Source organism: Streptomyces sp. NPDC047315, assembly GCF_040643215.1.
Lineage (GTDB): Bacteria > Actinomycetota > Actinomycetes > Streptomycetales > Streptomycetaceae > Streptomyces.
The window spans coordinates 1-57,671 of sequence record NZ_JBEYTZ010000012.1; the positions used below are offsets into that span (position 1 = coordinate 1).

At 72.8% G+C, this 57,671-nt stretch carries 45 protein-coding genes (1 of these 45 running past the window's edge); 21 read left to right on the plus strand and 24 right to left on the minus strand.

Annotated elements, in window-relative coordinates; all coding sequences use genetic code 11:
• Positions 1-148 precede the first annotated feature (148 nt).
• The 3 genes from ABZ842_RS15850 to ABZ842_RS15860 form a co-directional block, all read right to left on the minus strand.
• Positions 149-1,603, minus strand: a complete 1,455-nt coding sequence (locus ABZ842_RS15850) for an NAD-dependent succinate-semialdehyde dehydrogenase (protein WP_361537244.1) — start codon at positions 1,601-1,603, stop codon at positions 149-151.
• 230 nt (positions 1,604-1,833) lie between these two features.
• Positions 1,834-2,193: a zinc ribbon domain-containing protein YjdM gene (locus tag ABZ842_RS15855; RefSeq protein WP_361537245.1), complete on the minus strand. Its 360-nt coding sequence runs from the start codon at positions 2,191-2,193 to the stop codon at positions 1,834-1,836.
• A 48-nt stretch (positions 2,194-2,241) separates the two neighbouring features.
• The gene (locus ABZ842_RS15860) at positions 2,242-3,549 is read right to left on the minus strand and encodes a LysM domain-containing protein (protein ID WP_361537246.1); all 1,308 of its coding nucleotides are present in this window, start codon (positions 3,547-3,549) and stop codon (positions 2,242-2,244) included.
• Positions 3,550-3,772: 223 nt separating this feature from the next.
• Between ABZ842_RS15860 and cpt the strand changes: the two genes are divergently transcribed.
• Positions 3,773-4,306, plus strand: coding sequence for a chloramphenicol phosphotransferase CPT (gene cpt, locus ABZ842_RS15865; protein ID WP_361537247.1), 534 nt, complete (start codon positions 3,773-3,775; stop codon positions 4,304-4,306).
• A gap of 24 nt (positions 4,307-4,330) precedes the next feature.
• Here the strand turns inward: cpt and ABZ842_RS15870 are convergent, their stop codons facing one another.
• The 3 genes from ABZ842_RS15870 to ABZ842_RS15880 all read right to left on the minus strand — a co-directional run bounded on the left by ABZ842_RS15870 (position 4,331) and on the right by ABZ842_RS15880 (position 12,683).
• Entirely contained in the window at positions 4,331-5,473 is a 1,143-nt protein-coding gene (locus ABZ842_RS15870; RefSeq protein WP_361537248.1) for a hypothetical protein, read from the minus strand.
• A 73-nt stretch (positions 5,474-5,546) separates the two neighbouring features.
• On the minus strand, positions 5,547-9,521 hold the full coding sequence (locus ABZ842_RS15875) for a hypothetical protein (RefSeq protein WP_361537249.1): 3,975 nt from the start codon (positions 9,519-9,521) through the stop codon (positions 5,547-5,549).
• Between the two features lie 102 nt (positions 9,522-9,623).
• The gene (locus ABZ842_RS15880; RefSeq protein ID WP_361537250.1) at positions 9,624-12,683 is read right to left on the minus strand and encodes a hypothetical protein; all 3,060 of its coding nucleotides are present in this window, start codon (positions 12,681-12,683) and stop codon (positions 9,624-9,626) included.
• A 276-nt stretch (positions 12,684-12,959) separates the two neighbouring features.
• Here ABZ842_RS15880 and ABZ842_RS15885 point away from each other — a divergent pair, with 276 nt between their 5' ends.
• Complete coding sequence (locus ABZ842_RS15885; protein ID WP_361537251.1) at positions 12,960-14,309, plus strand: cytochrome P450; 1,350 nt, start codon at positions 12,960-12,962, stop codon at positions 14,307-14,309.
• Positions 14,310-14,378: 69 nt separating this feature from the next.
• Positions 14,379-14,789, plus strand: coding sequence for a DUF6328 family protein (locus ABZ842_RS15890; RefSeq protein WP_361537252.1), 411 nt, complete (start codon positions 14,379-14,381; stop codon positions 14,787-14,789).
• Here the strand turns inward: ABZ842_RS15890 and ABZ842_RS15895 are convergent.
• On the minus strand, positions 14,776-17,130 hold the full coding sequence (locus tag ABZ842_RS15895) for an excinuclease ABC subunit UvrA (protein WP_361537253.1): 2,355 nt from the start codon (positions 17,128-17,130) through the stop codon (positions 14,776-14,778). The two genes, ABZ842_RS15890 and ABZ842_RS15895, sit on opposite strands and share 14 nt — an antisense overlap.
• A 204-nt stretch (positions 17,131-17,334) precedes the next feature.
• Here ABZ842_RS15895 and ABZ842_RS15900 point away from each other — a divergent pair, with 204 nt between their 5' ends.
• On the plus strand, positions 17,335-18,789 hold the full coding sequence (locus ABZ842_RS15900; protein ID WP_361537254.1) for a glyceraldehyde-3-phosphate dehydrogenase: 1,455 nt from the start codon (positions 17,335-17,337) through the stop codon (positions 18,787-18,789).
• 54 nt (positions 18,790-18,843) lie between these two features.
• Here the strand turns inward: ABZ842_RS15900 and ABZ842_RS15905 are convergent, their stop codons facing one another.
• Both ABZ842_RS15905 and ABZ842_RS15910 read right to left on the minus strand, forming a co-directional pair.
• Entirely contained in the window at positions 18,844-20,079 is a 1,236-nt protein-coding gene (locus ABZ842_RS15905) for a cytochrome P450 (protein WP_361537255.1), read from the minus strand.
• Between the two features lie 155 nt (positions 20,080-20,234).
• Positions 20,235-21,077, minus strand: coding sequence for a class I SAM-dependent methyltransferase (locus ABZ842_RS15910; RefSeq protein WP_361537256.1), 843 nt, complete (start codon positions 21,075-21,077; stop codon positions 20,235-20,237).
• 77 nt (positions 21,078-21,154) lie between these two features.
• Here ABZ842_RS15910 and ABZ842_RS15915 point away from each other — a divergent pair, with 77 nt between their 5' ends.
• From ABZ842_RS15915 to ABZ842_RS15925, 3 genes are all read left to right on the plus strand, one after another.
• Positions 21,155-21,748, plus strand: a complete 594-nt coding sequence (locus tag ABZ842_RS15915) for a helix-turn-helix domain-containing protein (RefSeq protein WP_361537257.1) — start codon at positions 21,155-21,157, stop codon at positions 21,746-21,748.
• A 168-nt stretch (positions 21,749-21,916) separates the two neighbouring features.
• On the plus strand, positions 21,917-22,939 hold the full coding sequence (locus tag ABZ842_RS15920) for a zinc-binding alcohol dehydrogenase family protein (protein WP_361537258.1): 1,023 nt from the start codon (positions 21,917-21,919) through the stop codon (positions 22,937-22,939).
• Positions 22,940-23,042: 103 nt separating this feature from the next.
• Positions 23,043-23,393 (plus strand): hypothetical protein, encoded by a 351-nt coding sequence (locus ABZ842_RS15925; protein ID WP_361537259.1) that lies wholly within the window; start codon positions 23,043-23,045, stop codon positions 23,391-23,393.
• Between the two features lie 112 nt (positions 23,394-23,505).
• On the opposite strand, the gene ABZ842_RS15930 is transcribed toward ABZ842_RS15925, so the two are convergent.
• From ABZ842_RS15930 to ABZ842_RS15945, 4 genes are all read right to left on the minus strand, one after another.
• Positions 23,506-24,735 carry a hypothetical protein gene (locus ABZ842_RS15930; RefSeq protein ID WP_361537260.1) on the minus strand — a complete coding sequence of 410 codons (1,230 nt, stop codon included), beginning with the start codon at positions 24,733-24,735 and terminating at the stop codon, positions 23,506-23,508.
• Positions 24,736-24,998: 263 nt separating this feature from the next.
• The gene (locus tag ABZ842_RS15935) at positions 24,999-25,229 is read right to left on the minus strand and encodes a hypothetical protein (protein ID WP_361537261.1); all 231 of its coding nucleotides are present in this window, start codon (positions 25,227-25,229) and stop codon (positions 24,999-25,001) included.
• A gap of 169 nt (positions 25,230-25,398) precedes the next feature.
• Complete coding sequence (locus ABZ842_RS15940; RefSeq protein ID WP_361537262.1) at positions 25,399-26,931, minus strand: amino acid permease; 1,533 nt, start codon at positions 26,929-26,931, stop codon at positions 25,399-25,401.
• Positions 26,932-26,982: 51 nt separating this feature from the next.
• A complete protein-coding gene (locus ABZ842_RS15945) occupies positions 26,983-27,978 on the minus strand; it encodes a hypothetical protein (protein ID WP_361537263.1) in 996 nt (331 codons plus the stop codon).
• A gap of 637 nt (positions 27,979-28,615) precedes the next feature.
• Here ABZ842_RS15945 and ABZ842_RS15950 point away from each other — a divergent pair.
• The 4 genes from ABZ842_RS15950 to ABZ842_RS15965 all read left to right on the plus strand — a co-directional run bounded on the left by ABZ842_RS15950 (position 28,616) and on the right by ABZ842_RS15965 (position 32,908).
• Positions 28,616-30,097, plus strand: coding sequence for an AlkA N-terminal domain-containing protein (locus ABZ842_RS15950; protein ID WP_361537264.1), 1,482 nt, complete (start codon positions 28,616-28,618; stop codon positions 30,095-30,097).
• Positions 30,098-30,244: 147 nt separating this feature from the next.
• Positions 30,245-30,430, plus strand: coding sequence for a hypothetical protein (locus ABZ842_RS15955; RefSeq protein WP_361537265.1), 186 nt, complete (start codon positions 30,245-30,247; stop codon positions 30,428-30,430).
• 130 nt (positions 30,431-30,560) lie between these two features.
• Entirely contained in the window at positions 30,561-32,093 is a 1,533-nt protein-coding gene (locus ABZ842_RS15960; RefSeq protein ID WP_361537266.1) for an AMP-binding protein, read from the plus strand.
• Positions 32,090-32,908 (plus strand): crotonase/enoyl-CoA hydratase family protein, encoded by an 819-nt coding sequence (locus ABZ842_RS15965; RefSeq protein WP_361537267.1) that lies wholly within the window; start codon positions 32,090-32,092, stop codon positions 32,906-32,908. The genes ABZ842_RS15960 and ABZ842_RS15965 overlap by 4 nt, the downstream gene beginning before the upstream one ends.
• A gap of 42 nt (positions 32,909-32,950) precedes the next feature.
• Here the strand turns inward: ABZ842_RS15965 and ABZ842_RS15970 are convergent, their stop codons facing one another.
• Positions 32,951-34,390, minus strand: a complete 1,440-nt coding sequence (locus ABZ842_RS15970; protein WP_361537268.1) for a ricin-type beta-trefoil lectin domain protein — start codon at positions 34,388-34,390, stop codon at positions 32,951-32,953.
• A 138-nt stretch (positions 34,391-34,528) separates the two neighbouring features.
• Here ABZ842_RS15970 and ABZ842_RS15975 point away from each other — a divergent pair, with 138 nt between their 5' ends.
• The 9 genes from ABZ842_RS15975 (at position 34,529) to ABZ842_RS16015 (ending at position 45,967) form a co-directional block, all read left to right on the plus strand.
• On the plus strand, positions 34,529-35,164 hold the full coding sequence (locus ABZ842_RS15975; RefSeq protein ID WP_361537269.1) for an HAD family hydrolase: 636 nt from the start codon (positions 34,529-34,531) through the stop codon (positions 35,162-35,164).
• Positions 35,165-35,368: 204 nt separating this feature from the next.
• Positions 35,369-35,869 carry a hypothetical protein gene (locus ABZ842_RS15980; protein ID WP_361537270.1) on the plus strand — a complete coding sequence of 167 codons (501 nt, stop codon included), beginning with the start codon at positions 35,369-35,371 and terminating at the stop codon, positions 35,867-35,869.
• Positions 35,839-37,305, plus strand: a complete 1,467-nt coding sequence (locus tag ABZ842_RS15985; RefSeq protein ID WP_361537271.1) for a hypothetical protein — start codon at positions 35,839-35,841, stop codon at positions 37,303-37,305. The genes ABZ842_RS15980 and ABZ842_RS15985 overlap by 31 nt, the downstream gene beginning before the upstream one ends.
• Positions 37,302-38,798: a VWA domain-containing protein gene (locus ABZ842_RS15990; RefSeq protein WP_361537272.1), complete on the plus strand. Its 1,497-nt coding sequence runs from the start codon at positions 37,302-37,304 to the stop codon at positions 38,796-38,798. The genes ABZ842_RS15985 and ABZ842_RS15990 overlap by 4 nt, the downstream gene beginning before the upstream one ends.
• Before the next feature lie 99 nt (positions 38,799-38,897).
• On the plus strand, positions 38,898-40,019 hold the full coding sequence (locus tag ABZ842_RS15995) for an AAA family ATPase (protein ID WP_361537273.1): 1,122 nt from the start codon (positions 38,898-38,900) through the stop codon (positions 40,017-40,019).
• A gap of 65 nt (positions 40,020-40,084) precedes the next feature.
• Positions 40,085-42,856 (plus strand): hypothetical protein, encoded by a 2,772-nt coding sequence (locus ABZ842_RS16000; protein ID WP_361537498.1) that lies wholly within the window; start codon positions 40,085-40,087, stop codon positions 42,854-42,856.
• 114 nt (positions 42,857-42,970) lie between these two features.
• The gene (locus tag ABZ842_RS16005; protein WP_361537274.1) at positions 42,971-43,564 is read left to right on the plus strand and encodes a TerB family tellurite resistance protein; all 594 of its coding nucleotides are present in this window, start codon (positions 42,971-42,973) and stop codon (positions 43,562-43,564) included.
• A 183-nt stretch (positions 43,565-43,747) separates the two neighbouring features.
• Complete coding sequence (locus tag ABZ842_RS16010; protein ID WP_361537275.1) at positions 43,748-43,957, plus strand: MbtH family protein; 210 nt, start codon at positions 43,748-43,750, stop codon at positions 43,955-43,957.
• Positions 43,958-44,260: 303 nt separating this feature from the next.
• A complete protein-coding gene (locus ABZ842_RS16015) occupies positions 44,261-45,967 on the plus strand; it encodes a hydrogenase maturation protein (protein ID WP_361537276.1) in 1,707 nt (568 codons plus the stop codon).
• Between the two features lie 285 nt (positions 45,968-46,252).
• Here the strand turns inward: ABZ842_RS16015 and ABZ842_RS16020 are convergent, their stop codons facing one another.
• A complete protein-coding gene (locus ABZ842_RS16020; protein ID WP_361537277.1) occupies positions 46,253-47,662 on the minus strand; it encodes a HAMP domain-containing sensor histidine kinase in 1,410 nt (469 codons plus the stop codon).
• Between the two features lie 9 nt (positions 47,663-47,671).
• On the minus strand, positions 47,672-48,436 hold the full coding sequence (locus ABZ842_RS16025) for a response regulator transcription factor (RefSeq protein WP_361537278.1): 765 nt from the start codon (positions 48,434-48,436) through the stop codon (positions 47,672-47,674).
• 131 nt (positions 48,437-48,567) lie between these two features.
• Between ABZ842_RS16025 and ABZ842_RS16030 the strand changes: the two genes are divergently transcribed.
• The gene (locus tag ABZ842_RS16030; RefSeq protein WP_361537279.1) at positions 48,568-48,999 is read left to right on the plus strand and encodes a hypothetical protein; all 432 of its coding nucleotides are present in this window, start codon (positions 48,568-48,570) and stop codon (positions 48,997-48,999) included.
• A gap of 8 nt (positions 49,000-49,007) precedes the next feature.
• On the opposite strand, the gene ABZ842_RS16035 is transcribed toward ABZ842_RS16030, so the two are convergent.
• The 8 genes from ABZ842_RS16035 to ABZ842_RS16070 all read right to left on the minus strand — a co-directional run.
• Positions 49,008-50,228: a nitric oxide synthase oxygenase gene (locus ABZ842_RS16035; RefSeq protein WP_361537280.1), complete on the minus strand. Its 1,221-nt coding sequence runs from the start codon at positions 50,226-50,228 to the stop codon at positions 49,008-49,010.
• A gap of 77 nt (positions 50,229-50,305) precedes the next feature.
• Entirely contained in the window at positions 50,306-50,965 is a 660-nt protein-coding gene (locus ABZ842_RS16040) for a sterol desaturase family protein (RefSeq protein WP_361537281.1), read from the minus strand.
• Positions 50,962-51,804, minus strand: a complete 843-nt coding sequence (locus ABZ842_RS16045) for an SDR family oxidoreductase (protein WP_361537282.1) — start codon at positions 51,802-51,804, stop codon at positions 50,962-50,964. Before ABZ842_RS16045 ends, ABZ842_RS16040 begins: the two co-directional genes overlap by 4 nt.
• 129 nt (positions 51,805-51,933) lie before the next feature.
• The gene (locus ABZ842_RS16050; RefSeq protein ID WP_361537283.1) at positions 51,934-52,416 is read right to left on the minus strand and encodes an SRPBCC family protein; all 483 of its coding nucleotides are present in this window, start codon (positions 52,414-52,416) and stop codon (positions 51,934-51,936) included.
• A gap of 2 nt (positions 52,417-52,418) precedes the next feature.
• Positions 52,419-53,714 carry an aminotransferase class III-fold pyridoxal phosphate-dependent enzyme gene (locus ABZ842_RS16055; protein WP_361537284.1) on the minus strand — a complete coding sequence of 432 codons (1,296 nt, stop codon included), beginning with the start codon at positions 53,712-53,714 and terminating at the stop codon, positions 52,419-52,421.
• Positions 53,711-54,769, minus strand: a complete 1,059-nt coding sequence (locus ABZ842_RS16060) for an SDR family oxidoreductase (RefSeq protein WP_361537285.1) — start codon at positions 54,767-54,769, stop codon at positions 53,711-53,713. The genes ABZ842_RS16055 and ABZ842_RS16060 overlap by 4 nt, the downstream gene beginning before the upstream one ends.
• A gap of 55 nt (positions 54,770-54,824) precedes the next feature.
• Positions 54,825-55,952, minus strand: a complete 1,128-nt coding sequence (locus ABZ842_RS16065) for an acyl-CoA dehydrogenase family protein (RefSeq protein WP_361537286.1) — start codon at positions 55,950-55,952, stop codon at positions 54,825-54,827.
• Positions 55,953-56,290: 338 nt separating this feature from the next.
• Positions 56,291-57,671 carry the 3' portion of an MMPL family transporter gene (locus ABZ842_RS16070; protein WP_361537287.1) on the minus strand. 896 nt of this gene lie beyond the right edge of the window, so the window shows 1,381 of its 2,277 coding nt (coding positions 897-2,277); its start codon lies beyond the right edge, outside the window; it ends in the stop codon at positions 56,291-56,293.

The following is a 57,671-nucleotide window of genomic DNA, read 5'->3' on the forward strand; positions in this document are numbered from 1 at the left end:
CGGGGGGGGGGGGGGCGCGGGCCCCCCCCCCCCCCCCCCCCCCCCCCACGGCGGCCTTCCCATGCCCGCTGCCTTCGCCACGACGAGCCGGGGCCCGCCGCAACCCCTCGACGAGGGTCGCGACGGGCTCCGGCCCGCTGACGGAAGGTCACCAGTCGGTGGCGATGTACTTCGCCTCCGTGTACTCAAGGATCCCCTCATGGCCCCCTTCCCGGCCGAGCCCGCTCTGCTTCACGCCCCCGAACGGAGCGGCGGGATCGGACACCAGCCCCCGGTTGAGGCCCACCATCCCGCTCTCCAGGGCCCCCGAGACGGCGAGCCCCCGCCGCAGGTCCCGGGTGTAGACGTACGAGACGAGCCCGTACTCGGTGGCGTTCGCCAGCCGTACGGCCTCCGCCTCGTCCTCGAACCGGACGATCGGGGCGACCGGACCGAAGATCTCCTCCGTCAGCAGCGCGGAGCCCGGGGCCACCCCGTCCAACACCGTGGGCTCGTAGAAGTAGCCGGTGCGCTCCGGTGCCCGGCCGCCGGTGCGGACCCGGGCGCCGCGCGCCACCGCGTCCTCGACCAGCTCCACGACCTTGTCCCGGGTGTCCGCGTTCACCAGCGGGCCGACCTCGGTGCCGGCCGCCAGCCCCGGGCCGACCTTGAGGGCGGCCATGGCGGCGGCGAACCGGGACGTGAACTCATCGGCCACGGAAGCGTGCACGTAGAACCGGTTCGCGGCCGTGCACGCCTCCCCGCCGTTGCGCATCTTCGCCAGCATCGCCCCGCGCACCGCCGCGTCCACGTCGGCGTCCGCGAGCACCAGGAAGGGGGCGTTGCCGCCCAGCTCCATGGAGGTGCTCAAGACCCGGTCCGCCGCGCCGTGCAGCAGCCGGCGCCCCACCTCCGTCGAGCCGGTGAAGGAGAGCTTGCGCACGGCGGGGTGCGCGAGCATCGCCCCCACCACGGCGCCGGAACGGTCGGCGGGCACCACGTTCACCACCCCCGCGGGTGCGCCCGCCTCGGCCATCAGCGCGCCGACGGCGAGGGCGGTCAGCGGGGTGTCACTGGCGGGCTTGAGGACGACCGAGCAGCCGGCCGCCAACGCGGGACCCATCTTGCGGGTGGCCATGGCGGCCGGGTAGTTCCACGGCGTGACGAGCACGGCCACGCCGATCGGGGCCCGGTCCACCAGGATCCGGTAGCCGCCCGCCGGCGCGTGCTGCACGGTGCCGGCGAGCCGTACGGCCTCCTCCGCGTACCAGCGGAAGAACTCCGCCGCGTAGCCGACTTCGGCCCGGGCGTCGGCCAGCGCCTTGCCGTTCTCGGCGCTGATGAGGACGGCGAAGTACTCGGCGCGTTCGGTCATCAACTCGTAGGCGCGGCGCAACACCGCGGACCGCTCACGGGGCGGGGTGGCCGCCCACCGGGGCAGGGCGCGCTCGGCCGCCTCGACGGCGGCCAGGGCGTCGGACTCCTGGCCGGAGGCGACGGAGGCGAGCGCTTCGGTGGTCGCCGGGTCGCGCACCTCGATCCGGCGGCCGTCGGCGGCGGTGCGCCACGCGCCGTCCACCAGCAGGTCGGTCGGACAGCGGTCGAGGGCTTCGGTGATCTGCATGAGGACTCCGAGGAAAGAGGCTTCGAAAGGCCCGGATAAATGAGCGAGCCAATTTCCTCAATATAGAGTCGAGTCCCGAAACGGTCGAGAGGAAAAGTCGGTAGAGCGAGAAAAGAAGAGAGAATTTCTCATAAAAATGAAGCGCCGCACCTGCGGCTATTTCGGCATGACGAATTCCTGCTTCCGGTGACGTCCCCGCCCGCTCCCGGGCGGGGACCGACGGGTGCGGATCAGGCTTTCTTGACCACGCTGGACTTGAGTTGCATGGCCCCGAAGCCGTCGACCTTGCAGTCGATGTCGTGGCCGTCCACCCCGTCCACCAGCCGAATGTTCCGCACCTTGGTGCCGGCCTTGATGCCCGACGGACTCCCCTTGACCTTCAGCGCCTTGACGACGACCACGGAATCGCCGTCCTGCAGGACATTGCCAACCGCGTCCTTGACCACCTTTTCCGCAGTGGCGCCGGCGCCCTGCGCGCCGTTCTCCTCGGGAACCCATTCGTGGCCGCACTCCGGACACACCACCAGGGCGTTCATTTCATACGTGTACTCACAGGAGCACTTCGGGCAGGGAGGGAGGTTCTCGTTCATCCCTTCAGAATATCCGCCCAGACGCCTCCCTTCGAACGGGAGTGCGCGTCAACGCAGTACGAAGACCTCGCCCGGGTAGATCAGGTCCGGATTGGCGATCCTGTTGCGAAGGGCGATCTGCGGCCAGTCGACGCGGAACCTGGCACCGATGCGGCTGAGCGTGTCGCCGGGTTGGACGGTGTAGGTGTGCACGGCGGTCACGCACGGCGCGCGGGTCGTCGCCGCGGGGGTCGTCGGTGCGGGACCGGATCCACCGTGCTGCGCCGCGTGATGCCGTACGACGGAGTGCATCCGATGGCGCCCGATGACCCGTTTGGACCCTTCCAGGTGACCGTGGATCAGGTGTCTGCGGGCGAGGCCGTGCAGGGCGTCCTCGGCGGCCGTCAGCGACACCGCGGCGGCGGCGTGGACGGCTTCGGCGTCGAAGACGGGACGGTCGGCGAGTGCCATGGCCCGCAACACGTCTGCTTCTGCCGTCGGTAACTCCTCCGCGACGACGTCCCACACGGTCCGAAGCGGCTCCGGTTCGGCCGGTGTCGCGTCTGCCCGCAGCGTCTCCAAGCGCCGGGCGAGGGTGTCGAGCGTCATCTCGGGATCGGCCGTGAGGGCGCCGGCGAGCTGGGCAACGGCCAGCGGCAGTCGGCCCGCGAGGTCCACCAGCCGGCCGGCCGTCTCAAGGTCCCCGGCCACCCGGACGTCGCCCAGACAGCCCCGCTCGACCAGCGTCTCCAAGAGGCCGACGCACTCGGCGACCGGAAGGGGCGCGACCTCCATGCTCGGCATCGGGTCCCCGGCGTCGACCGGCACGTGGCTGCCCACCAGCAACTTGTGCTCCCCGCCCGCCTCTTGGAACCGAAGCACCTCCTCCCGCGCGCCGACGCGCCGCAGCACGACGAGCACGGCTTCGTGGTCCGCGAGAAGGGCCCGATACTCCGCCACGAGGGCCGAGGGGTCATCGGGCACGTCCGCTTCGGCGGCCCCCAGCGCCACCAGCGCGGCGCGCAGTGCTGCCGCCGCGGTCCCGTCCCGCGTGGACGCCGCACGCAACCGGGGATGGCCGTGGAACTCCACCTCCAGCATCCCGCCGGGGAACCGGCCCGCCCGGCACAGCTCCCGCGCGGCGGTGGACACGAGCGAGTCGACACCGCCCCCGACCGGCCCGGTCACGACCAGGCCCCGGCGCGACCGGTCGACGAGGGAGACGATTCTCCGCAGCTCCGTCTCGCGGCCGACGACGGCGCCACCCGGCAACTCGGCCCGCAGCATCGCATTGTGGAAGTGGACGTCCCTGATGTCGCGCGCCTGTACGAGGGTCCCGTCCACCCATCCGCTCATCTCGTTGTGGCTGTCGCCCACGATCCCCCCTCTACGAGCGAGGGGCACCGGCGCCGGACCTCCGTGTCCCTTGACACCGGCCCCGCCCGTGTCCCCGCGCCGATCGCGTACGCCCAGCAGGCTATCGCGCACCCGCCGCTCCACCACCCCGCGCGGCACGTCGACCACCGACGCGCGTGCCCTCGCTCCGCCGGCGTCCGGAAATGCGTTTCGACTCCGCAGTGGAGCGGCCTAGCGTGACCCGGTGGCAACTCAAGTGATCGTTCTCAATGGTGGATCCAGCTCGGGCAAGTCCGGGATCGTCCGGTGCCTCCAGGCCGAACTGCGCGAGCCGTGGCTCGCCGCCGCCGTCGACGCGCTGGTCGACGCGCTGCCCGCGTCGATGCAGACGTCGGACGGAGGCATCGAGTTCGCCGCGGACGGCCAGGTGAACGTCGGATCGCAGTTCCGCAGGTTGGAGGCGGCCTGGATGGCGGGGGTGGCCGCCATGGCCCGCGCCGGCGCACGGATCGTCGTCGACGACGTGTTCCTCAGCGGGCCCGCATCGCAGGGGCGGTGGCGCGAGGCACTCGACGGACTGGACGTGCTGTGGGTCGGCGTCCGCTGCGACGGCGCGGTGGCCGAGGGGCGCGAGATCGCCCGGGGTGACCGGCCCCGGGGCATGGCCGCCGCGCAGGCGGAGTCGGTGCACCGGGGCGTCAGCTACGACCTGGAGGTGGACACCACGCACACCGAGTCCGTGGACTGCGCACGCGCGATCGCCGCCCGCGTCACGTGACGCGCACGGGCGCCCGCCCGCCGGCTACAGCAGGCCCCCGTGGGCGTGCGCCGTCGCCCAGATCGCGTCGCCCGCGAAGTCCACGTCGTACCCCAGCAGCCCGGTGAGGAGCTGGTCGCAGGTCGCCCGCCCGGCGCCGTCCGTGGTCAGGGTGCACCTGACGCGTCCGCCCGCGCTGAAGACCAGGGTGCGGCCCGGGATCGGACGGCCGGTGGCGGTGTCCGTCAAGGTCGCGGTGGCCGACCCCAGGGACAGCGGCCCGGCCTTCAGCGTCGTCGCGTACGGGCTCGCCGGGCTCATCCGTACGGTGGCGGCCACCGTGGCGTCGCCCTGCGCGGCGTCCGCGGTCCACAGCAGCAACAGCCCGGAGTCGGTGCGGCCGGCCGAGTTGCGACAGTCCGAGCCGGGGCCGGCGATGTCGCGCGCCGGGTCGGTGACGTACTCGCCCACCGGGGCGAACACCGCGTCGGACAGACAGACGTACTGCACGCTGTCCGGGACGGCCTGCGGATCGCCGGCCGCGGAGACCGCGACGGCGAAGGTCGGAGCGCCGGGGTTCGCGTACCGGTCGACGACGGCCAGTTCACCGGTGCTGCGCTGGAAGGTCTGCTCGGTCGAGTTGACCGGGTCGAAGGGGCGGAACGAGGCTCCCGCGGCGCCGAGTTGCACCACCGGAGCGTCGTCGCCGGCGACCGTGGCGTCCCACACGTACTCGATTCGGAAGCGGTGCCGCTCCGTGCGGAAGTCGGAGACCTTCGTGGTGACGGTGATCCGGGTGTCCGCCGAGGTCGTGCCGCTGATCGTGACCCGCTGCTCCAGGACGAAGGCGTCCGGCACCAACCACCTCGTGACGGACTCGGCGCCCGACACCCGCACCGAGGCAACCAACGGGTCCAGCGACACCTCCTTCGCGTGGGTGACCAACTGGCCCTGCACGTACGCGATTCCGGTGCCCACGTCCAGCACCCGCAGATAGCTGGTGCCCGGCGTGCCCCGGCCGTACAGCACGTCGAGCCCCGGGCCCGCCGGGTTCAGCTCACCGGTCAGCACGGTGAACTCACCGGCGCCCGGGCGCTCCTCTCCGTTGACGTACGCCTGGAAGATGCCGTTGCCGAAGCCGCCGGGCGGCAGTGCGACGGCGGCGGTCGTCCCGCTGATGGTGGTCATGTTCCGTCCTTCGGATCGCAGGGGAGTCGCAGGGCAGTCGCGGGGCAGTCGCAGAGCGGTGGGGGCTCGTACCTCAGACCTCGACGGCGTCGGCGTACACCAGGCGCGTCCCCGCGGTCGTCAGGACCTCGCGCTCCTCGACCACCAGCCGCATCGGGGCGCTGCCGGGCGCCGCGGGCAGGGTCACGGCGGCGCTCCACTGCCCGCCGCCGCCCGGCACCGGCGGCAACAGGGTCTCCGACACCGTCCGCCACCCCAGCGGGTCGGCCGGCCCCGGGGCGACGGTCTGCACCAGCACCGTCAGCTTGGCGCCGCGCGCCGGGTCGCCCGCGTACGTGGGTCCGGACACGCTCACCGTCGCCCGCGTCGGATCCTGCGCCCCGAGCACCACCGACAGCGTGCGGTCCGGATTGAGCTGGGCGAACTGCGCCAGCACGACGGGCGAGAGCTCAAGACCGGACAGCGAGTGCCGCTGGTAGCGGGCGAAGGCGAACCGCAGGAACGGGCGGTACGCGCGCTCCGGCGGCATCGTCAGGTCGCAGTACCACAGCTGCCGGTCCTCGTCGTACCCCACCCGGTGCGCCGCCACCGCGACCCGCGGCAGCTCCGGCGCGCTCTCGGACTCGGCGAGCAGCAGCCCGGACGCGACCCGTACGGCGAGCGGGAACTCGGCCGTGCCGGGCGCTGCCGTCGTCGGTGCGGAGGCGAAGACCGGGTCCTGGCCGCGGAGCGTGACCAGGGGGCGCAGCACCGGCGGCGGCGCACCGTCCTGCGCGACGACGACGCCGAGGAGTTCGTCCTCGCCGGAGGAGTACCAGGGGCGGCGCAGGTACACCCGGATTCCGTTGCCGCGCCGGGTGTTGGTGAACTCCGTGCCCGTGCGGGCCCGCTCCCAGCCGAAGGTGGGCACGAGGTACGCCACGTCGGGCGCGGCCGGTCGCGCCGAGGACCGCACGTTCACCACGACCGGTTGCTGCACCTCGGAGTTCACCCGGGTCACCGGCCCGTCGACGAAGCCGATCTCCACGGTGGCGCCGTCCGGGATCGCCGAGTCGGCACCGGAGCGGCGGACCGTGCCGGCGGCGAGGTCCGCGACGTAGTCGACGTCCTCGCCGAAGACCCGTCCCGCGGCCGGGTCGGCGACGGTCAGCGTGCCGGAGGCGATGCCGCGGGCCGCGACGCGGACGGGTTCCGTGCCCGTCAGCACGGTCCGCAGCGTCACGGTGAAGAACTCCGTGTACCGGGAGGACGCCACCGCCGTGTAGGTGACCGTGCGGTGGCGGGTGTCGTGGAACTCCTGCCGGGCGTCGAGGCGCAGCCGGTCCCCGTCGGCGTCGTCCGGGGCGGTGGCCAGGGTCGTGACGTGGGCCGTTGCCGGGCGGACGACGGGCGCCGGGTCGGCGGGCGCGTCGTTCGGCTCCGTCCACTCCGCCCGTACGTCGACCTTCGCCGTGCTCGCCCGGTCGAGCACGAGCACGTCCACGATCCGGGCCGTGGTGTCGCCCGGCGCCCGCGCCGCGACGGGCTTGCGGAACGCGGCCGGGGTCAGGGGCTGTTGGATCGCGTGGGTGAGCTTGAGCGGGCGGCTCGGGGTGAGCTGCCACAGCTGCCCGAGCGCGGCGAGCCGGCGCAGGTCCTCGACCGTGGTGCCCGGCGGCAGGGTGAGACCGCTGTCGAGGAACCACCGCCAGATGCCGAGCGCGTCCAGGTCGTCCTCGTCGATCCGGGACGAACACGCCACGTCGACGCTGCGGCCGGGCGGCAGTTGCACCGTCAGCACCCGCAGCACGTCGTCGTACTCGGGCGCGCCGGTGCCGCTCTCCAGGCGCAGCCGGAAGGGGGAGCGGTGGGGCCACGACAGCCGGTCGTCGAAGGGGACCGTGAAGACCTCGCCCGGGGCGAGCCCCGGCAGCCCCGTGAAGGCGGCGCCGCGCGCCAGCACCTCCGGCAGGTACGGCACGTCCAACTGGAGCCGTTCGTAGTACGGCGTCTCGCCCCAGCCCCCGGGGTCCTCGGTGCCGCCGGTGAAGTCGGCCTGGTCGCGCCGGACGATGTCGGAGTAGGCGAAGCGGTCCATGCCGCCGGGGTTCACCGGGGTGGGGTCCACGTCGTACATGCCGTGCCGCTCGGCGGTGTGCGGAGTGGTCCGCCGCGGCACCACGTGCCGCTCGCACGTTCCGGTGGCCGGCGCGTCGTAGTTGCCCCGGACCACCAGCAGCGCGATGGACTCGGCCGGGGTGTGCGGTGCCGTGGGCAGCAGGACGGGCGATCCGACGGGCTCGAAGCGCAGATGGCGGACGAGGGGGGTGGCGGCGCCGAAGTCGTCCGGGGCGGGTTCGTCGGGCCCCAGGCTGTTGCCGGCGACGTCGACGACCCGGGCGCGGAAGCGGTAGCCCCGCCCGTAGCGCAACTTGGGCAGGCCCAGGGCGCGGAAGGAGGTGCGCAGCGCCACCGGCCCGGTGGGGTCGCTGTCCGGGCCGACGGTCACCGGCTCCCCGTTCACGGTGCGGGTGATGGAGCCGGGGCGGCTCGCGGTGAGGCTGTAGCCGTCCCAGGCGAAGACGGACTCGTGGAGGTAGATGGTGGGGTCGCCCTCCGCGGCGGTGCTGTGCGCGAGGTGGACGGCCCCCTCGTCCTGGGCCTCGAACCGCAGCTCGCCGCAGTCGTAGCGGCCGGCGCGGCGGCACACCGAGTGCCAGCGGCCGGACGCGTCGTCCCAGACGTCGACGCGGACGCCGTACTCCAACTCCTCCGCGCCGAGCGGCTCCTCGGCGAGCAGTGCCGCCGGGGCCGCGCTCCGCGCCGTGGCCTGTGTGAGCCTGGCGTGCAGGTCCTTCGCCCGTCCGTGCAGGACGACGCCGAGGCTGTCGCAGCGCTGGCTGGGCAGCGGGGCCGGCTCCGACCCCGGGTCGACGGCGATCGGCAGCGCGGCGTCCGGGGGCACAGCGGGGGCGCCGGAGAAGCCGTCGCGGCGGTCGAGCAGCTTCTGTCCGAAGCCGGCCAGGGCGTCCGCGGTCGCGTCCACGTCGACCTCCATGACCTCGTACCGGTCGGAGTCCAGCCGGACCAGTCCGCCGTCGACCAGGGTTCCGGCGGGTTTGGCCGCGAACGCGGACGCGGTGAGGGTGGCGTTCACGGCGGGCAGTACGGGCTCGTAGGGCCCGCCGGGGGCGAGCGGGCCCCACTCGACCTGGAGCGAGACGGCCACCGGGTCGCCCGCGGCCGGCACTCCTGGGGCGTTGGCGTCCACCGCGAGGTCCACGACCAGGCCGAGGGCCCGTTGCAGCGCCGGGTACTGGGCGAGGGCGCCGAGCGCGGCGTGGAAGTCGACGCTGTCGCCGTCGGCGATGGCGGTGACGTGCGCGGCGAGCGAGGATCCCCCGGGTGACGGGTTGTCCGCCGGTTTGCGGTCGTGGAACTGCTGGGCGAGCAGGAAGTCCACCTGGGTGGCGCTGAACGAGTCGAACGGGGAGTCGGGGTCCTCCAACGGCCCGCCCAGGAAGTAGCCGTCCCTGGCCAGTGCGTCCGCGATCAGGGCCCGGGCGCGGGGCAGGCGCTGCGGGGCGATGGGGATGTCCGTGACGAGGTCCGGCGACGGCTGCCCGTTGCGCGCGCCCGGTGCGAGGCCGGGCCCGCGGGACGTCATCGCGTTCACGCTCAGCGGTGCGGTGGCGTTGAAGGCGGTGGCGGCGGCGTGTTCGGTACGGGCCAGGTTCCGTGCGGTGGCCGGCGGCCAGGAGCGGATCGGCGGCACGGTGGCCGCCAGCAGGGCGGCCGGCTTGGGCACGACGGGAGTTGTGGCGGGGAACAGCTGCTGCCACAGGTCGAGCCGCGGCGCGGGGCCGACGGCCTCCGCCACCACGCCGGGGCCGGTCCCGAAGGCCAGTCGGTACCGGGGCCGTTGGGAGGGCCAGCCGAGCCATTCGGGATAGCCGGCGAGCGTCGATGCGGTCCCCGCGAGCCGCGGCGAGACGAGGACGGACAGCCTGAGCCGGCCGTCGTCGCGCCCGGCCGGGACCGGGGTCCAGACGATGCGTGAGGCTGCCATGGGGATTCGTCTCCTCGGGCGAAGAAGGGGCGGACAAGGCTCGGACCGGGGCGAGGGCGGGGCGAGGGCGCGGGGCGGGCGGGACACGCGGGGCGCGCTGCGTCAGGGCGCGAACGAGGCGCAGTACTGCTCCCAGTCGGCCCGGGACATCAGGTCGGCGAAGGCCGTGGGCTGTTCGTCGGCGGCGAGCGCCCCGGCGCCCCGCCGCCCGCGCACCGACTCCTCGTCGATGCTGCCGTCCAGGTTGTAGAAGAACTCCAGGGCGACGCTCTCGTGGAAGAAGAGGATGTCGATGGAGATGGTGAGCCGTGCGTGCGCGGTGACCGCGGACTGGTTGCCCAGCTTGCGGTACTGGAGGTCCGCGTAGAACTCGGCCGTGACGCTGATCAGCCCGAGGACGCTGACCCGCCCGGTGGCCCGGACGTAGCCGCGCAGCACGACCTCGTCCTTCGAGTCCGCCTCGTCCGGGTCGGCCCGCTCCGTCTTGAAGTAGATCCCGATCGCGATCCTCGCCAGGCCCGAGGCGATCTGGGCGAAGTCGAAGGCCAGCGTGTACGTGGCCTCGATCGCGCCCTCGATCTTCTCGATGCCGCGCTCGCTGACCTCGACGGTGAAGAAGCCACCGCCGCCGAAGCCGTACACCGTGACGTTGAACTTCTCGTCCTCCTTCGCGAACCCGAAGGCGGCCCGCACCGGCTTGCGCTGGAAGGGGACGATGACCCCGGCGGTCACGAAGCAGTTGGTGACCCGGAGCACGGGCCCCATCTTGATGTCGGGCAGCCCGAAGGTGACGCCTACGCGGACCTCCCCGTAGGTGATCTCCTGGTACGTCTTCAGCTGTAGGCCGAAGACGCTGACGCCGTCGAAGGCGTTGGAGATGTAGTCCTCCAGGACGCTGACGAAGGCGAGCGGCCCGTAGAACCTGACGGCGCTGACCCCGGGTTTGAAGGAGGGGCCGCCGTCGTGGTCGAAGCTGAACTCGAAGTCCTTGAAGACCACGCCGACGAACTGGAAGGCCGGGTCCACCAGCCTGAGTTCGAAGAGCGAGATCTTGCCGGTGACCTTGTTGGTGTTGGTGCCCTCGACGTAGCTGACCTCGTTGAGGACCTGCAGGGTCAGCTTGGCCCGGTTGTTGCCGACGACGGCGCGGAACGGCCCGAAGTCCACCAGGGGCGTGGTGAAGTCGATCGTCATCTTGTGGCCGTTCGGCAGCCGGCTGACGTCCGGGATGCCCGTCTTCGGGTTCGTCGGGTAGGTGGTCTCCTTCTTGATCCGCAGCGACTCATCGGAGCCCGCTTCGTTGTCGGGCAGCACGTTGGCGAGGAAGGTGGCGCCGAAGAGCACGGCCCGGTTGAGCTGGTTCTTGAGGTCGAAGTACTCCTTGGGGGTGATCGTCCCCTCGTCCTGGAGCTTGTCCACCGACTCCTTGTTGCCGCCCGCGGCGCCCAGGACCCGGGACAGGCCGCCGACCTCGACGTTGGGCATCGCGATGCCGCCGATCGTGACGCTGTTGACGACGACCCGCTCCACCGGCCGGTCCTCGCCCGAGGCCAGCGCCTCCAGGGAGTCGCGGACCCGTACGTACACCTCGCCCGGATTGCCCCGGAACTCGGTCAGCAGGTACCTCTCGTCGTAGCCCAGCAGGACCGGACCGCCGGGCCCGTAGAAGGTGTCCATGGTGGCCAGCCGCGCCTCGGCGCCCAGCATCCGGGGGAAGAACAGCGGGCTGTCGGACCGCGGATCCAGCCTTTGCAACGGCCCTTGCAGACCCCAGAACAGCCGCTGCGTGGGGTGGCTCGCGGTGCCCGGCACCGCCTCGGCGGAGTACGGGAGCTCCTGCCCGCCCAGGTCCAGCGCCCGCCGCGGGTCCGGCGCGGGGCCGACGAGCCGGTCGAACCCGCCGTACGCGTCGATCACCTCGCGCAGCACGGTCCCGGGCTCGGGCGAGGCGATCGCCACGTCGTGCGGGACGAAGCCCAAGGAGGCGGTGAAGCGGATCTCGCGGCCCGTCGCCGCGGTGCCCCGCAGCACGAACACGACGTCCGTGCCGGTCGCGATGGACTGGATCCAGATGCCCGCGTCCGGCCGGCCGGTGAGCAGTGGCTCCGGATGCTGCGGCAGGTCGGGCGGGACGGGGTTCTCGATGGCGAGCTCGGAGAAGGGGAAGGAACGCCCCCCGTACGGCAGGCCGTACGCCCCGCCGTACGCCTTCACCGGTTCGGTGATCCTGATGAACCGGCGCTGTTCGAGGTAGGCGACGCCGGTGGTCTCGTCGAACGTCCGTTTCGTCTCGGTGAACAGCAGGGCCCGGTGGCCGTAGGGCACGAGGAATCCGTACTGCTCCAGCACGACCTTGTTGTCCCGGCCGAGCCAGGCGTGGTGCTCCCAGTGCTTGAGGTTGAGCCCGGACGACGTGCTCGGCTCCCAGCGCCCGTCCAGGTCGAGGGTGGCGCCGGCGGCGCTCAGCGCCAGCAGCCCGACGTCCACCGGGGCCGCCACGGGCTCCGGCGGATTGGTCAGGGTGATCAGTTGGCGGTAGTCGAAGCCCTCCGGGTTCAGCGCGCCGAAGAGCTTCGCCTCCTGCTCGTCGGCGGGGTCGTCGGCGGCGACCACGCGGACGGTGGGCTGCGACTGCGGGGCCGGGCGTCCGGTGGGGCCGCGCAGGGCGAGCCGGGTGTGCCACAGCTCCGTGCGGCCGTCGTGCTCGACCGGCGTCTCCGCGTGGTCCCACGTCGCGAACTGCTCCGGCGTCAGGTGCAGCCAGTCCACGACCAACAGGTCCGTCTCCAGGCCGCCGGGCCGGCCGGCCGCCGGCACCACCCGCATGACCCACTGCCACCACCGCAGCAGCCCGCTCTCGCTGTACGGGACGGTCTTGACCGTCTCCGGCACGACGAAGGCGATCCGGCTCGGACCCACCGCGCGGGCCGCAGCCGAGCCCGGCGCGGGCCTGTTCGGCTCGCCCTCGTACACCGTCTGCTCGCTGACGTGCTGCGACTCGAAGCGGGCGACCACGTACGCCCGCTGCGCAGGGTCGACCCGACGCAGCTGCGGCGGGTCCGCGGCGGGGTCCGGCCGCAGGTTGTAGAAGTCGAAGTCGATGACCAACATGTCCTGCGGCCGTACGAGCCGGATGCTCGCCACCGGAGCCGGAGCACTCATGCCGGACCCTCCGCACTGTCGAGAGGCACTACGTATAGCGGGGCGGCCGTTGCCCGGTGTATCCCCCGAACGGGTTACTGCGGTGCGCGCCCGGGCGTTCGGGTCCAGCGAGGTGGCCGACGAGGTGGCCGACGAGGTGGCCAACCGGTTCCGGGCGTTCGGGAACGACCCGGTGCGGGCCGCGCGTTGTGTCGTGCGTACGGCTTCGTCCCCTACGCTGCGGGCGGGCCGCACCCGGTCCGTGCCGACGAAACAGCCGCCGAACAGGAGCACTCCGTGGCCACCCGCGTCCCTCCCGGTAGCCCCTCGCCCGACCCGCTCCCGGCCGGCCCGCCCGTCCCCGAACTCGGCGCCGAACACGTCGCGCGCTGGCGGGAGCGGGGCGGCGACCTCGTTGACCTGCTCGCCGATGCGCAGCGGCGGGTCGGCGGGGTGGCCGCGGTCCGGCTCGGGCCGCGCCCGACCGTCCTGGTGACCGAGCCCGCGGCGGTGCAGCACGTCCTCGCGCTCAACCCCGACCGCTACGTCAAGCGCTCGCACCGCGCCCGGCTGCTGATCGGGGACGGCGTCATGGCGGCGACGGGCGAGGCGTGGCAGCGCCAGCGGCGGCTGCTCCAGTCCCAGTTCACCAGCCGGGGCATGCGCCGCTACGAGGAGCGGATCGCGGTGGCGGCCAAGACCACCGTCGCCCGCTGGGCCGGATACGCCCGCAGCGGCGAGGTCTTCGACGTGGGTGACGAGATGCGCCGCTTCGCCCTGGACACCATCTGGCGGTCCCTGACCGGACACCCCGTCGACGCCGAGACGGAGCGGACGCTGGGCGACGTGCCCCATGTGATCGCCGCGCTGCCGAGCCTGCCGGCGGACGAAGTGTCCGCGAAGGGTGCGGTCGCCGAGGAGCTGGCCCGGATCGACGCCTTGGCGAACCGGGCCGTCGCCGCCGCCCGCGACGGCGATGCGGGGCCCGACGGACCGGGGCTCCTACACGTCCTGATCGAAGCGTCCGCGACCCGCCCCGAGTACACGGACAGGCTGATCCGGGACGAGTTGGTCACCCTGCTCCTCGCCGGCCACGAGACCACGGCCACCACCTTGACCTGGCTCCACCTGCTCCTGGACGAGCACCCCGAGGCCCGGGAGTGGGCACTGGCCGCCGGCGGCGAGGGCACGCCCGAGCGGCGGCAGGCCGTGCAGGCGCTCGTCCACGAGACGCTGCGGTTCTACCCGTCCGCGTGGATGCTGCCGCGCTGTGCGGCGCAGGACGACGTCCTCGCCGGGCATTCGATCGAGGCCGGCACCGACATCCTGGTCTGCCCGTACCTGACGCACCGGGACCCCGAAGTGTGGGAAGACCCCGGCGCGTTCGACCCCGAGCGCTTCACCACTCCAGGGCGCCGCCCCGACCAGCCGGGCGGCTACCTCCCCTTCGGACTCGGGCCACGGGCCTGTCTGGGCCTCCAGTTCGCCCTCCGCGAGTCCACCGCCCTCCTGGAACTCCTGCTGCCGCTGCCCGCCCCGCGCTTCGAGGCCGTCCCGAAGGGGGCCGTGTACGGCATCACCGTGCGCCCCGACGGGCCGACGCCTGCGACGCTCGACGGCGGGGCGCGTCCGACTTCCGGAGGGTGAGGCGGAACACGCCGACCCGCTCGAACCCGTGCCCTTCCCGGGCTCCGCGCCCGACATCTCCGCTGCGACGTGCTCGAACTCTCCGTGACGCCCCGCTTCACCATGTTCGGCACCATGGACATCACGGTCTACGTGTCCTCGCTGGTGCTGGTGCTGGTGCTGGCGTCGTTCGGGCTGCTCACCACGTCCGCCGCCTTCCACCGCGTGGTCACCGACCCCTGCCTCAAGCACCGGTTGGTGCACGTCTCGGGGCGGTTGGCCCTGTGGGGCCTGGTCCTGCTGATGCTCGCCCTGTCGTGCGCCGTGCTGCTCGTGCTGACGGTCGTGCTGCCGCCCGTGATGGCGGGCGTGCTGGCGGTGGCGGTGCTGTGCTGGCTGTTCGGCTTCTGGTTCTGGATGCCGATGCGTGCCCGGGGGCGGAGCGCCGTCGAGGCCCCGCCCCCCGCGGACCGCCGTCCGATGGGCGTCAGCCCCCGTTGACGTACGTCCGCAGATGGCGCGCGGTCAGGGTGTCGCCGTCGCTGACGAGTTGACGTGGGGTGCCGGTGAAGACGACTTCTCCGCCGTCGTGGCCGCCGCCCGGTCCGATGTCGACGATCCAGTCGGCGTGGGCCATCACGGCGAGGTGGTGTTCGATCACGATGACCGAGTTGCCGCCGTCCACCAGGCGGTCGAGCAGTGCCAGCAGTTTGTCGACGTCGGCCAGGTGGAGGCCGGTGGTCGGCTCGTCGAGGACGTACGTCGACGCCTTCTCCGCCATGTGGATGGCGAGCTTCAGCCGCTGGCGCTCGCCGCCGGAGAGGGTGTTCAGGGGCTGACCGAGGCGCAGGTAGCCGAGGCCCACGTCGACGAGCCGGCCGAGGACGGCGTGCGCCTGTCCCGAGGGGAAGAAGTCGTACGCCTCCTTCACCGGCATGTCGAGGACCTCGCTGATGTCCTTGCCGCGCAGCTTGTAGGTGAGGACCTCGGGGGTGTAGCGCTTGCCCTCGCACTTCTCGCACACCGTGGTGACGCCGGCCATCATCGCCAGGTCGGTGTAGATGAGCCCGGCGCCGTTGCAGGCGGAGCAGGCGCCTTCGGAGTTGGCGCTGAACAGGGCCGCCTTGACGCCGTTGGCCTTGGCGAAGGCGGTGCGGACCGAGTTGAGCAGGCCCGTGTACGTCGCCGGGTTGGAGCGGCGCGAGCCCCGGATGGGCGACTGGTCGGCCACCACCACGCCCTCCCGACCGGAGAGGTAGCCGTGGACGAGTGAGCTCTTTCCGGAGCCGGCGACTCCGGTGACCACGGTCAGCACCCCGAGGGGCACGTCCACCGACAGGTTCTTCAGGTTGTGGCGTGTGGCGCCCTCGATCGAGACGTGCCCGGTGGGGCGGCGCACCGCGTCCCGTAGGGCGGCCCGGTGGCCGAGGTGGCGGCCGGTGAGGGTGGGGGAGGAGCGCAGCCCGGCGACGTCTCCGGCGTAGCCGATCACACCTCCCTCGGTGCCGGCGCCGGGCCCGAGGTCCACGACGTGGTCGGCGATCGCGATGACCTCGGGTTTGTGCTCGACCACCAGGACCGTGTTGCCCTTGTCGCGCAGCCGCAGCAGCAGGTCGTTCATCCGCTGGATGTCGTGCGGGTGCAGTCCGGTGGTCGGCTCGTCGAAGACGTACGTGACGTCCGCCAGCGGTGAGCCGAGGTGTCGGACCATCTTGACCCGCTGGGACTCGCCGCCGGAGAGGGTGGAGGAGGTGCGGTCCAGGCTGAGGTAGCCGAGGCCGATCTCCACCAGGGAGTCCAGCAGTTGGCCCAGGTTGGCCAGGAGCGGTGCCACGGTGGGCGCGTCCAGCTTGTGCACGAAGGCCGCCAGGTCGCTGATCTGGAGGGCTGCGCACTCGGCGATGTTCAACCCGCCGATGCGGCACTCCAGCGCGGCGCGGTTGAGGCGGGCACCCGCGCACTCCGGGCACTGGCCGAAGACGACGGCGCGGTCCACGAAGGCTCGGATGTGGGCCTGCATCGCCTCGCGGTCCTTGGCGAGGAAGCTGCGGTGGATGCGCGGGACGAGCCCCTCGTACGTGAGGTTGCTGGAGCCGACCTTGACCTTGGTCGTCGGCTTGTGCAGCAGGTCGGCGAGTTCCGCCTCGGTGAAGTCGGCGACCTTCTTGTCCGGGTCGTAGAAGCCGGAGCCGGCCATCACCTGCCACAGCCAGGAGTCCACCGTGAAGCCGGGGACGGTGATCGCCCCCTCGCGCAGCGACTTGGACCGGTCGACCACCTGGTCCAGGTCGATGTCGGATATCCGGCCGATGCCCTCGCACCGCGGGCACATGCCCTCGGCATTGTTGAAACCGAAGTGGTGCGAGGGGCCCACGTACGGCTCGCCGAGGCGGCTGAAGACGATCCGCAGCATGGTGTACGCATCGGTCGCGGTCCCCACCGTGGAGCGGGAGTTGGCGCCCATGCGCTCCTGGTCGACCACGATCGCGGCGCTGAGGTTGCGCAGCGCGTCCACGTCCGGACGACCGACCGAGGGCATGAACGACTGCACGAAGCTGGTGTACGTCTCGTTGAACAACCGCTGCGACTCGGCGGCCACGGTGCCGAAGACGAGGGACGACTTGCCGGAGCCCGAGACGCCGGTGAAGACGGTGAGCCGGCGCTTGGGGATGTCGACGGAGACGTCGCGGAGGTTGTTCTCCCGGGCCCCGCGCACCTCGATGAGGTCGTGGCTGTCGGCGAGGCGGGCGCCGGGGGGCTGCCCGCCCTCCGTCGCACCGGTGCGCGGTGCGCTGGGGTCGTGGTCGTACGTGCCTGCGGGACCGGGACCTTCGGCGGGCATGGTTGCTCTCTCTCCTCGGGCGCTTGGGGGAGAAACGCGGGAATCCGCTGGATGCGCGCCGACCACTGTACACAGTTACTGGATACACCGTACGCAGATATTCCCGTGATACGCGCACGGGGACCCGTTTGAATGCTCAAAGGAGCGTGTGGTTAACATGTGAGCGCCGCATGTGAGCGCCACCTAGCTCGAAAGATAGGCCCTGTGACTCTCAACGAGGACTCGTTCACCAACTGGAAGAACCGCGAGGAGATCGCGGAGGCGATGATCCCGATCATCGGGAAGCTGCAGCGCGAGCGGGACGTCACCGTCCTGCTGCACAGCCGCTCCCTGGTGAACAAGTCGGTGATCAGCATCCTCAAGGCCCACCGCTTCGCCCGGCAGATCGCCGGCGAGGAGCTGTCGGTCACCGAGACGATGCCGTTCCTGAAGGCCCTCACCGGGCTGGACCTCGGCCCGTCCCAGATCGACCTCGGCATGCTCGCCGCGCTGTACCGCACCGACGACCGCGGCCTGTCGGTCGAGGAGTTCACCGCGGACGCCGTCGCCGGCGCCACCGGCGCCAACAAGATCGAGTGCCGTGAGCCGCGGGACGTCGTCCTCTACGGCTTCGGTCGCATCGGCCGGCTCGTCGCCCGCCTCCTGATCGAGAAGTCCGGCTCCGGCAACGGTCTGCGGCTGCGTGCGATCGTGGTGCGCCGCGGCTCCGGCGAGCCCGGCGAGGACCTGGTCAAGCGCGCCTCGCTGCTGCGCCGCGACTCCATCCACGGCCAGTTCCAGGGCACCATCACCGTGGACGAGGCCAGCAGCACCATCATCGCCAACGGCAACGAGATCAAGGTGATCTACGCCGGCGACCCGACCGAGGTCGACTACACGGCGTACGGCATCAAGAACGCCATCCTGATCGACAACACCGGCAAGTGGCGCGACCGGGCGGGGCTCTCCAACCACCTGCGCCCCGGCATCGACAAGGTCGTGCTGACCGCCCCGGGCAAGGGCGACGTTCCCAACATCGTGCACGGCGTCAACCACGACACGATCAAGCCGGACGAGCAGATCCTGTCCTGTGCCTCCTGCACCACCAACGCGATCGTCCCGCCGCTGAAGGCGATGGCGGACGAGTTCGGCGTGCTGCGCGGCCACGTGGAGACGGTCCACTCGTTCACCAACGACCAGAACCTGCTGGACAACTTCCACAAGTCCGAGCGCCGCGGTCGCTCCGCGCCGCTCAACATGGTCATCACCGAGACCGGTGCGGCCTCCGCCGTCGCCAAGGCGCTGCCCGACCTGAACGCACGGATCACCGGCAGCTCCATCCGCGTCCCGGTGCCGGACGTGTCCATCGCGATCCTCAGCCTGCGGCTCGGCCGCGAGACCACCCGCGAAGAGGTGCTGGACCACCTGCGCAACGTCTCGCTGACCTCCCCGCTGAAGCGGCAGATCGACTACACCAGCGCCCCGGACGCGGTGTCGAGCGACTTCATCGGCTCGCGGCACGCCTCGATCGTCGACGCCGGCGCCACCAAGGTCGAGGGCGACGACGCGATCCTGTACCTCTGGTACGACAACGAGTTCGGCTATTCGTGCCAGGTCATCCGGGTCGTGCAGCACGTCTCCGGGGTGGAGTACCCGACGTACCCGGCGCCCGTCGTCTGATCGACCCGGGCCCGGTGGGGGCGCGGCGGCCGAGCGGCCCGTCGCGCCCCTTCGTCATGCGCTCGCCGCGGGCGTCAGCACGGCCGGCACGCTGCGGTGGCCGTTGGAGAGGAACGACGGCATCGGGCTGAGTTCGTCCGCCGGGACCGCGAGCGCCAGCCGCGGAAAGCGGTCGAGGGCCATCCGCAGGGCGACGACCGCCTCCAGCCGGGCCAGGGCGGCACCGAGGCAGACGTGGACCCCGTGTCCGAACGACAGATGGGAGCGGTCGGGACGGCCCGGGTCGAAGCGGTCCGCGTCCGGCCCGTACGCGTCCGGGTCGGTGTTCGCCGCGCTGTACGCGGCGAGGATCGCCTCGCCCGCCCGGATCGTGACCCCGCCGGGGAGGTCGACGTCCACCGTGGCGAACCGCATCGGCAGGAAGGGGACGGGGGCCTGCCAGCGCAGGGTCTCCTCCACCACGTCGTCGTACGACACCGTGCCCGCCAGGAGCGCGGACCGCTGCTCGGGGTGGGTGAGCAGGGCGACGAGCGCGTGGTCGATCAGGTTGATCGTGGTCTCGTAACCGGCGCTGACCATCAGCATGAGGGTGTCGCGCAACTCGTCGTCGCTCAGCCCCGTGCCGTCGCCCTCGGTGTCCCGGGCCGCGATCAGCCTGGTGGTGAGGTCATCGCCCGGGCTGTCGCGCCGTTCGGCTATCAGCTCCGTCAGGGTCGCCCGCAGGGCATGGGCGTTGGCCTCGGCCTCCGCGCCGGTGAGGGTGGTGGCGAAGACGCCCTCGACGTTGCGGCGGAAGCTGCTGGCCCGGTCGTCCGGCAGCCCGAGGAGGTGGCTGATCACCCGGATCGGCAGCGGGGCGGCGAAGCGCTCGCGCAGATCCACGGTCGACCCGGCAGGGGCGGTGGCGAGGTCGTCGAGGAGCTCGCCGGTGATCGCCTCGATCCGCGGGCCGAGGGCGGCGATCCGGCGGCCCGCGAAGGCCGGCGAGATCAGGCGCCGCAGGCGCCGGTGGTCGGCGCCGTACGCGGTGAACATGTTCCGCACCCCGACCCAGAGGTTCAGCGGCCAGTCCCGTGTCTCCTCGGGGTAGCGCGGCCAGTGCTGCACGGCGTCCTTCGAGATGCGGCCGTCCATCAGCAGTTGCTTCAGCAGCGCGCGGTCGCTGACCGCCCACACCTGCTCGCCCAGGACGTCGACCCGCGTCACGGGGCCGCGCTGGCGCAGGGCGGCGTCCTCGCCGCGCCGGTCGTCAGCGGTCGGATCGAGCACTAAGGGTCTTTGACGGTCCATGCACCGGCTCCTTCGCGGTGATTCGGCACACGGCGGTGAGAAGGTGCCGCCGCGGTACCGCCGAGCCCGGTCGACGGGCCCGGCCACGGAAAGTAATGCCCAGAGCGGACGCGGCCTACCCCCGCGTCCTCGGCCCGTACGGCGCGGCCCGGGCGTCAGCCGTCGCCCCGGACGAGCGCGGTCACCGCCACCGTCGCGTACCGCATAGTGAAGCTTCCGCCCAGCGCGTCGACGGCCGCACCGACCCCCTCCAACACCGCGGCCAACGCGGGTGCCGGGAGCCGGGTGAAGGCGCCCTGGGTCGGCAGTTGGTCCAACCAGGCGTCGCGGGTGTACCTCCACTCCCACTCGTGCCGCCACTGCTGCGGCTCTTCGAAGGCGCCTGTCGCGCGGATCCCGTCCGCGGCGCCGGCGAGCAGGGTCCCGTACCCGCCCTTCGTGCCGCGCCCCAGCGCCCGTACGTCGAAGGGGGCGTCCGGCAGCGCTCGTCGACAGGCTTCGGCGACTGCGTCCGCCAGCTCGGGCGGCAGCTCGAATGCGTTCCAGAACGGCGCCAGCAGCCCGCCGGGGCGCAGGGCGCGCGCCGCCCCGGCCGCCCCCGCCACCGGGTCGACCCAGTGCCACGCCTGGCCGGCGACGACCGCGTCATACGTCCGCCCGGCCGCCTCCCACTGCTCGAACCTCGCTTCCTCGACCGCGACCTTCGACCGTCGAGCCAGGTCGGCCATGCGGGGGTCGGGCTCCACCCCGAGCACCCGGCAGCCGGCCTCTTGGAGCTGCCGGGCGACGATGCCGGTGCCGCAGCCGACGTCGAGGACGTGCGGGGGCCCGGGAGCCGGCGGCGTCAGGTCGAGGATCCGGTGCACCAGGGCCGTGGGGTAGCGGGGGCGGGCGCGGTCGTATCGCTGGGCGTCCGCGCCGAAGGACTCAGCCGTAGCACGCCGCTGATGGAGTCCGGCAGCCGCCGCGCGCTCGGGCTCCGGGGATACAGTGGGCACTCGCCCACTGTGAGTGGGCGAGTGCCCACTCGTCAATCGACGGGGGCGGGAACCAGCCGGGACGAAGGAGGCCGCGGGTGCCGACCGGAGTGGCGCTGCGCGACCCGCGCCAACAACTCTTCGACGCCGCCGAACGCGTGCTGCTGCACGCCGGCCCGAACGCACTGACCAGCCGGGCCGTCACCGAGGAGGCCGGCTGCGCCAAGGGCGTCCTGCACCGGCACTTCGCCGATTTCGACGCCTTCCTCGCCGAACTCGTCCGGGACCGGGCCGCCCGCCTCCGGGAACGGGCCGCCGCCCTGCGCGCCGCGGCTGGAACCGGTGCGGTCGTCGACCACCTCACGACGGCGCTGACCGAGCTCTTCGGCCCCGTCGCCGTGGCCCTGGTCGCCCTCGTCACCTCCCGTGACGGCCTGCGCGCCCGGCTGCGCGGGGACGCGCCGACGGGCGTCCCGCTGCTGACGGAGGCCGCCGCCGCGATCGCCGCGTACCTCGAAGCCGAGCGCGGCCACGGCCGGATCGAGCCCGCCGCCGACGTCGACGTCCTCGCCCCCACCCTGATCGGCGCGGGACACCTGCTCTTCGCGGACCGGACCGGGACTGCGCCGCGGACCGCGGACGTCCGCAAGATGGTGACCGGCGTGCTCGCCACGGCAGCACGGGAGCCCTAGGTCGTGTCTGACAAATAGCGTCGTCCGCCCCTGAGGGCGGGTGCCGCGGCCCAGACGGGATTTGTCAGACACGGCCTAGCCCGCGTCCGCAGTTCCGCGCGTGGCCGGCCGCGGCGCCGTGTGATCGACTGGGAAAGGGACCGCCGGGGGAAACGCGGAGGTGACGCGATGGCCGGACTGCCCGACTCCACCGTGGCCTGGGTCGTCGACCGGCCCGCCCCGGCCGCCGAGCACCCGCTGCGCCGCGTGCGTCGCCCGCTCGCCGCACCGGGCCCGTACGACCTGCTGATCGAGGTCAGCGCCTGCGGGGTGTGCCGGACCGATCTCCACCTCGCGGAGGGGGACCTCGCCCCGCACGTCGAGCAGTGCACCCCGGGCCACGAGGTCGTGGGGCGGGTCGTCGCGGGCGGGGACGCCGTGAGCGGCTTCGCGCCGGGCGACCGCGTCGGCGTGGCGTGGCTCGCCGGCACCTGCGGCACCTGCCCGTACTGCCGCACCGGACGGGAGAACCTGTGCCCCCGGTCCCGCTACACCGGCTGGGACCTGCACGGCGGATACGCGCGGTACACCGTGGCCGACGCCCGCTACGCCTACCACCTCCCCGAAGGCGTGCCCGACGAGGAGGTCGCGCCCTGGCTCTGCGCCGGCATCATCGGGTACCGGGCGCTCAACCGCGCCGAGTTGCCCGACGGCGGTCGGCTCGGGATCTACGGCTTCGGGGCGTCCGCGCACCTGACGGCCCAACTCGCCATCGCCCGGGGCGCCACCGTGCACGTCCTCACCCGCGGTGGGGCCGCCCGGGACCTCGCGCTCGCCCTCGGCGCCGCATCCGCGCGCGGCCCCCGGGACGCACCGCCCGAACCGTTGGACGCGGCGATCCTCTTCGCGCCGGTCGGCGACCTGGTCCCCGTCGCCCTCGCCGCGCTGGACCGCGGCGGCACCCTGTCCGTGGCCGGCATCCACCTCACCGACGTGCCCGCCCTCTCCTACCAGCGGCACCTGTTCCAGGAGCGGACGCTGCGCAGCGTCACGGCGAACACCCGGGAGGACGGCCGCGCCTACCTGGCGGAGGCGGCCCGGCACCGTCCGCGGGTCCACGTCCAGCGGTACCCGATGGGGCGGGCGGACCAGGCGCTCGCGGACCTGGCGGCGGGCCGCTTCACCGGAGCCGCGGTCCTGCACGCGGAGTGACGACCGCGCGTGGGGCTGTGGACGGGCCGAGGTGCCCGGATCGTCGTAGCGTGGAGTGGGGGTAGCGGATGCACCGGCATTCGGAGGTACGGAGGTGAGGGCGGTGTCGGCCCACCACCTGAACGCCCGCGAGCAGCGGTTGCTGCAGGAGACGGAACGGTACCTGACCGCGGACCGGAGGCTGCGGTGGCGACTGCGTCTGCTGGGCGGCGCGTGTCGAATGCGCCATGTGCTGGCCGCGGTGCTTCCGGGCCGCTGGGTCCTCGCCGTGGCCGCCCTGGTCTCACTGGTGCTGCTGGTCACCGGCGTCGCGACCGGCAACTCCGGGGTCATCTGGGCCTTCGCCCTGTGCTGGCTGGTGACGTGGGCCGTGGTGTTGCGCGCCGCGTACCGCTGGGCCACCACGCACCTGGGCTCCGACGACGAGCGCAAACCCCGCAAACCCTACGTGTGAGCTGCTGCCGAGTCGGCGGGTGAGCTGCCGCGGGGGAGCGGGACGGGCGGAGCGGACGCGGTGGTCCGCCCCGCCCGTCGCGTGCGCCGTCGTCAGGACGGGGCCAGCGTCGTCAGGACGGGTTCAGCTTGATGGCGAACCCGTTGAAGATGGACCACACGTCCACCCATGCCACCCCGCCGCTGCACTCCTTGGCGGGGGTGCACCCGGTGCCGTAGCTGATGATGCCGTTCAGCTGGCGGGAGTTCGGGTCGTTGATGGTGATGACCGGTCCGCCGCTGTCGCCGCCCCGGCCGACGATGCCGCCGGCGTGCGGCACGCCGTAACTCCCCCACACCGTGGTGCCGTCGATGGGCCAGTTCGCGTTCCCGGCGTAGACGGTGCGGATGTTGCAGACGACCTTGGAGTTGTAGCCGAGTTGACAGGTGAAGTCGTTCACGGCGACGTTGCGCACGCCGTTGAGGTAGCGGGTGTAGCCCTGGGCGTCGACGCCGTCCCAGGTGAAGCGGTTGGTCCTGGTCTCGATGAAGGCCGAGTCGATCTCGGGCCGCTTGAACTTCACCTGGCCGACGTAGTTGCCGCCGAGCGCGTACACCTGGGCGTTGACGTTGTAGCAGTGGCCCGCGGTCACCAGCCACTGACGGCCGTCCCAGTTGCTGATCGCGGGGATTCCGCTGGTGCACTGGGACCGGCCGGCGAAGCCGGGGCCGAGGGCCGCGCCCGCGTAGAACGGCGCGAAGTCGTTCTCCCGGCTGAGCGCGGCGGACGGCGTGCCGGCGCTCACCGCGACGGGGGTGGCCGCCGCGGACTCGCGCTGCGCGGCCACGGCCGGCGAGGCGAAGTAGCTCCGCGCCGCCGAGGCGTCGTCCACGGCCAGGTGGATCGTCCCGCCGTCGACCGAAGCGCCCGCCATGGTGACGGAGAACGGCAGGTCCTTGCGGTCGGTGAGCGCGGTCATCTCCGCCATCAGCGCGGTCCGGGTCTTCTTGCCCCGGCGGACTTCGATCAGCCCGGTGTCCACGGCGGGCGCGCTCTTGCGCACCGCGGACAGGAAGCGGCTCCGCTGGGACACGTCGGTCAGGTAGACCCGGACGGAGCGGTAGTCGGGCGCCAACTCGACCTGGGTGTACACGTCGGCGAGGGCACCCCGCCCCACCTGGGCCGCGGCGTCCGCCGCCGCCCGCAGCGGGGCCAGCACCTTCCCCTGCTGCTCCGGGCTCATCGCCGCGAGCACGTCCGCGGACAGCGGTCGGTCGTCCTTGGCATGTGCGGCCACGGTCATCAGCGGGAGCAGGGCCAGGGCCCCCGCCACGGCGACGCAGCGCCGCATCCTGCTCTTCATCCGTCCCCCTCACCGACCCCGTCGAAGCGGAGTCCTCACTGCGGTCGCCCGGGACGTTAATCAGCTGCATCAGGGTCGCCAAGGGCGATTTACGGTCGTTCCCGGCAACATGTGAGAGGCCCGGCGGAACGTGATCCTCCGGACAGATGGGGTCATTGGTGTCCGAGGGATGCAGACCGGCCCGGCCCGACGGAGCCCGTCACGTCGGCCGGTAGTCCGGTCGGCTGGTCGTCACGTCGGCCGGTGTCCCCGTCAGCCGGTCGTCACGTCGGCCGGTCGTCGTACGGCACCGGCTGGAGCCGGGTCACCAGCGAGAAGAACGCGGCCTCGTTGCCCGCCATGCCCAGGGCGTCCAGGGCCTCGTCCGCCTCGGTCATCGGTGCGGTGAGCAGCGCGAGCGCCGTCGCGGGACGCTCCCCGTCGTCGAGCACGGCCCGGGTGGCGCTGAGCAGCCGTACGTACGCCTGTGCCGCGGCGAGTTCCAGATCGGTCATGTCGTGGCCTTCCCCCTCGAAAAGGTGCTGGACCGTCAAGTCTGTCGCCCACCACTGACAATCGGGTCCGGCGGCTCGCCCGGAGCGCTGCTCCACGGGGGCGAAGACGCCGGCGGGGCCCGGCTCCCACGTGCGGAAACCGGGCCCCGTCGGAGGCGGTGCGAGCGCTCTAGACGATCTGGTCCGAGATCTCGGCCTGCTCACGGGCCGAGCCGTACGACTGCGGCGTGCTGTACGAGCGGCGCGCCACGAACCACCAGACCGTGGCCAGGGTGAGCACGGAGACCAGTGCGACCGAGGCGTAGTTCATGGTGTCGGCGGTCACCGGGTTGGTCTGCGGCAGCAGGAACAGCACCGTCACGCAGACCACCCACGCCACGGCCACCCATCCGATGGGCTTGCTCCACTTGCCCAACGTCCAGGGCCCCGGCTCGAACCGGTCGCCCGCCCGCAGCTTCAGATAGACCGGGATGATGTACGCCGGCGTGATGCCGATGACGTTGATCGCGGTCACCGCCCCGTACGCGGTCGTGGACCACAGCGACGGCAGCGCCAGCACGGCCGCGAAGCCCACCGACAGCCACACGGCCGGCACCGGCGTCTGCGTCCTGCGGCTCACCTTCCGCCACAGCGTGGAGCCCGGCAGCGCGTTGTCCCGGCTGAACGCGAACACCATGCGGCTGGCCGCGGCCACCTCGGCGTTGCCGCAGAAGAGCTGCGCCACGATCACCACGAGCAGCAGCGCCGCCGCCCCGTCCGAGCCCAGCGCGTCCAGCAGGATCTGCGCCGGTGGCACGCCCGTTTCGCTGTTCAGCGCCCCGTCGTAGTCCTGGATGGCGAAGGTCAGCGCGGTCAGCAGCACGAAGCCGGCGATCCAGGAGGCCCAGATCGCCCGGACGATGCCGCGGGCCGCGGTCACCGAGGCGTTGGACGTCTCCTCCGACAGGTGCGCGGAGGCGTCGTACCCGGAGAAGGTGTACTGCGCGAGCAGCAGACCGATCGCCGCGACGTAGAAGGGGTTCTCCCACCCGGTGTTGTTCACGAACTCCGTGAAGACGAACGACGGCGACTGGTGGCTGTCCGGGACGATCACGATGGCGCCGACGATCAGGGCGACGCCGCCGATGTGCCACCACACGCTGATCGAGTTGAGCACGCTCACCAGCTTCACGCCGAAGAGGTTGAGCGTGGCGTGCAGCAGCAGGATCCCGAGGAAGATCAGGAAGGTGGACTCGGGCGTCGGGTCGAAGCCGAACTGGAGGTTCAGGAAGGCGCCGAGGAAGAGCGCCGCGCCGTAGTCGATGCCCGCGATGGCACCCAGCAGTCCCAGCAGGTTCAGCCAGCCGGTGTACCAGCCCCACTTGCGCCCGCCGAGCCGGTCGGCCATGTAGTACAGGGCGCCGGAGGTGGGGTACGCGCTGGTGACCTCCGCCAGCGCCATGCCGACGCAGAGCACGAAGAGGCCGACGCCGGCCCAGCCCCAGAGCATGACCGCGGGGCCGCCGGTGTTCATGCCGAAGCCGTACAGCGTCATGCATCCGGAGAGGATGGAGATGACGGAGAAGCTGATGGCGAAGTTGCCGAAGCCCCCCATCCGGCGAGCCAGCACGGGCTGGTAGCCGAGCTCCCTGAGCCGTTCCTCCTCGTCGAGTACGGGCTTCTGGCCGGCGCCGGCCGACCATCTGGGTGGGGATATGGACACGGTGGAACCTCCGGGGGAAAGGTGGTCGCACTGAACGTTCGGTGGCGCGGGTCAGCAACCCGCGTCACGTGCGGCGGTGAAGCACCGGCTGCGCGCCCTGAGGAAGATCTCCTCCGCCAGGGTCGGGTCGCCGGGGTTCTGGGAGCGGTACTGCCAGGGCGGAGTGGTGTAGAAGGGCCCCAGCGCGTCGAAGACGCGGGCGGCTTCGACGAATCGACCCGCGCCCCACAGGGCGTGGGCCAGGTGGTTCAGGTCGAGCAGCGAGGACGAGACCGGGTCGGTGTGCGCGAACCAGCCCTCCAGGGCGAGCATCGCTTCCCGGATGGCGTCCTCGGTGACCCAGTGCAGGTCGAGGGCGCGCTCGTGACCCCGGTCGCGTCGATACCGCTCGACCCGGACGAACAGCGGCAGCACCAGCAGCGCGGAGCCGGCCGGTGCCGAAGAGGCCGCCCACTGGACGAAGTTGACCGCCTCCGACAGGTGTCCGCCGGACCTGCGCCCGTACACGAACTGGAGCATGCGGTGGTACGCCTCGCGGTTGTACGGGTCGCGGCGGTGCGCCTCGGCGAGCAGCCCCCACGGCCCGGGGAAGAGCATGGGGCCCGGCGGCGCCTGGCGGTGCTCCTCCAGGCGCTGCTTCTCGTCGAGTTGGGCCAGCGCGAGCAGGCACACCCACGGCACCGGATCGTTCGGCCCGTGATGGGCCGCGACCCGACACGCCTCCCACGCCTCGTGCCACAGCTCTTGGGTGCGGGCGTGGTTCTCCCGGTGGGCCCGCAGGGCGCGCTCGACCGCGACCCGGCACTGCATGACGATCGCGGCCAGGGACTCGGGCTCCTCGGCGCGCCACGCCTGGACGGCGTCCGAGCCGGCGGCCACGGCCGCGAGCACCTGGGTCCGCTGGGTCCACAAACCCCAGGCAGGGGTGTTGTTCAGCAGGTTCCGCATCGACAACCAGCGACCGGTCCGTAAGTCCTGTAGGGCGGCGCGCAACTCGTTGTCGTGGCCGGCCGGGTGGTAGACCGGGCGGAACTGGTCGGGGGCCATCAGCCCCTCGCCGTGCCCGCAGGGGCACACCCGCGGGGTGGAGTGCGGCGGCAGGATTGTCTGAAAGTGGTCGTCATGGGTCCCCTTGGGGAGGGTGGGGGGTGGTTGCGGTGGGTGGAGACCCTGCTCCACTCCTGTTTGCGCGCCGATCTTACTCAACCGAGCGTTTACGACAAGAAGTTGAGGCCATTCGGTCATCTGTCGAGACAACAGGCCCGTACGCAGGGAGGTTTGATCGCAGGCCAAGGGGATTGACGGCGACGCTCGGGCCGTGCCGGGCAGTCGACGGCGCCGCGACCATAGGTCGAACCGACCGCAGAAGACAGGCCGTTGATCGAGGAGATGGCAAGGGGAAAGCGTTATCCATGGGGTGGGTATGGCCGGAAATCGCCCAGATGGTGAACCTGTTGACCTGGCGGCGACCCGACCTTCGGTCTTCCCGGCGGAGCCGTAGCGCACGCGTATGGATGTCCGAAGATCGGGCGGGCGGCGAGGGTGAGGGGGCGGGCCGGCGAGGGCTCAGGCTACGGGGCGGCTCCAGCGGCCGGAAGGCGCCCGGGCCGCCGCGTCCGGCCCGAGCAACGTCACGTCCGATTTCCGCTAGCGGCGTCGGTCGCGGGCTGCGCATACTGGCCGCATGACGACGGTGGAAGACAGCAGGTACACGGCGGTGGCCAGCAGGGACGCCCGCTTCGACGGAGTGTTCTTCTTCGCGGTCTCCACCACCGGGATCTACTGCCGCCCGAGCTGCCCCGCGGTCACCCCCAAGCGGCGGAACGTGACCTTCTACCGCACGGCCGCCGCAGCTCAGGGCGCCGGCTACCGGGCCTGTCGACGCTGTCGCCCCGACGCCGTCCCCGGATCCCCCGAGTGGAACGTCCGCGCCGACGTCGTCGGCCGCGCCATGCGGCTGATCGGGGACGGCGTCGTGGACCGCGAAGGCGTCGCCGGCCTCGCCGACCGCCTCGGCTACAGCGCCCGACAGGTGCAGCGACAGCTCACCGCCGAACTAGGCGCCGGCCCCATCGCCCTCGCCCGTGCCCAGCGCGGACACACCGCCCGCGTGCTGCTCCAGACCACCACCCTCCAGGCCGCTGAGATCGCCTTCGCGGCCGGCTTCGCGAGCGTGCGCCAGTTCAACGACACCATGCGCGCCATCTACGCGGCGACCCCCAGCGAACTGCGGTCGGCGCGCCCCGGCCGCCCCTCGCGCTCCACGCAGCTCGCCCCCGAGGGCGGCGGCCGGGCCGGGGTGCCGCTGCGGCTCGCGCACCGCGGCCCGTACGCCGCCGGGCAGGTCTTCGACCACCTCGCCGCCCGGGCCGTCGCCGGCGTCGAGGAGGTCGTCGGGCCGGCGGGCGACCGCGTGTACCGACGTACGCTGCGCCTGCCCGGCGGCCCCGCGGTCGCAGAGGTCGACGAGCGGCCGGGGCCGGCCGGGGGATGGCTGGAGTGCCGCCTCCACCTCACCGACCTGCGCGACTTGACCACCGCCACCCAGCGGGTGCGGCAGCTGTTCGACCTGGACGCCGACCCCTGTGCCGTCGCCGAGCGACTGGCCGCGGACCCGGCCCTCGCGCCGCTGGTCGCGGCCCGGCCCGGACTGCGCGCTCCCGGCGCCGCGGATCCGCAGGAGACGGCCGTACGCGTCGTCCTCGGCGGACAGGACCCGCCCGCCCGCGGACGGGCGCTCGGCGCTCGGCTCGTCGCGGCGTACGGTCAGCCGCTGGCCGTACCGAGCGGCGGACTCACCCACCTCTTCCCGACGGCGGACGCCCTCGCTGAGGCGTCCCTCGACGCGCTGGACGGGTTCGACGTACCGGCCGGCCGGCGGGCCGCCCTGCGGGCGCTGACCGCGGCCCTCGCCGACGGGTCCCTCAGCCTCGACCCCGGCGTGGACCGGGACGAAGCGGAGCGGCAGGTGCTCGCCCTGCCCGGCGTCGACGCCTGGAGCGCCAGCACCATCCGGATGCACGCCCTCGGCGACCCCGACGTGCGACCCGTCGACGACGTGGCGCTGGCGGCGGGCGCGCGTCGCGCCGGAGCCGCGACGGCGGGCCAGGAGGGCTGGCGGCCCTGGAGCACGTACGCCGTGCACCATCTGTGGAACGCACCGTGACGGCACCGGCCCGGCCCGGGGCTTTGGCGGTCGGCCGGGCCCGACGCGACACCGAAGAGTAGGCTTTTCGGTAGAAGGCTCCCTCAGGGCTCTGCCCTCCTCAGGCCGCCACCGATGTCGCAGGTGTGGTTCCGGCAGGTGATGACCATGGCTGACGAACAGTTCTACAAGCACGACAGGCCGCCGAACCCGGAACTGCCGGAGGACCGGCCGCGCGGTCGTGGCGCCGGCCCACCGGGGCCACCTGCCCAGCACAGCACGACCTGGAAGGTCGTCGTGGTGATCCTCGCGATCGTCGTGGTGATCGTCTTCGGCATCATGCTCTTCCCGTGAGCGGCTCTCGGCCCCGGCCCTTCTGGGCAATGGACGAGCCGCCCGCCCTTCCCCCGATGCAGCACCGATTTCGGCCAGTCGGACCGCGGCGACGTGACGGCTCGTCGCGGTACGCGGCTATCGTCCGGCCATGCTTGCCGTAGACCTGGTCCGCCTGGGCGCTGCGCGCTTCGCCCGACGTACCGCACTGACCTTCGGTGATCGATCCCTCAGCTACGCGGAGGTCGACGAGGCGGCCAACCGGATGGCCCACGTACTCGCCGGGCTCGGAGCCGGCCGCGGCAACAGGGTGGCCCTCCTGTTCGGCAACGGCTTGTGGTCCGTTCCGGTGGAATTCTCCTGTCTGAAAGCCGGCGCGGTCCGGGTGCCGCTCAACCCCCGCCTCTCCGCAGCCGAACACCGCCGCATGGTCCGCGAGACGCGGGCCGACGTGCTCGTGTACGCCCCCGAACTCGCCGAGCGGGCCAACGAGCTGACGGAGGCGGCCCCCGGCCTCGTGCCCGTGGCCCTCGGCCCGTCCCCGACCGGTGGCGACCTCGACCTGCTGGCAGCGATGCGGGAGGCCAGCCCGGCCGATCCCCAGGTACCCGCCGAGCCGGACGACGTCGTCCTGATCCTCTACACCTCGGGCACCACCGGCTCCCTCAAGGCGGCCCGGCACACCCAACGCAGCTACGCCGCGATGGTCGCCAACGTCCTCGCCAACGTGTTCTCACCCGACCGGGACGACGTGATGCTGCACGCCGCCTCCCTCATCCACGCCAGCGGCGCCTTCGTCCTGCCGCTGTGGCTGCGCGGCGGCGTCTCCGTGGTGCTGCCCGGCTTCGACCCGGACTCCTACCTCGCGGCCGTCGCCCGCCACCACGTCACCACCGTCAACCTCGTGCCCACCATGCTGAGCATGCTCTTCGCCGGCGGCCGGGCCGAGGGCGCCGACCTCGGCCGGCTCCACACCGTCGTCTACGGGGCCAGCCCCATGCCCCGCCCCCTGATCGAGTACGCCCTGGACGCGTGGGGACCCAAGTTCGTGCAGTACTTCGGACAGACCGAGGCGCCGCTGTGCATCACCGCACTGGACAAGGGCGACCACGTCGAGGGCGGGGAACTGCTCGGCGCGGCCGGCCACCCCGCCGTCGACGCCCGGGTGGTGCTCACCGACGCGGAGGGCGCCCCGGTCCCGCCCGGCGAGATCGGCGAGGTGCGGGTCAAGGGGCCGTTCACGATGGCCGGTTACCACGACGCACCGGAGCTGACCGCGCAGACGCGCACGCCGGACGGCTGGATCCGCACCCGCGACCTCGGCCGCTTCGACGACCGCGGCTACCTCCATCTCGTCGACCGCAGCAGCGACATGATCGTCACCGGCGGGTACAACGTCTATCCGCGGGAGGTCGAGGACGCGCTCGCCGCCCACCCCGCCGTCGCCCAGTGCGCCGTCGTCGGCGCGCCCGACCCCACCTGGGTGGAGGCCGTCACCGCCTTCGTCACCCTGAGGCCGGGCGCCACGACCACGGAGGCGGCCCTGCGCGACCACGTCCGCGCGCGGCTCGCCGGCTACAAGGTCCCCAAGGCCGTCCGCTTCGTCGACGCGATCCCGCTCTCCCCGGTCGGCAAGGTCCTCCGTCGAGCCCTGCGCGACCCGCTGTGGGAGGACGCGCGATGAGCGGGGCCGCGGCGGCGGTGCGCGTGGAGCGCGACGGGCCCGTGCACACCGTCGTCCTCGCCCGCCCGGAGGTCCGCAACGCGGTCGACGGCCCCACCGCGGCAGGGTTGGCCGCCGCCTTCCGGGCGTTCGAGGCCGACCCGGACGCCGCCGTCGCCGTGCTGTGGGGCGAGGGCGGCACCTTCTGCTCCGGCGCCGACCTCACCGCGATCGGCACGGACCGCGGCAATCGGGTCCGTGAGACGGGAGACGGGCCCATGGGCCCCACCCGGATGCGGTTGACGAAGCCGGTCGTCGCCGCGATCGCCGGGCACGCGGTGGCCGGCGGACTCGAACTCGCCCTCTGGTGCGATCTACGGGTCGCCGAGAAGGACGCGGTCTTCGGCGTGTACTGCCGGCGCTGGGGCGTGCCGCTCGTCGACGGCGGCACGGTCCGGCTGCCGCGGCTGATCGGGGAGAGCCGGGCCATGGACATGATCCTGACGGGCCGTCCGGTGTCCGCGTCGGAGGCGTACGCCTACGGCCTCGCGAACCGACTCGTACCGGTCGGCGAGTCCCGCGCCGCGGCCGAGCAGCTTGCCTGCGAGATCGCCGCCTTCCCCCAGCTGTGCCTGCGCAGCGACCGCGGCTCGGTGCTCGATCAGCACGGGCTCCCCGAGACGCAGGCGCTGGCGGTCGAGTTCCGGCACGGACGGGTGCCCCTGGACGCCGGCGAGACACAGGCGGGCGCGGACCGCTTCGCAGCCGGCGCGGGCCGTCACGGCTCGTTCAGCGACGTGGCTGGCGTGGCTGGCGTGGCCGACGGAGACGACTGAGCCGAAGTAGCCGGTGCGTGAGGAGTGCGTCCAACGGGCGCGTCAGCCCGCCCAACTCCAGTAGTCCTCGGGCCGCGGAACCGTGCCGCACGCCGCGAACACCAACAGCGGGCTCGTGCGATCGCGCGAGTCCCACCGCGCGGGCAGCTTGCGATCGTCCTGCGAAAGGCACCGCCCGCCCATGCCCACCAGCCGCCAGGCCCTGCGCGACCACGTCGAACTGCGCCACGGCTCCCGCGCCCACCGCTGGGCCGGGCTGCCCTCGCGACAGGGCTCCAACCGGACGGCGTCCGGCCCGCTGACGGTCAGACAGGCCCGGGCCCGGTGCCGCGGCCTGACGGTGCCGTCGCCGCGCACCTCCCACTGCTGGGCCGCCGACCCGTCGCAGCCGTGCAGCCGGACGGCGGCCGTCGCCGCCGTCCCGCCGTCGCCGTGCAGGCACTGCGCCGGGTCCCGGCCGGTGGCGTAGGTGGTGCGGCCGACGTCCGCCACGACCTCCCCCCGCCGCGGAGGACGGTGCACCTGCTCGTACTGCCGGTGCACCCACAGGCGCCAGTCCTCCTTCAACGTGCCCCGGTACGGCGGCACATTGGAGCAGGTGCCGCTGGGTCGACAGGTGCGGTGGGCGATGTACCAGCGCACCACCTCGTCCTTCTCCGCCACTTGCCCGGGGGTCAGATTGGCCCGCAGCGGTGACATCGTGTAGCCGAGGTAGGTCGTGACGGGCACCCCGAGCGCATAGCCCGCCCGACGCACGTACCTGGCCCCGATGCCGTGGTCACTGTGGTCGACGCGACCGCCGAGGCCGAAGGCGAACGAGGCGTGGTCGTGGTCCATCGTCAAGATCCGCTCCGCGCCGCTCACCTTGAGCAGCCCGGACACCGTGGCCACCAAGGAGTCCTCGGTGTAGCTCGCGTCGCCCCGGAAGGCCGTGACGGCGGACTGGCGGCCCTCGTAGAGCCGCCGCAGGCTGTTCGGGTGCCCGCCGTGGGGCATGCCGTCGTGCAGGTCGAGGAAGGTCAGCCGGACGTCGGCGTCGCGGTCCCGGTCCACGAGCCGGTACGAGCGCACCCGCACCCCGTCCGCCTGCACGTCGGCCCGCTGCCACTCGTTCGCCGTCTCGGCCATCTCGGCGTACGCCGCCCGCACCCCGTACTCCCGGCTGTCCGCGTACTCCCGCGCGCGCCCGGGGTCCGTGATCCCGCCGTCCCCGGCCGTCAGATAGACCGTGTCGACAGGGCAGCCGGCCCGGACGGTCCGCCGGATCTCCGGGGTCAGGAAGAAGACGTCGTCGTCGGGGTGCGCCACGCCCACCAGCGTGCGACGACACGGCGGCTCGCGCTGTGCATCGGGGGAGGGGGCGGTCCCGGCGGAACAAGCAGCGGAGAGCAGGGCGCAGAGCGCGAGGGCCGACACGGCCCACCGGCCGGGCCGGCCCGCCCGGCCACGACCGCGCGGGGAACGCTGAGAGCGTGCATCCACCCGGGACCTCCTCGCACCGTGCCCCCTCTGCGGATGATCACCGGCCGCCCGGGGGGAAGCAACCGACGCGCCGCACCGCACCCGCATGGCGGCCCGGCCCGTCTTGAAGGGGCGGACGGGCCGACGGAGGATCTCGGGATGACGATCTACGAACTGGTGTGGGACATGGACGGCACCCTGCTGGACACCACGGAGGCGGTGCCCGCGGCCTTCGTCCGCGCCGTCCGCACCCTCGAAGGGCCCGCCGTCGCCGCCGAGGACGTCGTCGCCGCGTACTGGCGGGGCACCCCCGAGGTCATCCTGGAACACCTGGTCGGACGGCGGCTGACGGCCGAAGACACCGAGGCGTACTACCGCGAACTCGACGGCATCCGGGTCACCCCGTACCCCGGCGTGGCCGAGGTCTTCGCCGAACTGGCCGCCCGGGGCCGTCCCCGCGCGGTGTTCACCGGCGCCAGCACCCGCGCCGCCCGCCTGCTGCTGACGGCCGCCGGCCTCGCGGCGGACGTGCTCGTCGGCGGCGACCGGGTCCGCGCGCCCAAGCCGGCGCCCGACGGGGTCCTCCTCGCCGCCGACGAGATCGGCGCACCGGCCCGGGAAGTGGCGTACGTCGGGGACTCCCCGCTCGACCTGCGGGCCGCGACGGCGGCCGGCAGCCGCGGCGTCGCGGCGGCGTGGGGCCACATGTACGACGCGGCGGAGCCCGCGGACGTCACCCTCACCGACCCGCGCCGCGCCCTCGACCTCCTCGCGGACCTGCCCCGCCCGGCGTGACCACAGCCGTCCGGCGCACCTGACCACGGGCTTCGAAGGGGACCGGCGTTGGCGGTGTTGGCGACGCCGGCTGGGTTGGCGGTTGGCGGCGTCGGCGGCTTTGGCTGCGTTGGCGGCTTTGTCAGTGGGCGCCGCTAAGTTCGTAGACGTCCCCGCCGCTCTGGCGCGGAACCCCCCTTTTCGTGCTGCAAAGGAGATGGTGCGTTGTCTGCCTGGGAGAGGTCGAGCACGGCGCGGGTCATCCCGCCCGCGCGACCGCGCAAGCTCGCGAAGGTCCCGTTCGTCGAACTGGCCGACGGAAGGCTCCAGGGCGTGGTGTCCAGCGGGTCGGACATCGGACGCGTCTACGTGTCCTCCGTCGCGGCCGGCACCCACGCCTTCGCATGCAGTACGAACAACAACCGGCCCTGCGGCGGCGCCAGGTACTCGTTCTGCAACCACGTCAGGGCCCTGATCAACGAGGCCGTCGTCCAGTACGGCGCCGAGCGGGTCGCCCGCTATCTGAAGGTCGAGGCGGACGACGGGGACGTGACCGCCCTCGGGCTCGCCTCGGCGATGGACGGTCGGCAGCAGGCGGGGGACACCGCCGCCGCGGCGCCCGTCTTCAGCCGGTTCCTGCGCCACCTCGCGTACTTGGAACTCGCCCCGACCACCGCGCCGCTGCCCGAGATGCAGTGGTTCCCGTCGACGAGGGCGGGGGCGTGATGCGCATGGACGTACTGGGCGCGCCCGAAGGCCCGCAAGGGGCCGAAGGGATCGATCCCGTCGACGGGATCGAAGGGCTGGGCGAAGCCCTCGCGGCGGTCGACGCCTTCGACGCCGTCCTCGTCGCGGGGCTGCTGCGCCCCCAGCCGGCCCAGGCCGCGGGACTGGCCGAACTCGCCCGTGCCGTAGCGGGATCGCCGCTGGCCGCCAAAGTCGCCGAAGCGGCCGAGAAGGCGGCGGCGGGCAGCGCGAGCGAGGACCACGCCGTGGCGCTCGCCGCCGCGCGCACCGCGCTGCTCGGCTCCGTCCACGACGCGCTGGTGACACGGGTCGCGGAGGCCACCGGCCGCCCGCTCACCGCCGAGACCGGTCAGCCGTCGGCCCAGCCGTCCGCGGCCAACCTGCTCGCCGCCGCCCGCTCCTGGCTCACCGACCTCGCCCGCGCCGGCTGGCAGGGAATCGACCACGACCTGGTCTCCGGCGCGGCCCGGATCGTCTCCGCGCTGCTGCCCGACCCGGCTCCCGGCGCACGTCGGCTGGCGACCCTCCTCGACGGCTTCGCCGCCGAACTCGCCGCGTCCTGCCCCGGAGCCGCCCTGGACCGCGTCCCCGCGCGCCGCTGGGCGGACCTGTGGGCGCGTGCCCTGCTGCTGACGGTGCCGGGCGCCGCAGACGCCCTCGCGGCCACCCCCGTCACCGGACGGCTGCTGCCGCTCGGCGTCGACGTACAGGAGCACCCGACCGCCGTACAGGCCCAGGTGCACGCCGTCTTCGAGCCCGCGGACGGCAGCGCGCCCCGGCTGGTGCGCGCCAGCGCTTCCGCGCCCAAGCCCGACACGGTCGTCGGGGCCGGCCTGTGGCAGTTGCTGCGCCCGCACCTCTCGCTGCTCACGGCCGTCGGCGAAGGCCGGTCCATGGAGGTGGTCGACATGGAACTGACCGCCGACGGGGACCTCTTGTGGGACGACGAGCGCGCCCGTGCCGGCGGGCCGGCGGACCCCTTCGCCACCGCCCGGGTCGCCCTGGCGACCGCCACCGACACCGTCTGCGCACCCCTGGAGCGACACCCGGCGCGCATCGCCGTCCCCGTCTTCCTGGAGGGGTACGTCATCCGGAAGGACGAAGGCGCCGTGGAGTTCGGCGCCACGGGACACTTCCTCGCCGTCGACACCGACCGCATTCCGACGGCCGGCCCGCTCACCCCGGAGGCCGTCGCGGCGTCCAGCGCCTGCATCGGACTGCTGCGCTGGGACGCCGGTCGGTTCCGCGTCCAACCCCTGGCCGTGGAGACGACCGTACGGAAGAAGGCCGTCGCGCTGCACGCCGGCGGTTGGGCCGGCGGCACCACGGACAAGGTCGGCGCCAAGGCGGAGAAGGCCGCGACCGACGCCGTGGCGGTGCTGCGGGAGCGCGCGGGGAGGTTGCTGCGGAAATGACGGAGCATCACACGCGCCCGAACGCCGACGCGGCGGACACCGGACAGGTGCCCGGAACGGCGCCCGACCCCGTACCGACACCGCATGTCCCGGAGGGTTCGCAGGATGTGCCCGGCGGGCCGGACTTCCACGAGAGCCGTCGCCAGGTCCTGTACTGGCGGCTGTTGGCCCGCCTCCTCGACCCGGAGGAGCAGGCCGCGCTGGAGTCGGCCAGCCTCGCCGTCGTCGAGGACGTCGACCTGCCGCCCGCCCTGCTGGACCCGCAGGCGTCCGTCGACTCGATCGTGCAGCGCCACCCGGAGCTGGCCGCCGAGTTCGACGGGCTGATGATCCCCGCGCCGGACGACGACGGGGAGCGCGACCGGGCAGCGGAGGTACGGCGCGCGGCCCTGGTCTCCAAGGTTCTCCTGAACGTGTTCGCCAACGGCTCCGGCACGGTCACCGCCGGGCAGCTCGCCCGCTGGCAGTCCGACGCGGGCTGGCTCGAAGTCGCCCTCGGCTGCCCGCGCGGCGGACTGCGCGGCGCCCGCGCCGGGGGCAGGGAAGCCGCCCCGACCGGTAGCGGCGGCGGGGGCACCACCCCCGACCTCAGCCGGTTGATCCCCGAGATCGGTCCGGAGCTCGGCGCGATCGAAGCCGACCTCGTCCGCCGCATGCGGCTGCGCGAAGTCCTCGCCGACCCCCAGCTCGCGGCACAGCTCACCCCGAGCATGTCGCTGATCGAGCAACTGCTGCGGGACAAGAACAACCTCTCCGGCGTGGCCCTCGCCAACGCCAAGGCCCTGATCCGCCGCTTCGTCGACGAGGTCGCGCAGGTCCTGCGCAGCCAGGTCGAGAAGTCCACGGTGGGCGCACTCGACCGGTCCGTCCCGCCCAAGCGGGTCTTCCGCAACCTCGACCTCGACCGCACGATCTGGAAGAACCTGACCAACTGGAGCCCGGAAGAGGAGCGGCTGTACGTCGACCGCCTCTACTACCGGCACACCGCCCGCAAGACCACTCCGCAACGGCTCGTCGTCGTGGTCGACCAGTCCGGCTCCATGGTCGACTCGATGGTGAACTGCACGATCCTGGCCTCCATCTTCGCCGGGCTGCCGAAGGTCGACGTCCATCTGATCGCCTACGACACCCAGGCCCTGGACCTCACCCCGTGGGTGCACGACCCCTTCGAGACCCTGCTGCGCACCAACCTCGGCGGTGGCACGGACGGCACGGTCGCCATGGCCCTGGCCCAGCCGAAGATCGCCGAGCCCCGCAACACGGTCGTGGTGTGGATCTCCGACTTCTACGAGTGGCGCAGCGAGGAGCTCTTCGAGAGCATGGCCGCCATCCACCGCTCGGGAGCCAAGTTCATCCCCGTCGGATCCGTCACCAGCTCCGGCCGCGGCAGTGTGAACCCCTGGTTCCGCGAACGCTTCAAGGACCTCGGCGCGCCCGTGCTCTCCGGTCACATACGCAAGCTCGTCCACGAGCTGAAGACGTTCCTGACCTGAGCCGGTCCGGGCCGGATCTCCTGGCTCCGCCGGATCCTCGCTTCTTCCCCTTTTCCTCTTCTTCTCTTTCTTCTGACTCATCCGAGAAAGGTGTCCGCCGTGTCCGATCTGCTGCGCGCCCCCGCCGAGCTCAAGTACGCCGATGAACTCGACTGGCTGGAGTCCGTCGACAACAACCCCAAGCCCTTCTCCTGGCGGCTGTCCCCGAAGATGGTCCGGCTCTTCGTGCTCGGCTCCACCCCCTCCGACGGCCTGGACAGGTCGGTCGCGCAGAAGTGGTTCGGAGACCCCAGCTTCGTCGAACGCTCCATCGTCACCCTCGCCTCCGACCGGGGCCTGCTCCTCATCGGCGACCCCGGCACCGGCAAGAGCTGGCTCGCCGAACTGCTGTCCGCGGCGATCTGCCGCAACTCCACCCAGGTCGTCCAGGGCACCGCCGGCACCACCGAGGACCACATCAAGTACTCCTGGAACGTCTCCATGGTGATCGCCAAGGGCCAGTCCCGGGAGTCGATGATCCCCTCGCCGATCATGACCGCGATGGAGACCGGCACCATCGGGCGCTTCGAGGAGCTGACCCGCTCCACCAGCGACGTCCAGGACGCACTGATCTCGATCCTCTCCGAGAAGTACGTCTCAGTCCCCGAGCTGGACAGCGACAGCAGCGACAACATCGTCTTCGCCAAGCCCGGCTTCTCCATCATCGCCACCGCCAACAGCCGCGACCGCGGCGTCAACGACCTGTCGTCCGCGCTCAAGCGCCGCTTCAACTTCGTGCGCATACCGGTCGTGACGAACAAGAAGAGCGAGGCGGAGATCGTCCGCTTCCGCACCGAGGAGCTGTTGCGCCGCCACCAGATCGAACTGGAGGTGCCGCCGACGCTGCTGGACGTCCTGCTCCAGAGCTTCGCCGACCTGCGCGCCTCCGCCGCCGCTGCCGGCAGCGAGGACGAGAAACTGGAGTCCGCCCTGTCCACGGCCGAACAGATCGGCGTCCTGGAGGACGCCGTCCTGCACAGCAACTTCTTCGGCGAGCGCGCCCTGTCCGCCCGTACGCTGGCCTCGTCGCTCGTCGGATCGCTGGCCCGGCGCGAGCCCGAGGACCTGGCGATCCTCAACAAGTACCTGCACGGCGTGGTCGAGCCGCGCAGCAAGCAGGAGGGCGGGTCCTGGACTGAGTTCCTGGACGGTGGCCGCGACGCGATCGCCACCCTGTCGTGAGCGGCGTCGTCACGGGCCATGCACCCGACACCGCGGGCCGGGCCCCCGAAGGGACCTTCGAGGCCCTGCGCACCCAGCTCCAGGACGCCGCCGCCACCTTCGCCGACGGCCCCGGCGCCCTGGAGGGCATCCTCCTCGGCATCGTCGACGACGTCGACCGCGCGGTGCGCGAACCCCTGGAGATCTTCCCCGTCTGCCACCACTCGCCCGCCTCCGCCATCGCGATGGCGCGCCGGCTGCGTGAGAAGCAGCCCAAGGTGGTCTATCTGGAGCTGTGCGAGGACATGGCGCCGCTCCTGACCGAACTGCGCAACTGCAAGCTGCCGGTGGCGGTCCAGGCGTTCGCGACCGAGATCGACGGCTTCCCCGCCGACTGGTCCCCCCTGTCGGTGGTCGCCCCCGTCACGGAGGCGTCCGCCGAGTACCAGGCCATCGCCTACGCCCTGGACACCCCCGGCGTCGAACTGGTCCTCGTCGACCGCTCGTCCGACCACGTCTTCCAGTGGGACGACCGCCACGACCGCGACGGGGACCCCGACGCCCCGCCCGCCGAGCAGGACGCCGCGCTGCACGGCGACGCCGTCGGCGTCGACATCGGCGACCTGCGCCCCCGCTTCGCCGAACTGGAGGAACACCTGCTGCGCCACGGCAGGGTGCGGCACTGGTCGGAGTGGTGGCACCAGTACGTCGAACTGCCGCTCGGCGACGGCGACCACGACACCTACCGCCAGGTGATGCTGCTGATCGGCAGCCTCTTCCGCCGGCTGGCCCCCGGCGACCAGCGACGGGTGCGCGTCGACGAGGACCGCGAGCGGTTCATGTGGACCCGGATGCGCCAGCACCTGGCGGCCACCGGGACCGACCCCGAAGACTGCCTCTACGTGTGCGGTGCCTTCCACGCCGCCAGCCGCGTCGCCGAGTTCGGCGTGCACGGCACCGACACCTTCGAGATCGGCCCCCGCACCGCCACCCGGTGGCAGCACGGCCTCATCCCCTCCAGCCACGCAGCGATCGAGGCCCAGTTCGGCCTGGCCGCCGGCTCCGTCTCCATCGCCGCGACCGTCTTCGCGAAGAACGTCAAGCGCACCCGGGTGCGGCCCTACCGACTGACGGGCCAAGCCGGCACCAAGAAGACGAGCAGCACCAAGGCCGCCGCCGCGGCGGCCCCGGCCGCCCCCGCCGTCGAGCCGCCGCCCGAGGACAAGCTCACCGGCTTCCTCCAACGCCCGCCCGCCCTCGACCGGCTGGACCAAGCCGAACTCCTCGGCTGGTCCGTGGAGATCGTGCGCGCCGCCCGCCGCAACGGCTACCTCGCCTCCACCGCCGACGCCATCGCCGTCTTCGAGACCTCCATCCTGCTCGCCGGCATGCGGGACCGGGCCAAGCCCACCCCGTACGACTTCCAGGACGCGGCGGTCACCTGCATCGAGAAGGACGCCGTGCCCGGCCGCCGCGACGTGCGCCGGCTCGTCGAGATCATGATGGGCGGCGACCGGGTCGGCCAGGTCGGCTACGACGCACTGCCGCCGCTCGCCCGCGACGTCCACGACCGGCTCGCACCGCTGGGCCTCAAGCTCGAACAGCGCGGGGTCAAGCGCGCCCTGCTCGACATCGCTGCCCGCCCCGAGCTGGAACGCTGCTCCGACGTGCTGTGGATGCTGAGGCAACTGATGCCGGCGGGCGCCGCCCGGCCGATCATGGGCGAGCGCACCCTGGGCGAACGGTCCATCCAGGAGTCCTGGGACCTCTCGCTGGGCACGCACCAGCGCGCGCTGATCGAGCTCGGCTACGAGGGCGTCAGCATCGAGCAGGTCCTGGAACAGCGGCTGCGCCGCACGGCGTACGACACGAAGGCCACCGCCGCCACCGTCCTCGCCACCGTCGAGGACGCCACGCTCTACCTGCGCAGCCGCCGCCTCGCCGACGAACTGGGCAACCGCGCGCTGGAGGTGCTCTGCGCCGAGCGCACCGTGGACGGCGCGCCGGAGGTGCTGCGCCGGGTGCGCCGGCTGCTGGCGCACTACCGCACCAGCGAGCCGACGCTGCCGCCGTGGATCGAGTCCTTCGCCACCACCGGCTACGCCCACTACTGCACCCTGCTGCCGACCGCGTTCACGGACGAGGAGGCCGGCGCCCGCCACGTGGCGGCCACGCTGGGCTTCCTGTTCAGCATGGAGGGCCTGGCGCTCTCCCTGGGCTGCGACCGGACCCAGCTGGAGCTGGCGGTGGCCCAGTCGCACCCCCGGGACCCGTCGAAGACGGCCCTGCTGTGGGCCGCCCGGAGCCACCTCGGGCTGATGACGCGCGCGGAGCTGCGCGAGGCATGCGACGAACTGCTCGGCAACCCGCTGACGGTGCCGGCCTACCCCCGCTACCTCAGCGGTCTCGTCCACGCCCTGGAGCCCGTGCCCGCGCTCACCGACTTCGTCGTGGAAGCGGTGTCGAACGCCTTCGGACGGCTCCCCGACCCGGTGCTGCTGCCGTGGCTACCGACGCTGATCACCTCCCTGCGGGCGGACGGTGCGGAGCTCGCGCCGCTACTCATCCGCGAGGCGGGACGCGTCTTCCCCGGTCGGCTCGCGGCGCTCGACGCCTGGGTGCCGCCCTGGCGGCAACAGGCGGAGCCCGCGCCGGGGCCGAGCGCCGGCCTCGCGGCCTGGGAGGGCTCCGCGCTGCTCGCCGCGCACCCCGCGACGTGCGACGCGGTGGCGGACCTGCTCGGCTGGGACGGCACGTGGCTGACCCCGACCCAGGGGGATTCAGCGGCGAGGGGCGCACTGCTGCTCGACCGGCACCCGGAGACGGCGAAGGCGCTGGAGGCGCTGTTGACCGCCTGATGACCGCGCCGAGCAAGGGGCGGAACTTTTGCGGTCCGCTCGCACGTTGGCCCAAGGGGCGCGCACCCGATGCGTGCCCGATGACGAACAACGGACAAAGCCGAGGTGGCACGCGTGGGGATGTTTGATCGGATCAAGGACCAGGCCAAGGCGTCCTTGCAGCAGGCCCAGGGAGCCCGCTCTTCTTCCGGCGCTCCCGGTGCTCATGGCGCCCCCGGTGCACACGGTGCTCACGGCGCCCCCGGTGCGTCGCGGAGCAGCGGCGGCTCGAAGGCCCAGCTCGTGGGCGTGTTGAAGAGCCAGCTCAGCTCGCTCAAGACCGAACTGAAGAGCGGCGCCTTCCGGGACGCCAGCATGGCTGTGTGTGCCCTGGTGGCGGCGGCGGACGGCTATGTGGACCCGGCCGAGCGGCAGCAGCTCGAATCGTTGATCCTCTCCAACGACGTCCTGCAGAACTTCCCGCCCGACCAGCTGCGCACCCGGTTCAACAAGCACGTGGACCTGCTCGCGGCCGACTTCGCCCGGGGCAAGGCGGAGGCCATGCAGGAGGTCGCCAAGGCGGCCAAGAAGCCCGCCGAGGCCCGCGCCGTGGTCCAGACCGGCATCGTGGTGGCCGGCGCGGACGGCTATATCGCGCCCGCCGAGGACCAGATCCTGCGCGAGGTGTGCGCCGCGCTCGGGCTCTCCCCGACGGAGTTCGGCTTCTGATCCCGGGCGGGCCCGTCGATTCCGCACGGGATCGACGGGCCCGCGCAGCTCCGCCCGGCATATCACCAGACGATCAGGGGTACGGTCCGGTGGGCCCGCTGTGACTCAGCCGCCCATTGGCAACACCCGTGTCCGTGTGTTGGATGAGGGTGCAGGTAGTGCCCGTCCGAGAGGAGCTCGCTGATGACCAACCCCTTCGACGACCCCAACGGGACTTTCTACGTCCTGGTGAACGACGAGGGCCAGTACTCCCTTTGGCCGTCGTTCGCTGACGTGCCCGCCGGATGGACCGTCAAGCACGGTGAGGCGGACCGCCAGTCGTGCCTCGACTACGTCGAGGAGAACTGGACCGACATGCGCCCCAAGAGTCTGATAGACGCCATGGGCGGATGACCGTTCCGGCCCGGCGGCAGGTGCGGTGCGGATCGCGCCGCCGCCGGACTTCGGCACGGCGCCCCCCCGTGCCCACGACAGCGACCGGCCGACGCCCGTCCGCACGCGTACGCCTGCCCGGCGACGCCCCGGCCGTCGCCCGGTGAGGGCAGGGCCGCCCGGGGCCCACGCGGCGATCGGGTGGATCGAGCGCCGATCGCCGCCCACCGGTGTGGTGTAAGCCGCCCGCGGGCCGCCGCTCCGTGCAACCATCGACGGGTCGATGACGACACGGGGCGACGTTCTGGGGATCTGGTGGTCGTGATGCGGATCTTGCTGGTGGCGAGCGCGTTCAACAGTCTGACCCAACGTGTGTACGCAGAACTGAGGGACCGCGGCCACGGAGTGCGCGTCCACGTCGCCGCCGGCGACGACCCCCTGCGCGAGGCGGTGCTGCGCCACTGCCCCGATCTGATCCTGGCGCCCATGTTGAAGGCCGTGCTCCCCGAGGACGTGTGGTCGGCCCACACCTGTCTGATCGTCCACCCCGGGCCCGCCGGCGACCGCGGCCCGTCCTCCTTGGACTGGGCGATCCACGAAGACGCCGCCGACTGGGGCGTCACCGTCCTCCAGGCCGACGCGGTGATGGACGCCGGCGCCGTGTGGGCGACCGCGCCGTGCTCCCTGCCGCCCGTCGGCAAGAGCGACCTCTACCGCAACGAGGTCTCCGACGCCGCCCTGGAGGCCGTGCACCTCGCGGTGCGCCGCTTCGCGTCCGGCCGCTACGTCCCCCAGCCCCAGCACGGCCCGGAGTGGAAGGCCCCCGAGCACACCCGCCCCTACCTGCGGCAGGGCGCCCGGAGAATCGACTGGTCGCAGGAGTCCTGCGACCGGATCCTACGGACGCTGCGCGCCGCGGACTCCCAACCGGGCGTCCTCGACGAACTCCTCGGTGAACAGTGGTACCTGCACGGCGGCCACCCGGAGGGCACCCTGCGTGGGGAGCCGGGGCAACTGCTGGCCACCCGCGACGGGGCGATCTGCCGGGCCACGGTCGACGGCGCCGTCTGGATCCCCGAACTCCGCCGCCGCAGCCGCGACGGCCGGCGCGCCGTCAAACTCCCCGCGACCCTGGCGCTCGGAGCCGACCTGCCGTCGCTGCCCGAGGTCCCGGCACCGCTCGGCCCACCCGCCGATCGACGCACCTATGCGCAGATCGGCTACCGCGAACACGGTTCCGTCGGCCACGTGCACTTCTCCTTCCCCGGCGGCGCGATGAGCACGGAGCACTGCGAACGCCTGCTGGCGGCCTACCGCCATGCGCTCCAGCGCCCCACCGACGTCGTGGTCATCGGCGGGGCGCGGGACTTCTTCTCCAACGGCATCCATCTCAACGTCATCGACGCGGCGCCCGACCCGGCCGCGGAGTCCTGGGCGAACATCAACGCCATGGACGACCTGGTGGCGCAGATCCTGACCACCACCGACCGACTGGTGGTGTCCGCCGTCGCGGGCAACGCCGCCGCCGGCGGGGTGATGCTGGCCCTCGCGGCGGACGAGGTGTGGTGCCGTCGGGGCGCCGTGCTCAACCCCCACTACCGGCTCATGGGCCTGTACGGCTCGGAGTACTGGACGTACAGCCTGCCGCGTCGAGTGGGGCCCGTCGCCGCGGAACACCTCACGCGCCGCGCACTGCCCGTCAGCGCGTCGGCCGCGCAGCGGATCGGTCTGGTCGACCGGGTGGTCGACGCGGCTCCCGGGGAGTTCGGCGCAGCCGTCGAGGAGTCGGCACAGCGCCTCGCCCGCTCGCCGGGGTTGCGGGAACGCATCGCGCGCAAGAAGGACGCCCGGGCCCGCGACGAGGCGGACAAGCCCCTCCGCGCGTACCGCGCGGAGGAACTGGCCGTGATGCACCGGAACTTCTTCGACCCCGCCGAGCCCTACCACCGGCTGCGGTCGGCCTTCGTCCGCAAGGAGCCCGACCCCGACGCGCTCGCCCACCTCGACCGCCTCACGGACGAACGGCGTTAGGGCGTTTCTGACGGATCTTGCTGGGCTCGCGTGCCCTGGCGCCGCTCCCCCTGGGCCTTCGGCCCGGGAGGTGCCCCCACTCCGCGTTGTCGTCGGTCGCCGACGGCCCCCTGTGCCCTGCGGGCACGGTGGTACCCCCACCGCGTTGACTCCCTCCTCCGCTGGGGGTCCCCCCGTGCCCGCAGGGCACAGGGGGAAGATCCACGGCACCAGAACCCTCCTCCTACGCCCGGAGGGCGTGGGAGGGACCCCCACCCTCAACCAGCCTGATCCATCAGATGTGCCCTAGGGCCCGTCCGAGCGGGCCGAGTCGTGGGGCGCGACGTACGGCATGCCGGCCGGTACGGCGACCTCCGCGATCAGACCGTGCGGCTTTGCCGCCGACAGCCGCAGTTCCCCTCCGCCGCCTTCCAGCAGCGCCCTCGCAATCGCCAACCCCAGCCCGGATCCGGTGCGCCCGGCCGGCTGCTCGCCGCGCCAGAAGCGGTCCGTGGAGCGGCGCATGTCCTCCCGGCTCATCCCGGGGCCCTCGTCCCGTACGGTCACCCGGATCCGGTCGCCGTCCGCCCGGGTCCGCACGGTGACGGTGCCGCCGGGCGGTGAGAATCCGAGGGCGTTGTCGAGGAGGACGTCGAGCACCTGGTCGAGGACCCCCGGCTGACAGGACGCGACGGCCTGTTCCCCGGCGACCACCACGGCGACGTCGTCGGCCGCGGCCTGGGCGCTCCACGCCTGGGCGCGCGCCCGCGCCACCGACCGGACCTCCACGGGCACCGCCCCGTGTTCGGGTTCGGCGGCGCGCGCGAGCACCAACAGCTCGTCCAGGATCCGACCGAGGCGGTCGGCCTCCGCGACCACGGCGGCCACGGCCCCGGCGCCGTCCCCGCGCACCGTCGACTCCAGGACGTCGATCCGCAACCGTAGCGCCGTGAGGGGATTGCGGAGCTGGTGGGAGGCGTCGGCGACGAAGCGGCGCTGCGCCTCCAGGAGCGCGACCAGCCGGTCCGTCATGGCGTTCACCGCGACGGCGAGTTCGCGGACCTCGGCGGGCCCCCGGTCGACGGGCGCCCGTGTTCCGTACCGCCCCTGCGCGATGGCGCCGACAGCGCGGTGCAGCTGTCGTACCGGGCGCAGGCTCCACCGCGACAGGGGGACCGCGACCAGCGCGGTGGCGAACAGCCCGAGCGCGGCGACCCCGAGCAGGAGCGCTCCTTGCCCCAGGGCCCGGGAGCGCAGGGAGGCGGTGGGGGAGAGGGTGGCGACGGCCGCGACGGTCCGCCCGTGCTCCAGTACGGGCGCGGCGACGAACAGGGGCTCGGCCGAGGTGTTGACGGGGTAGTCCAGCGGTAGGTTCACGTCCCCGTCCAGGGCGCGCCGCAGCGTGCGCTGCCAGGCGCGGCGGTCCACGCCCGCCCCGGGGCGGGTGGTGAAGACGACCTCGCCCCGTCCGTCGACCAGCAGCACGGCGGCGTCGTTCCCGCGGTCGTACGCCACGGCCTGCTCCACCCAGGCAGGGTCGGACGCCGGATCACCGGTGCGGGCGGCGGCGTTGGCGAGTCTGCCGGTCTCGTTGACCTGGGCGTTCGCCAGGTGGTGGTAGTCGTTCATGGCGAGGCTGAGGGCGAGCGGCACTCCGAGGCCCAGCAACAGCATGGTCGTGAGCGAGAGATAGGTGATCAGGAGGCGACGGCGCACGGGCGGTTCTCAGGGCCGGCCCGCGGAGCCCAGGCGGAAGCCCACGCCGCGCTGGGTCTCGATCCAGTCGTACGAGCCGAGCTTGCTGCGGAGGCTGCCGACGTGGACGTCGAGGGTGCGGGTGGAGCCGTACCAGTTCTCGTCCCACACCCGGGCGATGATGTCCTCCCGGGTGTGCAGGGACTCCGGGTCCTCCACGAGCATCACCAGCAGGTCGAACTCCTTGCGGGTGAGGGATAAGCGCCGGCCGTCCAAAGTGGCGGAGCGGCTGCGCACGTCCAGTTCGAGGCCGTCGGCGGTCAGCACCTCGCGGGCCCGTCCGTGGCACGCCGGGTCGTGGCCGTCGCCCGCGACGCCGCAGCGGCAGGACCGCCGGGCCACGGCCTCGATGCGGGCGTTGAGCTCGTGGAGGCTGTACGGCTTGACGACGTAGTCGTCCGCGCCGGCGTGCAGCCCCATGACCCGGTCGATCTCCTCGGAGCGCGCGGTGAGCGCGATGACGGGCACGGTCGACAGGTCCCGGATGCGTTTGCACACCTCGATGCCGTCGAGGTCGGGCAGGCCGAGGTCGAGGAGGACGAAGTCGCAGCCGTCGAGCCGCCGCAGCGCGTCCTGTCCCGTGCCGGCGGTGACGACCCGGTGGCCGTGCATCCCCAGCGCGCTGCACAGGGCGTCCGCCACGCACTCGTCGTCCTCGACCACCAGGATGATCATCGTTCCCCCGTGCAGAGCGCCGCCCGCGGCGACGACGTCGCCGACCCCTGCCTCCATCATCTACTAAGTTGCTTAGCTTTGGGAAGGGTGGACATTTGCCGTTCCGTTGAACCGGACCTGTGAAACGGCTGCCCATCGCCGCTCTACCGTCGAAGACGAACGCACGCACCGGGAGGCCGGGAGGCGCCGCCATGACCGAGCCCACCGCGGTGGGGAGCATCCAGGTGTCCGCCCGCCCCCGGACCGTGTACGGCCTGATCAGCGACCCCGCCGGACGGGGTCGGCCCCTGGAGGCGGGCGAGCGGTTCCGCGGCGGGCCGTTCGCCCGGCGCGGGACGGCCACGGTCACCCAGGCCGTACCCGACCGCCGCTTCGCCTTCCGCATGACCGCGCTCGGCCGTCCCGTCTGCGTCTGGCGGTACGACATCGTGCCCACGGCCCACGGGTGTCGGGTCACCGGGAGCACGCGCGACCGGCACGGCCCCTTAATCCGCGCGCTCCTACGGCTCGGCGCCGACGCCCTCGACCGGGCCGCCCGCAATCTCCGCGACGTCGAACGGGCCCTGGCCGCCCTCAAGGTCGCGGCCGAAGAGTGGGAACGGCCGTCGGCAGGGCGGGAGTAACGGCGGCGTCAGTGGGCGCGTGGGCAGCGGGCGCGGGTCTCGTCGGGGTAGAAGTTGGGCCGCTGGTCGGCCTCGTCGTAGTAGCGGTGGAAGACGGGGGTGAGGCTGCCGGACAGCGGAGGGACGATCCACGACCAGTCCGCCGGCACCCGCCGCCCCTGCCGTTCCTCCTTGGCGAGGTGGGCCAGGAAGCGTCGGGACTCGGTGTGGTGGTCGCTGATCCGCACGCCCGCGCGCTGGAAGGAGTGCAGCACGGCTATGTTGACCTCGACCAGGGCGCGGTCGCGCCACAGGGTGGACTCCGAGCCGGTGTCGAGGCCGAGGCGCTCGGCGATCACGGACAGCAGGTCGTACCGGTCGGAGTCGACGAGGTTGCGGGCGCCGATCTCGGTGCCCATGTACCAGCCGTTGAACGGTGCCAGGGGGTAGTCGACGCCGCCGATGCGCAGCCGCAGGTTGGAGATGGCGGGTACCGCGTGCCAGCGCAGGCCCAACTCGGCGAACTCCGGTCGGTCGGGGTGGATGAGCGCCACTTCCAGCACCAGATCTTCTGGCACGTCGAAGAGTTGGGGTTCGTGGCCGGGGGCGTCGACGACCAGCGGGAGGACGTCGAAGGGCCCGCCAGGGGCCCGCCAGCCGAGGCGGCGCACGGCCTCCGTGAGGTCGAGGTGCGCGGGGTCGCCGACGGTGCGCCCGTCGTCGCCGCGGTAGCCCGCGTAGCGGATGAGCTGGTCGTTCCACACCCGCGGCGCCGGTCGACCGGGGACGTCCGGCGCGAAGACGGAGATGGTGGGACGGATGCGTCCGCCGTTGGTGGCCTGGCGCAGGTGCTCGCACAGGTGTCCGTGGATCTCCCGGGGCTCGGTGGCGTTTCGACGGTCCAGCACGCGCAGGCTCTGCCAGTACAGGCGGCCGATGCAACGGCTGGAGTTGCGCCAGGCGACGCGGGCGCCGAAGACGAGTTCGTCGGCGGTGTGCGCGTAGCTGCCGGTGTCCGCGATCTCGGCCCGGACCTGGCGCATGCGTTGGCGGACGGTCAGCGGCTGGTCGGGGTGCTCGGCGTGCAGCAGGCCGAGGAAGTCCTCGGCCTCTTCGACGTCGACCTCGACGGCGCCGGCGCTGCTCGGCGGAGCCGGCACGGGCTGTGGCGCGCAGGGGTGCGGGGCAGTGGGATGCGGGGCGGGGGCGTCGGCGGTGGGGGCGCGCGCCAAGAGGGCTTCGGAGTTCATCGGTGTCCTCGCGGGTGGTTCTGTGCGGTCCGGATCGTCACGTCGGCATGTCGTCAGGCCGTCACGTCGTTGCGTCGTTAAGTCGTTCCGACGCCGGGCCGGGTGTCGTTAGGGCGGGGCGGACGGGCGATGGAGGTGCCGAAGACCTCGTCCCAGTAGGGGGCCGAGATGCCGAACCCCCGGGTGTCGTCGCGGAAGTGGTGGCGCATGTGCAGCTCGCGCAGCCGGCGCAGGAGGCGGTTTCGGGGCCGCCCCTGGTGGAGGTAGAGGTGGAACAGGTCGTAGCTGAGGTAGCCGACCGCGTAGCCGGCGCCGAACGTCAGCGGCAGCCCGCCCGGGCCCGACGCGAGGTACGCGGCGCCGCCGACCATCGGCACGGACAGGAGCGGGCTGAGGATGGATCTGCGGGAGTCCTGCGGATAGTCGTGGTGCACGCCGTGCAGGATCCAGTGGAGCCGGGCGCCGAACCCCTTCTCGGGCTCGAAGTGCAGCACGACGCGGTGGCCCCAGTACTCCGACAGCGTCCAGGCCAGATAGCCGACGAGGCCCCAGCCACCCAACTCCCAGCCGCCCGCGTCGCCCAGCGAGAGCCAGACGCCGGCCACGGCGGCGGGGGCGAACACGACCACGGCGGTGGCCGGGTGGACGTGGACGAGGTGGTCGAGCAGCCGGGAGCGGAACGCGGCCGGGCTGTTGCCCCGCCGGGCCGCGCCCTTGCTGGTCAGCTGGGCGCTCATCGGCCGCCGCCGTCCACGGCGGGCGTCTTCAGCCGTGCCTCGTAGCCGGTGCGGGCCTGGAAGTCGGTGGTGCGCAGGAGCTGGTCGGCCTTGAGGAAGCGGCCCATCGCGTCCCGCCAGGGCTGCGGCAGCAGGAACAGCGAGCGGGTGACGGGGTTGGTCCAGCCCGGTACGTAACGGTTGTAGACGGGGCGGCGGGCGGTGCGCAGCACGGCCTTCGCGATGTCGTCGGGGGTGAGCAGCGGCACGAAGCGGCCCTTGCCGACGCCCGAGGTCAGCTCGGTCTGCGCCGGGATGGGCAGCACGATGGACAGCTGCACGCCGGAGCCGCGCAGCTCGGCCCGTACGCCTTCGGACAGGCCGACCACGCCGTGCTTGGCGGCCGAGTAGGTGGCGCAGCCGGGCAGGCCGATCATGCCGACGGCGGAGACCATGTTGATGATGTGGCCGCTGCCCCGGGCCCGCATGGGGCCGATCGCCGTCTTCATGCCGTTCAGGGTGCCGAGCAGATTGACCCCGAGCTGGTGGGTGGAGTCCTCCGGGCTCTCGTGCTCGAAGCTGCCCACGATCATCTCGCCGGCGTTGTTGACGAAGACGTCGATGGCGCCGAGTTCGGCCTCGACGTCCTGCCAGAAGGCGGCGACGCTCGGTGCGTCGGTGACGTCGAGGGCGTGGGCGGTGGCGCCGATGCGGCCGGCGGCGGCCCGGGCGCGTTCGAGGTCGCGGGCGCCGATGGCGACCTTGGCGCCGGCGGCGACGAACGCTTCCGCGGTGGCCAGGCCGATGCCGCGGCTGCCACCGGTGATGGCCACGACCTTGTTGCGCAGATCCTTGGGCACGGGTCCTCCTAGGGGAGCAGCCGACGGCACGGCTGCCGGGACGGTGGGTCACTTGGGCCCGAACGGGGCCGGTTCGATGAGGAGATGGCCGGGGGATTGGGGCTGGGGGAGTGCGGGGACTACGGCGTCTCAGGTCCCTTGCGGGCTGCTCGCGCCGGCCGGCGCGGGTTCGGTGACGGCGACGTGCTCCCCGAACAGTCCGTGCAGGATCCGGGTGATGGCCTCCGCGAGGGCCCGGCACGCCACCGGGTCGATGATCGCGGCCAGGCTCGGCATCCCGAGGTCGAAGGCGGCCGTGAAGCGCACCAGGACGTCCGTGCCGTCCTCAGTGACCAGCCAAGCGCCGGCGAACGCGTCGAAGTCCCCCTCGACCTGGGCGAATTCGATGGTGAGCGCGTCCGGGTCGATCCGGTCGTGCTCGGACCAGCACAGCACGCCGTTGCGGAAGTTCACCGACCAGTGGGACGCGACCACCCCGCGGTCGACGTCGGTGACGGTGACCTCGCGCACCGCGTCGGTGTACCGGGGGTACGCCGCGAAGTCCGCGAGCCGGTCGAAGACCGTGCGGGGACCGGTGCCGGGGACGCGGGCGTCCAAAGTGACCTCGGGCATCGTCAGTGCACCGTCCTTCGGGTCGACGAGAGGGCATTGATCAGGGCGGTGCGGGCGGAGGCGAAGGCGTCCGCCAGCACGTCCACGTCGGCGTCGGTGAGGACCGCGGGCGGTGTCAGCCGCACCACCTTGTGGGCGTTCAGCGAGTGGTTGACCAGCACCCCGGCCCGCAGCAGGTGCAGCACCAACTCGCCGGCCAGGCCCTCGTCGGCGAGTTCGACGCCGATCAGCAGGCCCCGGCCGCGGATCTCCACCACGGCGTCCCCCATGACGGGGGCGAACGCCTCGTCGAGCAGGTGCAGCAGCTGCTCGCCCCTGGCGCGTGCACGGTCGACGAGACGTTCGTCCTCGATCGCCGTCACGGCCGCCGCGGCGGCGGCCATGGCCACCGGAGCCCCGGCGAAGGTGGAGGTGTGCAGGAACGGATCGCGGTCGAAGGGCGCGTAGGCGTCCGCGGTGGCCACGGCGGCGGCGACCGGGACCACCCCGCCGGAGAGGTTCTTGCCCACCAACAGCACGTCGGGGGTGACCTCCTCGGCGTCGGCACCCCACCAGGAACCGAGCCGGCCGAGCCCGGTCTGGATCTCGTCGAGTACGAAGAACGCGCCGTGCTCGCGGCACGCCCGCTGCACCCGCCGCAGGTACCCGACCGGCGGCAGCACGACCCCGGCCTCGCCCTGGACGGGTTCGACGACCACGCACGCGGGCCCGCCCCGGGCCAGCGCCCGGTCGAGGGCGTCGGCGTCCCCGTACGGCACGTGCTCGGCGGCCAGCAGCGGCCGGAACGGATCCTGGTAGAACGGCTTCGCCGTCAGGGCCAGGGCACCGGTGGTCTTGCCGTGGTAGCCGCCCACGGCGGACACCAGCCGCCGCTTGCCGTGCGCGCGGGCCAGCTTGATCGCGGTCTCCGTCGCCTCCGCGCCGGACGTCACGAAGTGCACGTAGTCCAGTCCGGCGGGGGTCACGCGCGCCAGCGCCCCGGCGGCCCGCGCCACGACCGGCTCCAGCAGGATCCGGGTGGCCATCGGATGCCGGCGAACCTGTTCGACGACCGCGTCCACCACCGCCGGATGGCAGTGGCCCAGCAGGAACACGCCGTACCCGCCGCAGTCGACGTACTCCCGGTCGCTCGCGTCCCGCACCCTGGAGCCGGCGGACGACACCTCCGTCACCGAGCCGGTCAGCGCGGCGAGCCTGGCCCGCCCGCGGCTGACATGGCGCCGGTAGAGGTCCATGACCGCGCCGGCGTCCGGCGCGCCTTCGGCCCCGGTCCGCCGTGCGCTCGTCGGTGCGGTCATCGCGACGCCACCTCCGCCGGCCGGCCCGTACGCACCAGCCCCCGGGCACGGGCGATGTGCCGTACGGATGCCTCGTACGCGGACTCGATCGCGTCGGGCGTCAACGCGGCCACCCCGGCGGGGGTGCGGCCCAACGTGCTCGGGAACTCGCCGGCGTCGGCGAACAGCGCCGTCATCGCCAGCAGGTCGTCGAACCTGCGGCGGGCACGCGGATGGAGCGCGGAGATGAACACCGGGCGGATCAGCCGGTCCACCATGTCCGGGCCGACGGTCCGCGGGATCCGCATCGGCACCCCCGCGTCGGCGGCGACCTTCGCGGTCAGCTCCAGCACCCGCCGTGCGCTCGGCGCCGCGGCCCCGGCGGTGATCCACGCCTCGCCGTCGCGGCGCCCCTCGGCGATCAGCGCGGCGACGGAGCGGGCGACCACGTCCTGGGGGACGAAGTCGACGCGGGAGTCGGCGGGCACGGGCACCAGCGGCAGCAGCTCCCGCAGCAGGGCGTGCACGATGCCGTGCATGCCCTGGAAGGCGGCGATCCGTCCGGTGGTCGAGTCGCCGATCACCACCGAGGGCCGGACGATCACCGCCGGCACGCCACTGGCGCGTACGGCCTCCTCGCCGGCGCGTTTGGAGTCCAGATAGTCCTCGGGCCGAGCGGTGGCGTCGCCGGTGGCGGCACCGGTACGGGTCAGCTCCCGGCGGGCCACGAACGCCGTGGACACGTGGTGGAGGACCGCGTCCGCGTCCTCGGTGAAGCGCAGGACCTCGACGGTCCCCGCCTCGTTCAGCCGGTGCGTGGCGGCGGGGCCCGCGGAGAAGTCGGTGATCGCCGCGCAGTGCACGACGACGTCGACGCGGGCGGCGAGCCGCGCGTACGCGGCGGCGTCCAGGCCGAACCTGGCGCTGGTCAGATCGCCGACGACGCTCTCGTCCGCGCCGGGGCAGGGGGTGCGGTGGACCAGGGCGATGACGTGGCAGTGCGTCAACTCGCTGAGCAGTGCGGTGCCGACGACACCGGAGGCTCCGGTGAGCAGCACGGTCGGGGAAACGGGCACGGTTGTGTCACCTCGCGAGCAGGGGCGAAGAGCAGGGGGCTGGTGCAGCAGCAGGTCAGCCGACGCGCAGCGGACGACCGGCGAAGTGGTCGGCGAGCGGGGCGGCCATCCGGCCCCGGGACGGCGGGTGGAACGCCAGGGCCCGGCAGGCGGAGTTGAGGTAGGCGGCGTCGCCGCAGGAGATGAAGGCCATCCCGCCCAGGGCCTCCAGGCAGCGGCCCGCGATCCGGTCGATGGCGTCCTGCGCGGCGTACCGGCACACCAGTGCGTCGGCGAGGGCGTGTTCGCCCGGGTCCGCCCCCGCCGTACGGGCCAGCCCCTCCAGGGCGAGCCAGGAGGCGTGCAGCTCCGTGGTGACCTCGGCTTTGACGGCCGGGGGGAGCTTCGGCGCGGCCAGCACGCGTTCCACCAGGGCGGAGACGGTGCCCAGGTAGCTCGCGGTCATCAGAGCTTCGAACCAGACGAAGCCGACGGTCTGCAACCGGTCCAGGCGCCCGTCGTCGGTGACGCCGGTGCGCACCACGAGATCGGCCGGCACCTCGACGTCGTCCAGCACGACCTCGTCGCTCTCGGCGCCGGCGAGGATCGGGCTGTGCCAGAACGGCCGCACCGAGACCCCGGCCGCGTCCTTGGGCACCAGCGCCACCGCGAGCCTGCTGCTGCCGTCCGGCTCCGGGAGGGCGACGGAGGCGGTCAGCAGGTCCATCGAACGGGACAGGCTGCACGGCTTCTTCGCCCCGCTGAGCCAGATCTTCCCGCCATCGACGCGGGCGGTGAGCGTCGGGCTGAGGATCCCCTGACCGGTGCGGCCCTCGGCGAAGCCGGACGCCAGCAGCAGGCCGTCGCTCGCGATGGCCGCCAGCAGCAGCCACTCCATGCCTTCGCCGGCCGCGGCCGTCTCCACGAGGGAGGCGACGGAGAAGTGGTGCATGGTCGTGGCGACCGCGAGGGAGGGCGAACGGGTGGCGACGGCCCGCTGGATCCGTACCGCGGTCAGCAGGTCCGCGCCCTTGCCGCCGTGTTCGGCGGGGACGAGGAGCCCGGGGCCCCCGGCGGCGCGGAAGGCCGCGACGCCCGGGCCGGCGGGCTGCTCCAGCTCGCTCAGCGGGACGGCGGCGAGGGCCGCGTCCAGGCCCGGCAGCAGCGTTTCGAGAAGCTCACGTTCACGTTGCAGGTAGTGCATGCCCGCGGGCACCCCCGTGCGGTAGAGCGTCAAACGGTCGGGTCCCGACCGCCCCGCGCCCCCTTGCGCGGGATTGACCAATGACCACCACGCTAGGAACCGCAGATGCAGCGGCCCGGCAGATCCGTGTCAATGGAAGGTCAGGGGTTCTCCAGGTTCTCCAGGCCGGACGTTGAGAGCGTCTGTAGGTGCGTTGTCGTTTCCCGCATCGGGTCCGCCCGCGCGGCGTGACACGGCCGACGCCCCCGTCACGGCCACGAAGTACGGGCCGGGACGGGGGCGTCGGTGCGCGAGATGCAGGTGATGCGAGGGGTAGGGGGATACGGGGATGTACGGGGTCAGTCGGAGAGGCCGATCCGTTTGTGGAGCCGGGCCAGCGGCGCCGGAGCCCACCAGTTCGCGCGGCCCGCCAGCCGCATGAACGCCGGCACCAGCACGCCCCGCACCAAGGTCGCGTCCACGACGACGGCCAGCGCCAACCCCACCCCCAGCAGCTTCAACGGCGTCAGCCCGGAGGTCGCGAACGCCAGCAGGACCGACGCCACCAGGGCTGCCGCGGCGGTGATCAGACGCCCGGTGTGCTCCAGCCCCCACGCGACCGACGCCGTGTTGTCACCGCTGCGGGCGTACTCCTCCTTGATCCGGGAGAGCATGAACACCTCGTAGTCCATGGACAGTCCGAACGCCACGCAGAACAGCAGCACCGGGGTGTCGATGTCGATCATCCCGGTGACCACGAAGTCCCCCACGAGCCAGCGCAGGTTGCCGTCCTGGAAGACGAACACCATCGCCCCGAAGGTGGCGGTCAGGCTGAGCAGGTTGAGCACGACCGCCTTGACGGGGATCAGCAGGCTGCCGGTGAACAGGAACAGCAGGACCAGCGTGGAGGCGGCGATGATGCCGAGCGCCCAGGGCAGCTTCTCGCCCAGCGTCGCCTTGGAGTCCACCAGCAGGGCGGCCTGTCCGCCGACGAGCGCGTCCGCCGGCGCGGGGACGCCGCGCACCGCACCGACGAGGTCCATGCCCTGCTGGGAGTACGGCTCGGTGTCCGAGATCACCGCCAGCCAGGTGCCGGTGTCGGAGCCGAAGCGGGCGGACGCCTCGTTCGGCGGCTCGACCTGACGCCCCTGCGCGTAGAAGCCGGTGGCCGCGTCGACCCGGGTGACACCGGGCAGCCGGGACACCTCCTGGGCGTACGCGGCCACGTCCGCGGCGCGCGCGGAGGCGTCCACCTTCGGCAGCACCACCGAGACGGGGGAGCCCTCCCGGCTGTCGAAGTCCTCCCGCAGCACCTGGGCGGCCCGGTACGCCGGGGACGACGGCGGCAGCACCCGGTCGTCGCTGTCGGCGAACTCCACCCGCAGGAACGGCACCCCGAGGGCCAGCAGCAGGGCGACGACGGCGACGGAGAACGGCACCGGCCGCTTCATCACCGCAGTGGCGATCCGGTGCCAAAAGCCGCTCTGCGGATCCCGCTTCGGCGCCGGCTTCCGGCGGCGGCGCAGCCGCGGCACGCTCAGCGCGTCCACCCGCCGCCCCAGCACGGCCAACATCGCCGGCAGCACCACCACCGAACCCACGGCCGCCAACAGCACCACCGCGATCCCGGAGTAGGCGAAGGACCGCAGGTGGTACATGGGGAAGACGAGCATCGCCGACAGCGAAAGCGCCACCGTCAGCGCGGAGAACACCACGGTGCGACCTGCGGTGCGCACAGTC

Coding starts and splice junctions, on each gene's coding strand:
- ABZ842_RS15905 (WP_361537255.1), bottom strand. CDS start 20,079: ATGGACCGTCAAAGACCCTTAGTGCTCGATCCGACCGCTGACGACCGG.
- ABZ842_RS16055 (WP_361537284.1), bottom strand. CDS start 53,714: ATGACCGCACCGACGAGCGCACGGCGGACCGGGGCCGAAGGCGCGCCG.
- ABZ842_RS15855 (WP_361537245.1), bottom strand. CDS start 2,193: ATGAACGAGAACCTCCCTCCCTGCCCGAAGTGCTCCTGTGAGTACACG.
- ABZ842_RS15945 (WP_361537263.1), bottom strand. CDS start 27,978: ATGGCCCCCGACCAGTTCCGCCCGGTCTACCACCCGGCCGGCCACGAC.
- ABZ842_RS16010 (WP_361537275.1), top strand. CDS start 43,748: ATGACCAACCCCTTCGACGACCCCAACGGGACTTTCTACGTCCTGGTG.
- ABZ842_RS16030 (WP_361537279.1), top strand. CDS start 48,568: ATGACCGAGCCCACCGCGGTGGGGAGCATCCAGGTGTCCGCCCGCCCC.
- ABZ842_RS15850 (WP_361537244.1), bottom strand. CDS start 1,603: ATGCAGATCACCGAAGCCCTCGACCGCTGTCCGACCGACCTGCTGGTG.
- ABZ842_RS15950 (WP_361537264.1), top strand. CDS start 28,616: ATGACGACGGTGGAAGACAGCAGGTACACGGCGGTGGCCAGCAGGGAC.
- ABZ842_RS15880 (WP_361537250.1), bottom strand. CDS start 12,683: ATGAGTGCTCCGGCTCCGGTGGCGAGCATCCGGCTCGTACGGCCGCAG.
- ABZ842_RS15920 (WP_361537258.1), top strand. CDS start 21,917: ATGGCCGGACTGCCCGACTCCACCGTGGCCTGGGTCGTCGACCGGCCC.
- ABZ842_RS16050 (WP_361537283.1), bottom strand. CDS start 52,416: ATGCCCGAGGTCACTTTGGACGCCCGCGTCCCCGGCACCGGTCCCCGC.
- ABZ842_RS15975 (WP_361537269.1), top strand. CDS start 34,529: ATGACGATCTACGAACTGGTGTGGGACATGGACGGCACCCTGCTGGAC.
- ABZ842_RS15955 (WP_361537265.1), top strand. CDS start 30,245: ATGGCTGACGAACAGTTCTACAAGCACGACAGGCCGCCGAACCCGGAA.
- ABZ842_RS15960 (WP_361537266.1), top strand. CDS start 30,561: ATGCTTGCCGTAGACCTGGTCCGCCTGGGCGCTGCGCGCTTCGCCCGA.
- ABZ842_RS16040 (WP_361537281.1), bottom strand. CDS start 50,965: ATGAGCGCCCAGCTGACCAGCAAGGGCGCGGCCCGGCGGGGCAACAGC.
- ABZ842_RS15990 (WP_361537272.1), top strand. CDS start 37,302: ATGACGGAGCATCACACGCGCCCGAACGCCGACGCGGCGGACACCGGA.
- ABZ842_RS15965 (WP_361537267.1), top strand. CDS start 32,090: ATGAGCGGGGCCGCGGCGGCGGTGCGCGTGGAGCGCGACGGGCCCGTG.
- ABZ842_RS16035 (WP_361537280.1), bottom strand. CDS start 50,228: ATGAACTCCGAAGCCCTCTTGGCGCGCGCCCCCACCGCCGACGCCCCC.
- ABZ842_RS15930 (WP_361537260.1), bottom strand. CDS start 24,735: ATGAAGAGCAGGATGCGGCGCTGCGTCGCCGTGGCGGGGGCCCTGGCC.
- ABZ842_RS15870 (WP_361537248.1), bottom strand. CDS start 5,473: ATGACCACCATCAGCGGGACGACCGCCGCCGTCGCACTGCCGCCCGGC.
- ABZ842_RS16025 (WP_361537278.1), bottom strand. CDS start 48,436: ATGATGGAGGCAGGGGTCGGCGACGTCGTCGCCGCGGGCGGCGCTCTG.
- ABZ842_RS15935 (WP_361537261.1), bottom strand. CDS start 25,229: ATGACCGATCTGGAACTCGCCGCGGCACAGGCGTACGTACGGCTGCTC.
- ABZ842_RS15875 (WP_361537249.1), bottom strand. CDS start 9,521: ATGGCAGCCTCACGCATCGTCTGGACCCCGGTCCCGGCCGGGCGCGAC.
- ABZ842_RS15895 (WP_361537253.1), bottom strand. CDS start 17,130: ATGCCCGCCGAAGGTCCCGGTCCCGCAGGCACGTACGACCACGACCCC.
- ABZ842_RS16065 (WP_361537286.1), bottom strand. CDS start 55,952: ATGCACTACCTGCAACGTGAACGTGAGCTTCTCGAAACGCTGCTGCCG.
- ABZ842_RS16015 (WP_361537276.1), top strand. CDS start 44,261: ATGCGGATCTTGCTGGTGGCGAGCGCGTTCAACAGTCTGACCCAACGT.